68 protein-coding genes and 1 riboswitch (1 of these 69 running past the window's edge) are annotated in these 57,671 nt (G+C 31.8%); of the genes, 59 read left to right on the top strand and 9 right to left on the bottom strand.

All coding sequences use genetic code 11. The features are described from left to right. The 51 genes from rplV to CLCOS_RS10700 form a co-directional block, all read left to right on the top strand. Positions 1-208 carry the 3' portion of a 50S ribosomal protein L22 gene (rplV, locus tag CLCOS_RS10950; protein ID WP_013240687.1) on the top strand. The gene continues 128 nt to the left of window position 1, outside the view, so 208 of the gene's 336 nt are visible here — the last part of the coding sequence; its start codon lies off the left edge, out of view; its stop codon occupies positions 206-208. Positions 209-226: 18 nt separating this feature from the next. Then, positions 227-898 (top strand): 30S ribosomal protein S3, encoded by a 672-nt coding sequence (gene rpsC, locus CLCOS_RS10945; RefSeq protein WP_063599800.1) that lies wholly within the window; start codon positions 227-229, stop codon positions 896-898. A 17-nt stretch (positions 899-915) separates the two neighbouring features. Further along, entirely contained in the window at positions 916-1,359 is a 444-nt protein-coding gene (rplP, locus tag CLCOS_RS10940; RefSeq protein WP_013240685.1) for a 50S ribosomal protein L16, read from the top strand. Beyond that, positions 1,349-1,561: a 50S ribosomal protein L29 gene (rpmC, locus tag CLCOS_RS10935; protein ID WP_013240684.1), complete on the top strand. Its 213-nt coding sequence runs from the start codon at positions 1,349-1,351 to the stop codon at positions 1,559-1,561. Before rplP ends, rpmC begins: the two co-directional genes overlap by 11 nt. A gap of 20 nt (positions 1,562-1,581) precedes the next feature. After that, entirely contained in the window at positions 1,582-1,836 is a 255-nt protein-coding gene (rpsQ, locus tag CLCOS_RS10930) for a 30S ribosomal protein S17 (protein ID WP_013240683.1), read from the top strand. Between the two features lie 28 nt (positions 1,837-1,864). Further along, positions 1,865-2,233, top strand: coding sequence for a 50S ribosomal protein L14 (gene rplN / locus CLCOS_RS10925; RefSeq protein WP_013240682.1), 369 nt, complete (start codon positions 1,865-1,867; stop codon positions 2,231-2,233). 18 nt (positions 2,234-2,251) lie between these two features. Then, on the top strand, positions 2,252-2,569 hold the full coding sequence (rplX, locus tag CLCOS_RS10920; RefSeq protein ID WP_013240681.1) for a 50S ribosomal protein L24: 318 nt from the start codon (positions 2,252-2,254) through the stop codon (positions 2,567-2,569). A gap of 22 nt (positions 2,570-2,591) precedes the next feature. After that, entirely contained in the window at positions 2,592-3,137 is a 546-nt protein-coding gene (gene rplE, locus CLCOS_RS10915; protein ID WP_013240680.1) for a 50S ribosomal protein L5, read from the top strand. 12 nt (positions 3,138-3,149) lie between these two features. After that, entirely contained in the window at positions 3,150-3,335 is a 186-nt protein-coding gene (locus CLCOS_RS10910; RefSeq protein ID WP_013240679.1) for a type Z 30S ribosomal protein S14, read from the top strand. 32 nt (positions 3,336-3,367) lie between these two features. Beyond that, complete coding sequence (gene rpsH / locus CLCOS_RS10905) at positions 3,368-3,766, top strand: 30S ribosomal protein S8 (protein ID WP_013240678.1); 399 nt, start codon at positions 3,368-3,370, stop codon at positions 3,764-3,766. Positions 3,767-3,839: 73 nt separating this feature from the next. Further along, positions 3,840-4,382 (top strand): 50S ribosomal protein L6, encoded by a 543-nt coding sequence (gene rplF, locus CLCOS_RS10900; protein WP_013240677.1) that lies wholly within the window; start codon positions 3,840-3,842, stop codon positions 4,380-4,382. Between the two features lie 18 nt (positions 4,383-4,400). Beyond that, the gene (gene rplR / locus CLCOS_RS10895; RefSeq protein ID WP_013240676.1) at positions 4,401-4,760 is read left to right on the top strand and encodes a 50S ribosomal protein L18; all 360 of its coding nucleotides are present in this window, start codon (positions 4,401-4,403) and stop codon (positions 4,758-4,760) included. A gap of 15 nt (positions 4,761-4,775) precedes the next feature. Next, the gene (gene rpsE / locus CLCOS_RS10890; RefSeq protein WP_013240675.1) at positions 4,776-5,273 is read left to right on the top strand and encodes a 30S ribosomal protein S5; all 498 of its coding nucleotides are present in this window, start codon (positions 4,776-4,778) and stop codon (positions 5,271-5,273) included. Positions 5,274-5,285: 12 nt separating this feature from the next. Continuing rightward, positions 5,286-5,465, top strand: coding sequence for a 50S ribosomal protein L30 (gene rpmD / locus CLCOS_RS10885; RefSeq protein WP_023162486.1), 180 nt, complete (start codon positions 5,286-5,288; stop codon positions 5,463-5,465). 22 nt (positions 5,466-5,487) lie between these two features. Further along, positions 5,488-5,928 carry a 50S ribosomal protein L15 gene (gene rplO / locus CLCOS_RS10880; protein WP_013240673.1) on the top strand — a complete coding sequence of 147 codons (441 nt, stop codon included), beginning with the start codon at positions 5,488-5,490 and terminating at the stop codon, positions 5,926-5,928. A 1-nt stretch (position 5,929) separates the two neighbouring features. After that, the gene (gene secY, locus CLCOS_RS10875) at positions 5,930-7,210 is read left to right on the top strand and encodes a preprotein translocase subunit SecY (RefSeq protein ID WP_013240672.1); all 1,281 of its coding nucleotides are present in this window, start codon (positions 5,930-5,932) and stop codon (positions 7,208-7,210) included. Between the two features lie 25 nt (positions 7,211-7,235). Continuing rightward, positions 7,236-7,889: an adenylate kinase gene (locus tag CLCOS_RS10870; RefSeq protein WP_013240671.1), complete on the top strand. Its 654-nt coding sequence runs from the start codon at positions 7,236-7,238 to the stop codon at positions 7,887-7,889. A gap of 308 nt (positions 7,890-8,197) precedes the next feature. After that, the gene (gene infA / locus CLCOS_RS10865; RefSeq protein WP_013240670.1) at positions 8,198-8,416 is read left to right on the top strand and encodes a translation initiation factor IF-1; all 219 of its coding nucleotides are present in this window, start codon (positions 8,198-8,200) and stop codon (positions 8,414-8,416) included. 15 nt (positions 8,417-8,431) lie between these two features. Continuing rightward, positions 8,432-8,545, top strand: a complete 114-nt coding sequence (gene rpmJ, locus CLCOS_RS10860) for a 50S ribosomal protein L36 (RefSeq protein WP_007062395.1) — start codon at positions 8,432-8,434, stop codon at positions 8,543-8,545. Between the two features lie 182 nt (positions 8,546-8,727). Continuing rightward, on the top strand, positions 8,728-9,105 hold the full coding sequence (gene rpsM, locus CLCOS_RS10855; RefSeq protein WP_013240669.1) for a 30S ribosomal protein S13: 378 nt from the start codon (positions 8,728-8,730) through the stop codon (positions 9,103-9,105). A gap of 17 nt (positions 9,106-9,122) precedes the next feature. Next, entirely contained in the window at positions 9,123-9,521 is a 399-nt protein-coding gene (rpsK, locus tag CLCOS_RS10850; protein WP_013240668.1) for a 30S ribosomal protein S11, read from the top strand. 21 nt (positions 9,522-9,542) lie between these two features. Beyond that, positions 9,543-10,163 (top strand): 30S ribosomal protein S4, encoded by a 621-nt coding sequence (rpsD, locus tag CLCOS_RS10845; RefSeq protein ID WP_013240667.1) that lies wholly within the window; start codon positions 9,543-9,545, stop codon positions 10,161-10,163. 62 nt (positions 10,164-10,225) lie between these two features. Further along, positions 10,226-11,173 carry a DNA-directed RNA polymerase subunit alpha gene (locus tag CLCOS_RS10840; protein ID WP_013240666.1) on the top strand — a complete coding sequence of 316 codons (948 nt, stop codon included), beginning with the start codon at positions 10,226-10,228 and terminating at the stop codon, positions 11,171-11,173. A gap of 56 nt (positions 11,174-11,229) precedes the next feature. Then, positions 11,230-11,571, top strand: a complete 342-nt coding sequence (rplQ, locus tag CLCOS_RS10835; protein WP_013240665.1) for a 50S ribosomal protein L17 — start codon at positions 11,230-11,232, stop codon at positions 11,569-11,571. A gap of 94 nt (positions 11,572-11,665) precedes the next feature. Further along, positions 11,666-12,511 (top strand): energy-coupling factor transporter ATPase, encoded by an 846-nt coding sequence (locus CLCOS_RS10830; RefSeq protein WP_013240664.1) that lies wholly within the window; start codon positions 11,666-11,668, stop codon positions 12,509-12,511. Further along, positions 12,496-13,350, top strand: coding sequence for an energy-coupling factor transporter ATPase (locus tag CLCOS_RS10825; RefSeq protein ID WP_013240663.1), 855 nt, complete (start codon positions 12,496-12,498; stop codon positions 13,348-13,350). The genes CLCOS_RS10830 and CLCOS_RS10825 overlap by 16 nt, the downstream gene beginning before the upstream one ends. A gap of 12 nt (positions 13,351-13,362) precedes the next feature. Next, positions 13,363-14,172, top strand: a complete 810-nt coding sequence (locus tag CLCOS_RS10820) for an energy-coupling factor transporter transmembrane component T family protein (RefSeq protein ID WP_023162484.1) — start codon at positions 13,363-13,365, stop codon at positions 14,170-14,172. Next, positions 14,172-14,906: a tRNA pseudouridine(38-40) synthase TruA gene (gene truA, locus CLCOS_RS10815; RefSeq protein ID WP_063599801.1), complete on the top strand. Its 735-nt coding sequence runs from the start codon at positions 14,172-14,174 to the stop codon at positions 14,904-14,906. The genes CLCOS_RS10820 and truA overlap by 1 nt, the downstream gene beginning before the upstream one ends. Before the next feature lie 184 nt (positions 14,907-15,090). Next, on the top strand, positions 15,091-15,525 hold the full coding sequence (gene rplM / locus CLCOS_RS10810; RefSeq protein ID WP_013240660.1) for a 50S ribosomal protein L13: 435 nt from the start codon (positions 15,091-15,093) through the stop codon (positions 15,523-15,525). A gap of 25 nt (positions 15,526-15,550) precedes the next feature. After that, positions 15,551-15,943, top strand: coding sequence for a 30S ribosomal protein S9 (gene rpsI, locus CLCOS_RS10805; RefSeq protein WP_013240659.1), 393 nt, complete (start codon positions 15,551-15,553; stop codon positions 15,941-15,943). A 200-nt stretch (positions 15,944-16,143) separates the two neighbouring features. Continuing rightward, positions 16,144-16,779 carry an N-acetylmuramoyl-L-alanine amidase CwlD gene (gene cwlD, locus CLCOS_RS10800; protein ID WP_242866869.1) on the top strand — a complete coding sequence of 212 codons (636 nt, stop codon included), beginning with the start codon at positions 16,144-16,146 and terminating at the stop codon, positions 16,777-16,779. Between the two features lie 365 nt (positions 16,780-17,144). Further along, the gene (locus CLCOS_RS10795; RefSeq protein ID WP_063599802.1) at positions 17,145-17,939 is read left to right on the top strand and encodes a gamma-glutamyl-gamma-aminobutyrate hydrolase family protein; all 795 of its coding nucleotides are present in this window, start codon (positions 17,145-17,147) and stop codon (positions 17,937-17,939) included. A gap of 190 nt (positions 17,940-18,129) precedes the next feature. After that, complete coding sequence (locus CLCOS_RS10790) at positions 18,130-19,860, top strand: sigma-54 interaction domain-containing protein (RefSeq protein WP_242872333.1); 1,731 nt, start codon at positions 18,130-18,132, stop codon at positions 19,858-19,860. 26 nt (positions 19,861-19,886) lie between these two features. Continuing rightward, complete coding sequence (locus CLCOS_RS10785) at positions 19,887-21,299, top strand: amino acid permease (RefSeq protein ID WP_063599804.1); 1,413 nt, start codon at positions 19,887-19,889, stop codon at positions 21,297-21,299. Positions 21,300-21,696: 397 nt separating this feature from the next. Then, positions 21,697-22,674, top strand: coding sequence for a GntR family transcriptional regulator (locus CLCOS_RS10780; RefSeq protein WP_013240654.1), 978 nt, complete (start codon positions 21,697-21,699; stop codon positions 22,672-22,674). A 120-nt stretch (positions 22,675-22,794) separates the two neighbouring features. Continuing rightward, positions 22,795-23,199, top strand: coding sequence for a methylaspartate mutase subunit S (glmS, locus tag CLCOS_RS10775; RefSeq protein ID WP_013240653.1), 405 nt, complete (start codon positions 22,795-22,797; stop codon positions 23,197-23,199). A 49-nt stretch (positions 23,200-23,248) separates the two neighbouring features. After that, entirely contained in the window at positions 23,249-24,661 is a 1,413-nt protein-coding gene (gene glmL, locus CLCOS_RS10770; protein WP_013240652.1) for a methylaspartate mutase accessory protein GlmL, read from the top strand. Between the two features lie 21 nt (positions 24,662-24,682). Further along, the gene (locus CLCOS_RS10765) at positions 24,683-26,140 is read left to right on the top strand and encodes a methylaspartate mutase subunit E (RefSeq protein ID WP_013240651.1); all 1,458 of its coding nucleotides are present in this window, start codon (positions 24,683-24,685) and stop codon (positions 26,138-26,140) included. A 35-nt stretch (positions 26,141-26,175) separates the two neighbouring features. Further along, positions 26,176-27,417, top strand: coding sequence for a methylaspartate ammonia-lyase (locus CLCOS_RS10760; protein ID WP_013240650.1), 1,242 nt, complete (start codon positions 26,176-26,178; stop codon positions 27,415-27,417). A 200-nt stretch (positions 27,418-27,617) separates the two neighbouring features. Continuing rightward, complete coding sequence (locus CLCOS_RS10755) at positions 27,618-28,460, top strand: fumarate hydratase (protein ID WP_063599805.1); 843 nt, start codon at positions 27,618-27,620, stop codon at positions 28,458-28,460. A gap of 63 nt (positions 28,461-28,523) precedes the next feature. After that, positions 28,524-29,090, top strand: coding sequence for a Fe-S-containing hydro-lyase (locus CLCOS_RS10750; RefSeq protein ID WP_063599806.1), 567 nt, complete (start codon positions 28,524-28,526; stop codon positions 29,088-29,090). A gap of 90 nt (positions 29,091-29,180) precedes the next feature. Then, the gene (gene citD / locus CLCOS_RS10745; protein ID WP_013240647.1) at positions 29,181-29,444 is read left to right on the top strand and encodes a citrate lyase acyl carrier protein; all 264 of its coding nucleotides are present in this window, start codon (positions 29,181-29,183) and stop codon (positions 29,442-29,444) included. A gap of 13 nt (positions 29,445-29,457) precedes the next feature. Continuing rightward, entirely contained in the window at positions 29,458-30,330 is an 873-nt protein-coding gene (locus CLCOS_RS10740) for an HpcH/HpaI aldolase/citrate lyase family protein (protein WP_013240646.1), read from the top strand. Between the two features lie 64 nt (positions 30,331-30,394). After that, positions 30,395-31,936, top strand: a complete 1,542-nt coding sequence (citF, locus tag CLCOS_RS10735; RefSeq protein ID WP_013240645.1) for a citrate lyase subunit alpha — start codon at positions 30,395-30,397, stop codon at positions 31,934-31,936. Between the two features lie 12 nt (positions 31,937-31,948). After that, positions 31,949-33,010 (top strand): [citrate (pro-3S)-lyase] ligase, encoded by a 1,062-nt coding sequence (gene citC, locus CLCOS_RS10730; protein WP_242867459.1) that lies wholly within the window; start codon positions 31,949-31,951, stop codon positions 33,008-33,010. Positions 33,011-33,022: 12 nt separating this feature from the next. Next, positions 33,023-33,718: a tetratricopeptide repeat protein gene (locus CLCOS_RS10725; protein WP_013240643.1), complete on the top strand. Its 696-nt coding sequence runs from the start codon at positions 33,023-33,025 to the stop codon at positions 33,716-33,718. Positions 33,719-34,032: 314 nt separating this feature from the next. After that, positions 34,033-35,646: a phosphoenolpyruvate--protein phosphotransferase gene (ptsP, locus tag CLCOS_RS10720; RefSeq protein WP_063599807.1), complete on the top strand. Its 1,614-nt coding sequence runs from the start codon at positions 34,033-34,035 to the stop codon at positions 35,644-35,646. Positions 35,647-35,841: 195 nt separating this feature from the next. Next, positions 35,842-36,600 carry a DUF4652 domain-containing protein gene (locus tag CLCOS_RS10715; RefSeq protein ID WP_013240641.1) on the top strand — a complete coding sequence of 253 codons (759 nt, stop codon included), beginning with the start codon at positions 35,842-35,844 and terminating at the stop codon, positions 36,598-36,600. Further along, positions 36,593-37,825, top strand: a complete 1,233-nt coding sequence (locus CLCOS_RS10710) for a tetratricopeptide repeat protein (RefSeq protein ID WP_013240640.1) — start codon at positions 36,593-36,595, stop codon at positions 37,823-37,825. The genes CLCOS_RS10715 and CLCOS_RS10710 overlap by 8 nt, the downstream gene beginning before the upstream one ends. Before the next feature lie 110 nt (positions 37,826-37,935). After that, entirely contained in the window at positions 37,936-38,253 is a 318-nt protein-coding gene (gene trxA / locus CLCOS_RS10705; RefSeq protein WP_013240639.1) for a thioredoxin, read from the top strand. A gap of 99 nt (positions 38,254-38,352) precedes the next feature. Further along, the gene (locus CLCOS_RS10700) at positions 38,353-39,210 is read left to right on the top strand and encodes an NAD(P)/FAD-dependent oxidoreductase (RefSeq protein WP_013240638.1); all 858 of its coding nucleotides are present in this window, start codon (positions 38,353-38,355) and stop codon (positions 39,208-39,210) included. Positions 39,211-39,254: 44 nt separating this feature from the next. Here CLCOS_RS10700 and CLCOS_RS10695 read toward each other — a convergent pair whose 3' ends face one another. Continuing rightward, positions 39,255-39,779, bottom strand: a complete 525-nt coding sequence (locus tag CLCOS_RS10695) for a cell wall hydrolase (protein WP_013240637.1) — start codon at positions 39,777-39,779, stop codon at positions 39,255-39,257. Between the two features lie 2 nt (positions 39,780-39,781). Beyond that, positions 39,782-39,909: riboswitch (cyclic di-AMP (ydaO/yuaA leader) on the bottom strand. 133 nt (positions 39,910-40,042) lie between these two features. Here CLCOS_RS10695 and cdaA point away from each other — a divergent pair. From cdaA to glmS (CLCOS_RS10665), 6 genes are all read left to right on the top strand, one after another. Further along, complete coding sequence (cdaA, locus tag CLCOS_RS10690; RefSeq protein ID WP_023162482.1) at positions 40,043-40,894, top strand: diadenylate cyclase CdaA; 852 nt, start codon at positions 40,043-40,045, stop codon at positions 40,892-40,894. Then, positions 40,861-42,117, top strand: a complete 1,257-nt coding sequence (locus CLCOS_RS10685) for a CdaR family protein (protein ID WP_063599808.1) — start codon at positions 40,861-40,863, stop codon at positions 42,115-42,117. Before cdaA ends, CLCOS_RS10685 begins: the two co-directional genes overlap by 34 nt. Continuing rightward, a complete protein-coding gene (locus tag CLCOS_RS10680) occupies positions 42,107-43,705 on the top strand; it encodes an NAD(P)/FAD-dependent oxidoreductase (protein WP_063599809.1) in 1,599 nt (532 codons plus the stop codon). The genes CLCOS_RS10685 and CLCOS_RS10680 overlap by 11 nt, the downstream gene beginning before the upstream one ends. A 310-nt stretch (positions 43,706-44,015) precedes the next feature. Further along, complete coding sequence (gene glmM, locus CLCOS_RS10675; RefSeq protein WP_013240633.1) at positions 44,016-45,365, top strand: phosphoglucosamine mutase; 1,350 nt, start codon at positions 44,016-44,018, stop codon at positions 45,363-45,365. 128 nt (positions 45,366-45,493) lie between these two features. Continuing rightward, entirely contained in the window at positions 45,494-45,688 is a 195-nt protein-coding gene (locus CLCOS_RS10670; protein ID WP_013240632.1) for a DUF4177 domain-containing protein, read from the top strand. 555 nt (positions 45,689-46,243) lie between these two features. Beyond that, complete coding sequence (gene glmS, locus CLCOS_RS10665) at positions 46,244-48,070, top strand: glutamine--fructose-6-phosphate transaminase (isomerizing) (protein WP_063599810.1); 1,827 nt, start codon at positions 46,244-46,246, stop codon at positions 48,068-48,070. A gap of 327 nt (positions 48,071-48,397) precedes the next feature. On the opposite strand, the gene CLCOS_RS10660 is transcribed toward glmS (CLCOS_RS10665), so the two are convergent. The 8 genes from CLCOS_RS10660 to menA all read right to left on the bottom strand — a co-directional run bounded on the left by CLCOS_RS10660 (position 48,398) and on the right by menA (position 55,129). Further along, entirely contained in the window at positions 48,398-48,631 is a 234-nt protein-coding gene (locus CLCOS_RS10660) for an SHOCT domain-containing protein (protein WP_063599811.1), read from the bottom strand. A 322-nt stretch (positions 48,632-48,953) separates the two neighbouring features. Then, positions 48,954-49,262: a hypothetical protein gene (locus tag CLCOS_RS10655; protein WP_063599812.1), complete on the bottom strand. Its 309-nt coding sequence runs from the start codon at positions 49,260-49,262 to the stop codon at positions 48,954-48,956. A gap of 167 nt (positions 49,263-49,429) precedes the next feature. Continuing rightward, on the bottom strand, positions 49,430-50,824 hold the full coding sequence (locus CLCOS_RS10650; protein WP_063599813.1) for a 4Fe-4S binding protein: 1,395 nt from the start codon (positions 50,822-50,824) through the stop codon (positions 49,430-49,432). A gap of 18 nt (positions 50,825-50,842) precedes the next feature. Then, the gene (locus CLCOS_RS10645) at positions 50,843-51,379 is read right to left on the bottom strand and encodes a FixH family protein (RefSeq protein ID WP_063599814.1); all 537 of its coding nucleotides are present in this window, start codon (positions 51,377-51,379) and stop codon (positions 50,843-50,845) included. A gap of 185 nt (positions 51,380-51,564) precedes the next feature. Beyond that, complete coding sequence (locus CLCOS_RS10640) at positions 51,565-52,389, bottom strand: polyprenyl synthetase family protein (RefSeq protein ID WP_063599815.1); 825 nt, start codon at positions 52,387-52,389, stop codon at positions 51,565-51,567. 232 nt (positions 52,390-52,621) lie between these two features. Next, entirely contained in the window at positions 52,622-53,326 is a 705-nt protein-coding gene (gene ubiE, locus CLCOS_RS10635) for a bifunctional demethylmenaquinone methyltransferase/2-methoxy-6-polyprenyl-1,4-benzoquinol methylase UbiE (RefSeq protein WP_063599816.1), read from the bottom strand. 270 nt (positions 53,327-53,596) lie between these two features. Next, positions 53,597-54,217 carry a CPBP family intramembrane glutamic endopeptidase gene (locus CLCOS_RS10630; RefSeq protein WP_063599817.1) on the bottom strand — a complete coding sequence of 207 codons (621 nt, stop codon included), beginning with the start codon at positions 54,215-54,217 and terminating at the stop codon, positions 53,597-53,599. A 15-nt stretch (positions 54,218-54,232) separates the two neighbouring features. After that, positions 54,233-55,129, bottom strand: a complete 897-nt coding sequence (menA, locus tag CLCOS_RS10625; protein ID WP_063599818.1) for a 1,4-dihydroxy-2-naphthoate octaprenyltransferase — start codon at positions 55,127-55,129, stop codon at positions 54,233-54,235. A gap of 270 nt (positions 55,130-55,399) precedes the next feature. On the opposite strand from menA, the gene CLCOS_RS10620 reads away from it, so the two are divergent. Further along, positions 55,400-56,083, top strand: coding sequence for a response regulator transcription factor (locus CLCOS_RS10620; RefSeq protein ID WP_063599819.1), 684 nt, complete (start codon positions 55,400-55,402; stop codon positions 56,081-56,083). Further along, positions 56,083-57,450, top strand: a complete 1,368-nt coding sequence (locus CLCOS_RS10615) for a sensor histidine kinase (protein ID WP_063599820.1) — start codon at positions 56,083-56,085, stop codon at positions 57,448-57,450. Before CLCOS_RS10620 ends, CLCOS_RS10615 begins: the two co-directional genes overlap by 1 nt. Positions 57,451-57,671 lie beyond the last annotated feature (221 nt).

Below are 57,671 nucleotides of genomic sequence, written 5' to 3'. Positions count from 1 at the left end.
AGCTGTAGTAGTTAATAAAGTTCTTAAATCAGCAGTTGCTAATGCAGAGAATAATTTGGACTTAGATAAGGATAATCTATATGTTTCAGAAGCTTATGCTTGTGAAGGTCCAACATTAAAGAGATTTCAACCACATGCTCAAGGTAGAGCATTTAGAATAAATAAGAGAAGTAGTCATATAACTTTGGTAGTTAAGGAAAGAGAGTAATAAGAAGGAGGGAAACAGATGGGACAGAAAGTACATCCACATGGCCTAAGAGTTGGTGTTATTAAAGAATGGGATGCTAAATGGTATGCAGATAAGAAAAATTTTGCAGACAATATAGTTGAAGATAATAAAATTAGAAAATTTGTAAAAGCAAAAACTGCTATTGCTGGAGTTTCAAAGATTCAAATTGAAAGAGCAGCAAAAAGAGTTAAGCTAAATGTATTTACAGCAAAACCTGGAATGATAATAGGAAAAGGCGGCCAAGGAATTAATGCTTTAAAAGCTGAAATTCAAAAAATGGTTACTGAAAAAACTGTGCTTATAAACATTGTTGAAGTAAAGCAGGCAGAAGCTGATGCTCAGCTTATGGCAGAAAATGTAGCTTTGCAATTGGAAAAGAGAATTTCCTTTAGAAGAGCTATGAAACAAACAATACAGAGAGCTATGAAGTCTGGCGTTAAGGGTGTTAAGACTACATGTTCAGGAAGACTTGGTGGTGCAGAAATTGCAAGAGCTGAGTCATACCATGAAGGTACAATTCCACTCCAGACATTAAGAGCCGACATAGATTATGGATTTGCAGAAGCAAATACCACATATGGTAAAATAGGTGTAAAAGTATGGGTATATAGAGGAGAAGTGCTCCCTGCTAAAAAACCTGTTGAAAACAAGGAAGAAGTTAAAGCATAGGGAAGGAGGAATAGCATATGTTAATGCCTAAGAGAGTTAAGCATCGTAAGGTACAACGTGGTAGAATGAAAGGCAAAGCTACAAGAGGTAATTTTATAGCATATGGAGATTACGCTATACAGGCTACAGAATGTGCATGGATAACAGCAAATCAGATAGAAGCAGCCAGAATAGCTATAAATAGATATATCAAAAGGGGAGGAAAACTTTGGATAAAGATTTTCCCAGATAAACCAATTACAGAAAAACCTGCTGAAACACGTATGGGATCAGGTAAAGGATCACCAGAATATTGGGTAGCAGTTGTTAAACCAGGTAGGGTATTATTTGAACTATCAGGTGTTCCTGAACCAGTAGCAAGAGAAGCAATGAGGCTTGCATCACATAAATTGCCTATAAAGACTAAGTTCGTTACAAGAAAAGATTTTGAAGAAGTGGGTGGTGAAAGCAATGAAGGCTAGAGAATTGCAAGAGTTAAGACAAAGCAGCACTCAAGATTTACAGGCAAAAGTACAAGATCTTAAGTCAGAATTGTTTAATTTGAGATTTCAGTTGGCTACAGGTCAATTAGAAAATCCAATGAGAATAAAGGAAGTCAAAAAATCTATAGCCCAAATTAAAACCATCCTTAGGGAAGAAGAGCTAAGATCATTTGAACAATAGTTTGAAAGGAGGTTTATTCTGTGGAAAGAGGATACAGAAAGACAAGAACAGGAAGAGTTATCTCAGATAAAATGGATAAAACTATAGTAGTTGCAGTTGAAACTAAAGTACGTCATCCACTGTACGGAAAAACAGTTAACAGAACTACTAAATTTAAAGCTCATGATGAAAACAATGAAGCAAGGAATAATGATAGAGTATTAATAATGGAAACAAGACCTTTATCGAAGGATAAGAGATGGAGACTTGTGGAAATAGTAGAAAAGGCTAAATAGTATAATAGCTGAAAGGAGGGTATTTTCAATGATTCAGCAACAGACATTATTGAAAGTTGCAGATAATTCCGGAGCTAAGGAAATTATGTGTATAAGAGTTTTAGGTGGATCCAAGAGAAAATGGGGAAACATCGGTGATACAATAGTTGCTAGCGTTAAAAGTGCAACACCAGGCGGTGTTGTTAAAAAAGGAGAAGTCGTAAAGGCTGTTATCGTCAGATCTGTAAGAGGACTTAGAAGAGCAGACGGTTCATATATAAAGTTTGATGAAAATGCTGCTGTTATAATAAAAGATGATAAGCAACCAAAGGGAACTCGTATCTTCGGACCAGTTGCGAGAGAGCTAAGAGATAAAGATTATACAAAAATATTATCACTAGCGCCTGAAGTTCTATAAGATAAGGAGGTGGCTATAATGGCAAAGGTACACGTTAGAAAAAAGGATACAGTCATGGTTATATCCGGTAAAGATAAAGGAAAAACAGGAGAAGTTTTAAAGGTTATGCCTAAAACAGGTAAAGTCATTGTTAAAGATGTTAATGTAGTTTCAAAACATCAGAAACCAAATAAGCAAAATATGCAGGGCGGCATAATTAAAAAAGAAGCTCCTATATATAGCTCAAAAGTAATGTTATATTGTGACAAATGTAAAAGTGTAACTAGAATAAGTCACAAAATATTAGATGATGGAACAAAAGTAAGAGTATGTAAAAAGTGCGGAGAAACATTTTAATCTTTGAAAGGAGGGCAAAAATATGAGTTCAAGGTTACAAGAGAAATATGAAAAGGAAGTTATTCCTGCTTTAATGGATAAGTTTAAATATAAGAACATAATGCAGGCACCAAAACTTGATAAGATAGTTATAAATATGGGTGTAGGAGAAGCTAAGGATAATCCAAAGGTTTTAGAATCAGCAGTTAGTGACTTAACTTTAATTACAGGACAAAAACCAGTTTTAACTAGAGCAAAAAAATCTATAGCAAACTTTAAAATAAGAGAAAATATGGCTATAGGATGTAAAGTTACTTTAAGAAAACAATATATGTATGAATTTGCAGATAAATTAATTAATATAGCACTACCAAGAGTTAGAGATTTCTCAGGAGTTCCAGATAAGTCTTTCGATGGTAGAGGAAATTATTCCATAGGAATTAAAGAGCAATTAATATTCCCTGAAATAGAATATGATAAGATAGACAAAGTCAGAGGTATGGATGTTATCTTTGTCACTACTGCAAATACTGATGAAGAAGCAAGAGAGTTGCTTAAACTTCTTGGAATGCCATTTGCTCAAAAATAAGGAGGGAAAAACGTGGCACGTAAAGCTTTGATAGAAAAGTGGAAAAAAGAACCTAAATATCCAACAAGGGCTTACACAAGATGTAGAATATGTGGAAGACCTCATGCTGTATTAAAAAAATATGGTATATGTCGTATATGCTTTAGAGAACTTGCGTATAAGGGTGAAATACCTGGCTGCAGAAAAGCAAGTTGGTAAATGTTAGTTATTGATGAAAGGAGGCACAATAAATGGTAATGACTGATCCTATAGCAGATTTGCTTACTCGTATAAGAAACGCAAATATTGTTAGACATGAAATAGTAGAAGTACCTTCTTCAACTATTAAGAAGGCACTATTAAATATAATGCTTCAAGAAGGATATATAAAGAATGTAGAGGAATATACAGATGGTTCTGTAAATATGATAAGACTTTCAATGAAGTATGGTAAAGATAAAGAAAGGGTTATAACAGGACTCAAGAGAATATCTAAACCTGGATTAAGAGTTTATTGTAGAAAAGAAGAAATTCCTAAGGTTTTAAATGGACTTGGAGTTGCAGTAATATCAACATCTAAAGGAATTGTTACAGATAGAGACGCAAGAAAATTAGGAGTAGGTGGAGAAGTACTTTGCTACATATGGTAGTTTTAGAAATGAACTAAGATTAGTAGTAAATGATATTTATTATGAACCTATTAGGAATACAGGAGGTGTAATGATGTCAAGAATAGGAAAGCTTCCAATAGCTATTCCAAGTGGTGTCACCTTTACAGTAACACCAGACAACGTTGTTACTGTAAAAGGACCTAAAGGCCAACTTGTAAAGGCTATGAGAAAAGATATGAATATTGCTGTTGAGGATAACTCAATAGTAGTTAAAAGAAATAATGATGAAAAAGAATCTAGAGCTCTTCATGGATTGACTAGAGCATTAATAAATAATATGGTTATTGGTGTAACTGAAGGATATGCAAAGACATTAGAATTAGTAGGTGTTGGTTATAGAGCTCAGTTACAAGGAAAAAAGTTAGTTTTAAACTTAGGATTTTCACATCCAATTGAAGTAGAGGCAGTTGAAGGAATAACTTTTGAAACACCTGCACCTACAAAAGTTATAGTAAAAGGTATCGACAAAGAATTAGTAGGCGATGTCTCAGCAGATATAAGAAATTGGAGAAGACCTGAACCTTATAAGGGAAAAGGAATTAAGTATGAAAATGAAGTTATAAGACGTAAAGAAGGAAAAACAGGTAAGAAGTAGTAGAAAGGAGTGAACCTTATGTTTAAAAAAGATGATAAGAAAAAACTAAGATCAAAGCGTCATCTTAGAGTTCGTAGAAAAATTTCTGGAACAAATGAAAGACCAAGACTTGCAGTATATAGAAGTGCAAAAAATATATATGCTCAAATAATAGATGACGTAAAGGGAACAACTCTAGTTTCTGCTTCAAGTGTAGATAAAGATTTTCAAGGAGTTGGAAGTAATAAAGAAGCAGCAAAAGTTGTTGGTCAGACAATAGCTAAGAAAGCTATTGAAAAAGGAATCAAAGAAGTAGTTTTTGATAGAGGCGGATATATATATCATGGAAGAGTACAGAATCTTGCTGAAGGTGCAAGAGAAGCTGGCTTAGAATTCTAATAAGGAGGGAAATAAATGAGAATCGATCCTAGCGCTTTAAATCTTAAAGAGAAGGTTGTATTCATAAACAGAGTTGCTAAGGTTGTTAAAGGTGGTAGAAATTTTAGATTTAGTGCCCTAGTTGTAGTGGGAGATGAAAATGGCCACGTAGGCGTAGGAACTGGAAAATCTATAGAAATACCTGAAGCAATCAGAAAAGGAATAGAAGATGCTAAGAAGAATTTAATCGAAGTTCCAATTATAGGTACAACAGTACCTCATAGTATAGCTGGTCAATTTGGAACAGGAAGAGTACTTATAATGACAGCTCCTGAAGGTACTGGAATTATAGCCGGTGGACCTTCTAGAGCAGTTCTTGAACTTGCAGGATTAAAGGATGTTAGAGCAAAATCAGTTGGTTCTAATAATCCAAGAAATATGGTAAATGCTACTATTGACGGTTTATCAAGATTAAAGACAGCAGAACATATAGCTAGTCTTAGAGGAAAAACTGTCGAAGAGATTTTAGGTTAGGAGTGAATGACCTTGGCTAAACTTAAAATAACTCTAGAAAAGAGTTTAATAGGAAGAAAAAAAGATCATATAGCAACTGTAAATGCTCTTGGATTAAGAAAAATAGGAAAAGTTGTAGAGCATGAGGATAATCCTCAAATCAGAGGAATGATCCAAAAAGTTAGCTATCTTTTAAAGGTAGAAGAGGCATAATACAAAGGAGGTGTAAGTACGAATGAAACTTCATGAATTAAAACCAGCAGAAGGATCAAGAAAATCACCAAAAAGACTTGGAAGAGGTACTGGTTCTGGTTGGGGAAGAAATGCTGGAAAAGGTGAAAATGGACAGAAAGCTAGATCCGGTGGTGGAGTAAGAATAGGATTTGAAGGCGGACAGATGCCATTGTATAGAAGACTTCCTAAAAGAGGCTTCACTAATATATTTGCAAAACAATATTATGAATTAAATGTTGAAAGATTAAATGCATTTGAAGATGGAACAGAAATTACTCCAGAATTACTTTTAGAGAAAAAGGTAATTAAAAAGTCTAAAGATGGTTTAAAAATACTTGGGAATGGTGAATTGCAAAAGAAACTCACAGTAAAAGCAGCTAAATTTACTAAAACTGCAGTGGAAAAGATAGAGGCAGCTGGAGGAAAAGTAGAGGTGATATAAAGTGCTATCAACCTTGCGTAATGCTTGGAAAGTTCCTGAACTAAGGAAAAGATTGCTATTTACTTTATTTATGATAATAATTTTTAGAATGGGAAATTTTATTCCTGTTCCAGGAATTGACACTACAAAGTTAAGTAGTTTAACTAGCAATGGCTCGTTGTTTGGCTTTTATGATCTTCTAGCAGGAGGAGCATTTAGCAGATTTAGTATATTTGCTATGGGAGTTATTCCATTTATCAATTCCTCCATCATATTCCAACTTCTTACAGTCGCTTTGCCTCGTTTAGAGCAATTATCTAAAGAAGGAGAAGAAGGTAGAAAGAAGATACAGGAATACACTAGATATGCTTCAGTACCACTAGGTGTAATTCAAGGAATAACCATATATGTTATTATAAATAGAGCAGGTGCACTTGCAAATCCATCTGATAAATTCAATATATTTATGATAATATTTACTGTGACTGTAGCGTCAACTTTTCTCATGTGGTTTGGTGACCAGATTACTGAGCATGGTATTGGAAATGGAATATCTCTTATAATATTTATAAACATTATTTCGAGATTTCCTTCTGCAGTATCTGGAATTTTCAAAATGCAACAAGTTGAAACTGTTAACTTTGTGGAAGTAATAGGACTTGCAGCAGTTATATTCTTGCTATTTTTAGGAGTTGTAATTTCAAGTTTATCTGAAAGAAGAATCCCTATACAGTATGCAGGGAAAACAAATGCAGGAAGAATGTATAAAGGGCAATCCACTAATATTCCAATCAATGTAAATGGAGCAGCTGTTATTGGAATCATATTTGCCATATCAGTTATGCAGTTTCCAATGACTATAGGGCAATTTTGGCCGGACTCAGCTTTTAACAAGTTTATAACAGGAAGTGTGTATAGTCCATTTAAAGAAAGCAATTGGACATATTTAGTGCTTTATTTCTTGCTTACAATTTTCTTTACATGGTTTTATACCGAAGTTACTATGAAGCCAGAAGAAATGGCCGAGAATATGAATAAGTCTTCAGGATTTATACCTGGCATAAGACCAGGAGAACCAACGGCTGTATTTATTGAAAGAGTTTTAGCCAGAGTGTCAGTATTAGGAGGAGCTTTTGCAGGAATAATAGCAATATCCCCTATAGTAGCAGAAACGTATACTAGTTTTAAAGGCATATATTTTGGCGGAACAGGGCTGTTAATTATAGTAAATGTAGCTATTGAAACCATAAGGCAATTACAATCGCAACTAGTAATGCGTCATTATCATGGATTTTTGAATTGATAAAATATTTTTGGAGATGGTGCTGTTGAGAATAATTTTATTAGGTCCTCCAGGAGCTGGAAAAGGGACTCAAGCTAAATTTATTAGTGAAGAATATTCCATACCTCATATATCAACTGGAGATATTTTTAGAAAAAATATTTCAGAGAAGACTCCACTTGGAGTTGAGGCAAAAAAGTATTTAGATAACGGACAATTAGTACCAGATGAGGTTACTATAAATATAGTTAAAGATAGATTAGGCAAGGATGATTGCAAAGAAGGATTTTTATTAGATGGATTTCCTAGAACCGTAAATCAAGCTGAAGCTCTAGACTTATTTTTAAATAATAAAGGGCAAAAGATAGATACAGCTCTCCTTATAGATGTTCCTAAAGAATTAATTCTTGAAAGAATGACAGGTAGAAGAGTTTGTCCATCTTGCGGCGCAAGTTATCATGTAAAATTTAATCCTACTAAAGTTGAGGGCAAGTGTGATGTGTGTCATAATGATGTTATACAAAGAAAAGATGATACTGAGTCAACTGTTAAAGATAGATTAGATGTATATGATAAGCAAACTCAACCTCTGATTGGGTACTATAAAAAGCAGAAAGCACTTTCTATAGTAGACGGAACTGGAGAAATAAATGAGGTCTTTCAAAGAGTAAAAGAAAGTTTAAAATCTATTTGTAAATAATTTGACACAAATAGAGATAGATATGCTGGAACCTGTAAGTTGAAAACCAAGCAAAAGCTGATGATACAGTAAAATCTAGAATAACTACTGAATAATTGGATAGAATTTCAGAGGAGTACATATTAAGACAACAGTGTTTTAAAAAATACTCCGGAAATATTGACTTTAATTTAAAGTGTTAGTATTATGGATTAATATGGACTGTAAGTATATGAAGCATAATTTACTGCTACGTTGAAAGTGATTATAAGCTCGGTGCTAAACAGATTTTTGCAGTCAGCAATAACAAGGAGGTTTGATTATACCTTATGTCAAAAGATGATGTTATTGAAATTCAGGGTACTGTTTTAGAAGCTTTACCAAATGCTATGTTTCAGGTAGAATTAGAAAGCGGACATAAGATATTAGCACATATATCTGGTAAATTAAGAATGAATTTTATAAGAATATTACCAGGTGATAAAGTTACAGTAGAGCTTTCTCCTTACGATTTGACTCGTGGGAGAATAACTTGGAGAGCGAAGTAATAAGGAGGGTTAGCTATGAAAGTAAGGCCATCAGTTAAGCCTATGTGTGAAAAGTGTAAGATCATAAAGCGAAAAGGAAGAGTAATGGTTATCTGTGAAAATCCTAAGCACAAACAAAAACAAGGCTAAACTAATAAAAAGTAAGTATTAGTAAAACACGTTACTAATACTTAACGTATGATTTATGAGTTAATAACGTTTTAAGGTGCGGCTGCAGCAATGTAAAATTATTTACTTTGCTGGCTTTAAAGCTTAATATAAATAAAGTAAATTAATCCTTACCAATCAGATTTTAGGAGGTGTAAATTTTAATGGCAAGAATAGCAGGTATTGACCTACCAAAGGAAAAAAGAGTTGAAATAGGTCTAACTTATATATATGGCATAGGGTTATCAACTTCTCAAAAAATTCTAAAAGAAGCTGGAGTAAATCCAGACACTAGAGTTAAAGACCTAACAGAAGAAGAAGTTAACTCTTTGAGAAATTACGTAAAGAATGTAACAATTGAGGGTGACTTGAGAAGAGAGATTGCTCTTAATATAAAAAGATTGATAGAGATAGGTTCATATAGAGGAATAAGACATAGAAGAGGTCTGCCAGTCAGAGGACAGAAAACAAAGACAAATGCAAGAACAAGAAAAGGACCTAAGAAAATGGTAGCAGGCAAGAAGAAAGTAGTAGGAAAATAATATAAGGAGGTAAAAAGATGGCAGCTGGAAAAGTTAGAAAGACAACTAAGAGAAAAAAAGAAAGAAAAAATGTTGAGCATGGTTGTGCACATATAAGATCAACTTTTAATAATTCTATAGTTACAATTACCGATGCTGCGGGAAATACTTTATCCTGGGCTAGTGCAGGTGGTTTAGGGTTCAGAGGCTCTAGAAAGAGCACACCATTTGCTGCACAAATGGCAGCTGAAACATCAGCTAAAGCAGCTATGGAACATGGATTAAAAAGCATCGAAGTATATGTTAAGGGACCTGGTGCTGGTAGAGAAGCCGCAATAAGGTCATTACAGGCAGCAGGACTTGAAGTTACATTGATCAAAGATGTTACTCCAATTCCACATAATGGATGCAGACCACCAAAAAGAAGAAGAGTTTAGTAACGGGAGGTGTAAGTTTTAATGGCAAGATATACTGGATCAGTATGCAGACTTTGCAGAAGAGAAGGCTTAAAATTATTCCTTAAAGGGGATAGATGTTATACAGATAAGTGTGCATTTTCAAGAAGAGGATATGCACCAGGACAACATGGTCAAAGAAGAAAAAAAGTATCAAACTATGGTTTACAATTGAGAGAAAAGCAGAAGGCTAAGAGAATATATGGACTATTAGAAGGACAATTTAGAAAATACTATGAAACAGCTGATAGGAAAAAGGGAATAACAGGTGAAAATTTGTTAGTTTTACTTGAAACAAGACTTGACAATGTAATTTATAGATTAGGATATGGACAGTCAAGAGCAGAAGCTAGACAATTGGTAACTCATGGCCATTTTTTAGTTAATGGAAGAAAAGTGGATATACCTTCTTTTAAGGTATCAGTTAATGATAATATAACTGTAAGTGATAAAAGCAAGTCATCAGAGAAATTTAAAACTTTTGCAGAAAACCCAAAAACTTTACCAAGTTGGTTAGAAGGAAATGTAGAAAATTTCCAAGCAAAAGTTCTTAGACAGCCAACAAGAGAGGATATAGATGTTCCTGTTAACGAAACATTAATCGTAGAGTTATACAGCAAGTAGTTAATATAGAATCAGTTGCCCTCAGAATACATTATTAGATAAATAGAAGGAGGGTTATATTCATGTTAGAAATAGAAAAACCCAAAATAGAATGTGTTGAAACTAGTGAAGATGGTAACTATGGAAAGTTTGTAGTGGAGCCCCTTGAAAGAGGCTATGGTATTACTCTTGGTAATGCACTTAGAAGGATTCTTCTTTCTTCCCTTCCAGGAGTTGCTGCTAATCATATAAAAATAGATGGTGTACTTCATGAATTTTCAACTATTCGTGGAGTAAAAGAGGATGTTGCAGAGCTAATTCTAAATATAAAAGAATTAGCTTTAAAGATGAATGGAGAAGGTCCTAAAACTATATATATAGATGCACAAGGACCAGGAGAAGTTGTTGCAGGAGACATAAAAACAGATGGTGATGTTGAAATAATTAATAAAGACTTACATATAGCTACCTTAGATGATGATGGCAAACTCTATATGGAGATTGCAGTCAATGGAGGAAGAGGATATGTTTCTCAAAGAAAGAATAAGTCTGAAGACATGCCAATAGGTACTATTCCTGTAGATTCAATATATACTCCTATTAAAAGAGTTAATTTTGCTGTAGAGAATACAAGAGTTGGTCAAATAACTGATTATGATAAATTATCATTAGAAGTATGGACTAATGGAACTATATTACCAGATGAAGCTGTAAGTTTATCAGCTAAAATTCTCATAGAACATTTCAAACTATTTATGACTCTTACTGATCATGCTAATAATGTAGAAATAATGGTTGAAAAGGAAGAGGATAAAAAGGAAAAAGTTCTTGAGATGACAATAGAAGAATTAGACCTTTCAGTGAGAAGTTATAATTGTCTAAAGAGGGCTGGAATAAATACAGTTCAAGAGTTAACAGAAAGAACAATGGATGATATGATGAAGGTAAGAAATTTAGGTAAAAAATCCTTAGAAGAAGTTGAGCAAAAGCTTGATGCCTTAGGATTATCATTAAAGCAAAGTGAAGAATAAAATTTGTTAAAATAACGAACGGATAAACTTATTACCTACAGTAAGGAGGGATATAAATGGCACAGTATCGTAAATTAGGACGTCCATCTGACCAAAGAAGAGCAATGCTTAGAAGTCTTGTTACTAACTTTTTGAAGCATGGTAAAATACAGACAACTGTAACTAGAGCAAAGGAAACAAGAAGTTTAGCAGAAAAGATGATTACTCTTGCAAAGAGAGGGGATCTTCATGCTAGAAGACAGGTACTTTCTTTTGTAACTGAAGAAGAAGTTGTAAAAAATTTATTTACAGATATAGCTCCTAAATATGCTGAAAGAAATGGTGGATACACTAGAATGTATAAAATGGGTCCAAGAAGAGGCGATGGAGCCGAATTAGTTATACTAGAGTTAGTATAAAATTAAGGGGATTAAGTAAAGACTAGCTTAATCCCTGTTTTTCTATAAAATGCTGTTTCAATTTTGTTGCTCATCGAATTAGTGAGGTGTTTCTATGGAAAAAGATATGATATTATGTGATAATGTAAGCTATAAATATAAGGACAATGATAATGGAAATGAAAAATTAGCTGTAGATCATGTGAATTTTCAAGTAAAAAAGGGAGAATTCCTTGTAGTGCTTGGAAGAAATGGATCTGGAAAATCTACTATGGCTAAACATATAAATGCTCTTTTAGTTCCAACTGATGGAAAAGTATATGTAGAAGATATAGATACTTCAGATGAAAAAAATACCTGGAAGATAAGAAATAAGGCAGGAATGGTTTTTCAAAATCCAGATAACCAAATAGTTGCTACTATAGTAGAAGAAGATGTTGCTTTTGGACCAGAAAACCTAGGAGTTCCATCAGAAGAAATAAGAGCAAGAGTTGATGAGTGTTTAAAAAGAGTAAATATGTATGAATATAGGAGACATGCACCTCATTTACTTTCAGGTGGACAAAAGCAAAGGGTAGCTATAGCGGGAGTACTTGCTATGAGACCTGATTGTATAATATTTGATGAATCAACTGCAATGCTTGATCCGTCTGGTAGGCGTGAAGTAATGAGTACAATAAAAGATATAAACAGTAAGTACAATATGACAGTAATTCTAATTACACATTATATGGAAGAAGCAGTAGAAGCAGATAGAATAATTGTTATGGATGAAGGTAAAATTATAATGGAAGGATCTCCTAGAAATATATTTAGTCAGGTATCTAAGATGAAAAAAATAGGACTTGATGTACCTCAAATGACAGAATTAGCCTATGAACTTAAGAATAGTGGTGTAGATATTAAACCTGATATATTAACTATAGATGAGATGGTGAATGAATTATGCCGATTAAAATAGAAAATTTAACTCATATATATATGAAAGGTTCACCCTTTGAAAAAAAAGCACTAGATGATATAAATATTGAAATAGAAGATGGAGAATTTGTTGCTTTGATAGGGCACACTGGTTCTGGAAAATCAACACTTATTCAACATATAAATGGACTCTTAAAGCCAAGTTCAGGCAAGATAATAGTAGACGGAGTAGATATTACTGATAAAAAAATAAATTTGAATTTTATAAGAAAAAAAGTAGGGCTCGTATTTCAATATCCTGAATATCAGTTATTTGAGGAAACTATAGAAAAAGACATTGCTTTTGGTCCCAAAAATTTGGGATTGAGTGATGATGATATAAATAAAAGAGTAAAGAGAGCCATGAATATGGTGGGGTTAAAATATGAAGATTACAAAGATAAATCTCCTTTTGAATTAAGCGGAGGACAAAAGAGGAGAGTTGCTATAGCAGGAGTGGTTGCTATGGAACCTAAAGTACTCATATTAGATGAACCAACAGCAGGTCTTGATCCCAAGGGAAGAGATGACATCTTTTCAGAAATAAAAAATTTACATAGAGAATACAATATGACTATAATATTTGTATCTCACAGTATGGAAGATGTAGCTAAGCTGGCTGGTAGAATAATTGTAATGCATCAGGGAAAATGCATACTTGATGGCCCTCCTGAAAAAGTTTTTAATGAGGTTGACACTTTGGAAAGTGTAGGACTTGCAGTACCTCAAGTAACATATATGGTAAAAAAGCTTAGGGAAAAGGGTATAAATATATCAAAAGATGTATTTACAGTAAAGCAGGCAAAAGAAGAAATACTCAAAATATTAAATAAAAGTTAGGAGAGCTAGTAAATGATTAAAGATATTACAATAGGTCAATATGTACCTGGGAATTCTTTTGTTCATAAGTTGGATCCGAGAGTTAAGATATTGATATCTTTAATATATATTGTAGATTTATTTATAGTAAACAGCTTTAAAGGCTATATATTTATAGTATTATTCACTATAATTTCAATACTTATATCTAAGATACAGTTTTCATATATTTATAAAGGGCTTAAGCCAATATTCATATTAGTTATTATAACTGCAGTGTTAAATATATTTATGACAACAGGAGTTAATCCACCTTTATTTAAGTGGAAGTTTTTAGTTGTCTACAAAGAAGGATTAGTTATGGCTGCATTTATGGCAGTTAGACTTGTATTTTTAATTATAGGAACCTCATTACTAACATTAACTACATCTCCTATTGAACTCACAGATGCAATAGAAAAACTTTTAAATCCAATGAAAAAAATAGGGGTACCTGCTCATGAATTGGCTATGATGATGACTATAGCACTTAGATTTATACCAACATTAATGGATGAGACAGATAAAATAATGAAAGCTCAAATGGCAAGAGGAGCGGATTTTCAATCTGGGAACATAATTCAGAGAGCTAAGAATCTTATCCCAATCCTTGTGCCACTTTTTATAAGTTCTTTTAGGCGTGCAGATGAACTAGCAATGGCGATGGAAGCTAGATGTTACACAGGTGGAGAAGGTAGGACTAGAATGAAACAGCTTAAGTTAACTAATAAAGACTTTACGGCATCAGTGTGTGTTTTTGCATTGGTGTGTGTGTCCATATTCAGTAGAGTATGGTGGCATTAATGAAGAATGTAATGCTTACAATAGAATATGATGGTACAAATTATTCGGGATGGCAGAGACAGAATAATGCTATGACAATTCAGCAAAGATTAGAGGAAGCTATTAAAAAAATTACAGGGAATTTTTCTGAAGTTATAGGTGCAAGCAGAACTGATGCAGGAGTTCATGCGAGAGGATTTGTATGCAACTTTTTTACTAATAGTAAAATGCCAAGTCCTAATTTTAAAATGGCGTTAAATGGAGTATTACCTAAAGATATAGTTGTATTAGACGCCAGAGAAGTTGATAATAGTTTTCATTCTAGGTATCACAGCTTAGGTAAAAAATATGTTTATACAATAGTAACGGGAAATAATAGGCCTGTTATTGGAAGACAATATGTTTATTACTTTAGGAGAAAATTGGATATTGATAAAATGAAAAATGCATGTAAGTACTTTATAGGTACTCATGATTTTTCTGCTTTTAAGAAAAAAGGAAGTTCTGCTAAATCTTCTGTTAGAACAGTGAAAGAGTTAACTATTGCACAAGAAGACAATTTGATTAAATTTAGTATAGTTGGAGATGGATTCTTGTACAATATGGTAAGGATAATAGTAGGCACTTTGTTAGAAGTAGGGTTAGGAAGGTTTACACCAGAATATGTGAAAGACATCTTAGACTCTAAGGATAGGTCAAAAGCCGGGAAGCCTGTACCAGCCTTAGGCCTTTGTTTGGAAAAAATATTTTACTAGATTGACACACCAGGCACATTGTATTATAATATAAATTGTTTGTATTTTGGATATAAAGGACCCACCAGCCCCGGGTCTTTATATAGAGAATCGTTTATGAAAATTTAGAAGTTTCTTTTTATAGATTAGAAGAAACTAGAATAAGAGAGGAGTTGAAAACCGTTAGTTGTATAACGGGAAAGCCATGAAATCATATATAGCAAAACCTGAACAAATTGAAAGAAAATGGTACATTGTTGATGCTGCAGGAAAGCCCCTTGGAAGAGTAGCAAGTCAAATTGCTTCAATATTAAGAGGTAAAAATAAACCAATATATACACCACATGTTGATACAGGAGATTTTGTAATAGTAATAAATGCAGAAAAAGTAGTTTTAACTGGTAAAAAATTAGATCAAAAGATGTTGAGACATCATTCTTTATATCCAGGTGGATTAAAGGAAATTTCTTATAGAGATGCTTTAGCAAAGAAACCAGAATTTGTATTCCAGGAAGCTGTAAGAAGAATGCTTCCAGATGGTCCACTAGGAAGACAAATGTTCAAAAAGTTAAAAGTATACAGAGGTGCTGAGCACAATCATGAAGCTCAAAAGCCAGAAGTATTAGAATTAAAATATTAGGTTAGAGCTGGAGGGAGGATAAAAAATGGCTAAGGTTCAGTATTTTGGAACAGGAAGAAGAAAAAAGTCAATAGCAAGAGTTAGACTTGTACCTGGAGAAGGTAAAGTAACTATAAATAAGAGAGATATGGATGATTACTTTGGATTGGATACTTTAAAGGTTATAGTTAACCAACCATTGGAATTGACTTCAACTAAAGGAAAGTTTAATGTACTTGTAAATGTTCATGGAGGAGGATTTACAGGTCAGGCTGGAGCTATAAGACATGGAATATCAAGAGCTCTCTTAAAAGCAGATGAAAATTTAAGACCGGAACTTAAAAAAGCTGGTTTCTTAACAAGAGATCCAAGAATGAAAGAAAGAAAGAAATATGGTCTTAAAAAAGCAAGAAGAGCTCCACAATTTTCAAAGAGATAATGTCAGAGTTCAAAATAGCTTATACATACAAAATTTGTGTATGTATAAGTTATTTTTTTATTATTGAAAATAATTTAATAACTTTTTATGTTTTGGGTAAATATATATTAAGGCTCTAAATAATTATAAGGAGTGAGTGTATATTGAACATAAAAAAAGCAAGAGTTATATTGTTGATATTGGCAATATGTAGCATAAATATGGTATGTCCATTCCTAGTATTAGGTAATGAAAATGTTACTAAAGAAAGTAGTACTATACTTATAGATCCTGGTCATGGAGGGATAGATAGTGGAGCAATATCAAAAGATGGAATAATGGAAAAGGAAATAAATTTAAAAATAAGTAATAAACTTAAGGACAAGTTACTAAAAGAGAAGTTTAAAGTTGTTATGACTAGAGAAAAAGATGAGGGTCTGTATACAGATGATGGTAGAATAAGAAAAAAGAAAGTTGAAGATTTAAATAATAGGTGTGAATTGAAAAAAAGTACAAAGTGTAATATGTTTATAAGTATACACTTAAATATGTTCCCTCAGACTAAATACTATGGAGCCCAGGTGTGGTATTCTAAAAATGATAATAGTAAAAAGTTAGCTTATATTCTTCAAAAAAATTTAGTTAATGATCTTGACAAGAACAATAATAGAAAAGAAAAAGCAGCAAAAAATTCTTATAAGGTACTTAGATGTGAAGATACTAGGCCTTCTGTGTTGATAGAATGCGGATTCCTATCTAATGCCCAGGAAAAAAATAAATTGGTTACGGATGAGTATCAGAATAAAATAGCAGATTCTATAGCTAGATCAGTGAAAGAATATTATTCTTCTAATTAGATATCAACTAAAATAAAGTAGATTTTGTGATAAGAGCAAAGTCTACTTTATTTTTGCTAAATTATAAGTAATTTTCATTTTGACAAATATACTGTCAAAATGAGTTCTATTTCCAAAATAAAAGTGAACAGTGTACTGAAAAAATCATAAAAATACTATTGTCATAATGATTTCTCATTATGACAATAGTATTTTTATAGTATGCTTATATGCCTTATATAGCGTAGGATTTATTGTTGGTATAATTATTGCTTGTTTATGAGGTTAGTTAATAAAATGACTAAAGGAGAGGAATTACATTTAATGAATAAATTAAATTGTCATATTTAAAATATATTAATATTTTTTATAGGAGGAAATAAAGTATGAAAACAATTATAGGTATATGTGCAGATTATTGCTATGGGTTGGATGAAATTTATAATGGTCTTGGTAGTAAGTTGAACTGGCAAATTGCAGCAAATGATTTTGTTAAGGTAGTAGAAGAAGTCGGAGGAGTTCCTTTAATTATTCCTGTATTCACCAATAGGGGTAACATTGAAAATGCCATAGATATTGTAGATGGCATAATTTTTGCAGGAGGAGCTGATATTGAACCAAAGTATTATGGAGAAGAAATAGGACCTGAAATAGGAGAAGTTATTCCAGAAAGGGATGCACAGGAGTTATATTTGGCTAAAAAAATTATTAATAAAAGTAATGTTCCTATTTTGGGTGTTTGTAGGGGATATCAACTATTAAATGTCGCTTGTGGGGGAACACTTTATCAAGATTTATGCCAAGTTTCATCGAACTTAAAAAACAATTCTACTATAAATCATTCTGTAATAGGTTCGCCAAAGTATAATACTGTACACAAAGTTTTAGTTAATGAAAAGAGCAAATTGCATAAAATTTTAAATAGAAATACACTAGAAGTAAATTCCTACCATCATCAAGCAATAAAAGATGTTGCTAGTATTTTTAATGTTGCTGCAATGTCACCAGATGGAATAGTAGAGGCTATTGAAATGAAAGAAGATAGGTTTATATTAGGGACGCAATGGCATCCTGAAATGTTAGAAGAAAAACATTGTGAACAGCTCCTTATTTTTAAGGCATTTATAGAGGCATGTAGAAAAAATAAGATTTCTAGAAAAAGTAAGGTTACTATAGCCTAATTGTATATTTTATGTATAAAGTATATTTAAGTATAATTATGTAGTTTTAACTATATTTAAGTATAAACTATATTTATGATATATTGTTAATCATTATGATGGAAAGTTTTTAGTTATTACTATGATATGCTAATTAATATCAAACAACATACAGTTTTAGTCAGGATAGTGAAATAATATGTATAGTTCAATGTATGAGATAAGAGAATTTATACAAAATTTAATAGAGACAACGAGTTCAGTTATTGAATTTGATATCTATGTTGTAGACAGCCATTTAGTAAGAGTTGCAGCAAGCGGATTATTCAAAAAATCGATTGGCCAAGCTCTTCCTAAGGGATGTGCCAATGACTATGTTATTAAAAATGGTAAACCTCTAGTTATTGACAGCCCCAATGGAAGTGACATTTGTAAAACTTGCCCCATTAGTGCATATGGGAAGTGTTTTAATGAATATTCCATATATTATCCTATAAAAAATGATGTGAAGTGTATAGGAGCTATTACTATTTTATCTCTTACACCAAAGCTTAAAGAAAAACAAATTAAAATGAGAGATAAGCTGAGTATATTTGCTAAAAAATTAGGAGAAACCATTTTAATTAAAATAAAAGAAAAAGAGACAAAAGATAGACTATTGACAGTTTTAAATTCTATAAGTGAGGGTGTTGTATTAACTGATTCTTCAGGAAATATACTTATTTATAACAGTGTTATGAAAGGAATGTTAAAAAATGAGAAGAATATTCAGAATATTTTCTCGGAAAATTATTTTGAATATGTTATGAAAGATACAAAAGAATATGATAAGGAATTTGAGGTAGTTTTAAAATATCCAATTCCTAATAATAGAATGTTTTTAAGCGTAAAGTTTATTAATAACAGTAATGAAAAAATAGATATTCTCTTTGTATTTAAGAAAAAGAAAGAATTAGGAAATATAGCTTATAAACTTTTAGCAGATGCTTCACATTTGAATATAAACTTTGACAGCATAAAGGGAAATAGCAAACTTATCAATGAGGCTAAAAGCCTTGCTACAAAAGCTGCAGGATGTGAATCTAACATTTTAATTTTAGGTGAGAGTGGTACAGGAAAAGAAGTATTTGCTAGGGCAATTTGTAAGATGAGTAGAAGAAAAAATGAACCTTTTATAGCAATAAACTGTGCCGCTATACCTGAAAACCTTCTCGAAAGTGAACTTTTTGGATATGAAAAGGGCGCGTTTACAGGAGCTAATAAGGGAGGAAAACCAGGTAAATTTGAACTTGCCAATGGTGGAACCATTTTTCTTGATGAAGTTGGAGATTTGTCTTTGCATTTACAACCTAAATTACTTAGAGTTATTGAACGGGGTGAACTAGAAAGGGTTGGAGGTGTAAAATCAATAAGATTAGATGTAAGAATAATTGCAGCAACCAATAAAGATCTTGAAGAGATGATGAAAAATGGTGAATTTAGAGAGGATCTTTTCTACAGATTATGTGTAATACCGATAATGATACCACCTCTTAGAAAACGTCCTGAGGATATTATATTGTTAGCTGAATATTTCCTGGGGAAATATAACGAAAAATTTAAAAAAAATATTGTTAGTATATCAGAAGAGGTAAAAAAACATTTACTATTATATAATTGGCCGGGAAATGTAAGAGAATTAGAAAATGTTATCGAATACTCAGTTAATATGGCTAGTACTAATATATTGATGCCAGATTGTATTCCAGCAAAGCTTAACAATAATCTAAATAGTAATAAAGAAAATAATCAGTGCAGTAGTTTGAAATTAATGAGAAAAAATTCTATTAAAGAGTTATTACTTAAATATGGTAATACCTTTTTAGCAAAACAGAGGATTGCAAAAGAGTTAGGAATAAGTGTGTCTACATTATATAGAGATATAAAGAGATATGACTTATAAATATAAAAATAAAGGGAGGATTTTACATGAGTAATGAAAATTCTGGTTTACATGAAGATCTCAATCGTGGATTGGAAGAAAGGCATATTCAGTTAATAGCACTGGGTGGTGCCATTGGAGTTGGATTATTTCTAGGATCTGCAAGTACTATTAATATGGCAGGACCTTCAATTCTACTGGATTACGCCATAGGTGGAGTTATTTTATTTTTCATCATGCGTGCACTTGGTGAAATGTCAGTGGAACAGCCGCTGGCAGGTTCTTTTAGTGCTTATGCTAATGAGTATATAGGACCACTTGCGGGCTACTTAACAGGATGGACTTATTGGTTGAATTGGATTTCATGTTGTATGGCAGAAATTACGGCTATTGGTATTTACATAAATTTTTGGTTTCCATCAGTTCCAAGGTGGGTATCTGCTTTTGTAGCACTTGCTTTAATGATAACTATAAACTTAATTAATGTAAAAGCTTATGGAGAATTTGAATTTTGGTTTGCAATTATAAAAGTGGTTGCTATTATTGCCATGATAATTTTAGGTTTAATTGTGGTATTTACTGGAATAGGAAATGGAGGAAAGATAGTAGGATTTAAAAATTTATGGAGTAATGGAGGATTTTTCCCCAATGGAATAAAAGGTTTACTAAAAGCACTCCCATTAGTTACTTTTGCTTTCTTCGCAACTGAACTTATAGGAATTACGGCAGGAGAAGCAAAAAATCCTGAAAAAACCATACCATCAGCCATTAATAAGGTTTTTTGGAGAATTTGCATATTTTATATTGGATCATTAACAGTAATTATGTCACTTTATCCTTGGGATAAAATAGGAACAATGGGAAGCCCTTTTGTTTTAACATTTAATAAAATAGGAATTAAAGCTGCAGCTGGAATTATAAACTTTGTTGTACTTACTGCAGCACTGTCTTCATGTAATAGTGGTATTTATACGACAGGACGTATGGTATACAATTTATCTCTTCAAGGTGGGGCACCTAAAATATTTAGCAAGCTTAGTAGTACAAAAGTACCTAAGAATGCAATACTAGGTTCTGCAGCATGTATGCTTATAGGTGTTATACTTAATTATTTTCTTCCAGCACGAGTATTTACATATATTGCATCTGTTGCAACTTTTGCAGGACTTTTTGCCTGGTTTATGATTGTACTTGGACAAATGAAATTTAGAAAGACTCTTACACATGAACAAATAAGAAAATTAAAATTTCCAGCTAAAGGGTATCCTTATGTAAGTTATATTAGTTTAGCATATCTAGTATTTGTATTTATAATGATGGCATTTAACCCAGATACTGTAATAGCAGTTGTGTTAGGACCTATTTGGATAGCAGGTTTAATTATCTGTTATTATGTATTTGGCATTAATAAAAATGTAACTAAAAAAAAGAATAGTGTTGTTAAGGAAAATCATAATTAAATAAAAAATTTAGCATATCTATATTGGAAAAAATTTTGTTCCCCAATATTTACAATAAAATAACCCTTATATGGAGATAATTTTAAGAATTGCATAGGGATATGCAATTCTTAAAGAGGAATTGTTCAGATATCTTATTTTAGGATACATTTCTCAAAATTGGACTTTAAGGTTGGGCCAAGTAAAATTGGACTAATTAATGGTAGCCATCCTTGAATTTAGACTAATTGAAGAAGGAGTTTGTTTAGTCTCTAATCCTTTAAAAACACATTTTGAAAACAATTTCATAAGAATTTTCTGAAAATTGAAAGTTTACAAAAAGCTATTGATTTTAATCCTGCATTATGGTACCCTTTAGGTAAAGTAATGGATTAATCCATTAATCCAATAATTTGAGGTGATTGCCATAAACATTAAAATAAATAAAGATAGTGGAGTACCATTATATTTACAAGTAAAAAGCCAAATAATGGATTTAGTTAAAAGTAACCTCATTAAGGTAGGCGAAAAAATGCCTACAGAAAGAGAATTATCTGAAAAACTTAATGTAAGTAGAAATACTATAAGCACAGCTTATAATGAATTGGAACAGGATGGCGTTTTAAAATCTTACCAGGGACGAGGAACTTTTGTAGCAGAAGAAGCAAATCCTTGGAAAGTTCAAAATACAAAGGAAAAAATAACAAAGTTTATAGATCTTGCGTTTGAAGAAGCTATTGAATCGGGTATAGATCCAGATGTATTTTTAGAAATTGTCACTCAAAGAATAAGGGAAAAGAAAGAACTTATAAGTAAAATTAGTGCAGTATATGTGGAATGTAACATAGAGCAATCTAGAATGTTTAGTAAACAGCTTATGGAAAGCACAGACATGAATATAGTGCCTTTTACCCTTGATGACATAAGGAATATAAGCAGCGAGACTAGGGAGATTATAGAAAAAAGCCAAGTTATAATAGCAACTTTTAACCATGTGAATGAAGTAATTAAACTAACGGAAGGATTACACAAAGAAGTAATAGGTGTAGCCATAAATGTAGATTTGGCAACAATAGTTAAGATTGCTAGATATCCTAGTAATACTAAATTTGCTTTTGTATGTATTTCTAAGGAGTTTATGTTTAAAGCAAGAGGAGCACTTGAAAGAGCAGGGCTTGGGGATATTGATATTCAGTTTACTAATACTTTTAATGATCAGGAACTTGAAAGAGTTATAAATAATGTAGATATATTGATAGTTTCACCAGGAAGATATAAAGATGTTGAGTCACATAATGTGGACAAGAAGCATATAATGAGATTTTTATATAATCTGGATGATAATTCAATTAAAGATTTAAAATCGAAAATAGTTGAACTCAATCAAAATAATTAAACTAGAGTATGCAAATTGACATTTAATAAGATTGAAAATAAATAATATTATTTATTTTTTAATATATGCTAATAAAGATTTTAATTAATTGGTATTTATGCAATTTGGAGGTGTTTTATAATGAAAACCATAGTTTTAGGGGTAATTGGATCTGATTGTCATGCAGTTGGAAATAAAATATTAGATCATGCCATTACAGAAGCTGGATTTAACGTAATAAATATAGGAGTTCTTTCACCACAAGAAGATTTTATAAATGCTGCAATTGAAACTAAAGCAGATGCTATTTTAGTATCATCACTTTATGGACATGGAGAAATGGACTGCAGGGGACTTAGAGAAAAATGTGATGAATCAGGTCTTAAAGGTATACTAATTTATGCAGGCGGAAATTTAGTAGTTGGAAAACAAAAGTGGGAAGATGTATATAATAAGTTTAAGAGTATGGGATTTGATAGAATATATCCACCAGGAACATTACCTGAAGTTACAATTAATGATTTGAAAAAAGATTTAAATGTATAAAAGTAATCTAATTATTGAATCCTCTTTATGAGAACAGAGGTGGTTAATTATGAAAGGATATTTGCTTATAGATTTTGGAAGTACCTATACAAAGTTGACAGCTGTAGATATAGAAAATGAAGTGATTTTAGGCACAGCTAAAGCTATAACTACAGTGGAAGATGACATAATGATAGGTTTTAACAAAGCCTATGCAGAATTACAAAGTAAATTAAAAGATAAAAAAGTTGATTTTGTAAAAAAGCTAGCATGCTCGTCTGCTGCAGGTGGACTAAAAATGGTTGCTATAGGCCTTGTACCAGAGCTTACTGCTGAAGCTGCTAAAAGAGCAGCACTTGGTGCTGGAGCAAGAGTTATGCATGTTTATAGTTATGATTTGAGTTCAAAAGAAATGGAAGAGATAAAAAATTCAAAGCCAGACATGATACTTTTAGCCGGTGGAACAGATGGTGGAAATAAAGAGTGCATAATTGGCAATGCTAAATTGCTAGCTAAAAGTGGAATGGACATTCCTATAGTTGTAGCAGGAAATAAAGTAGCAGAAGATGAAATATCAAAAATATTAGAAGATGCAGGAATGTTTTATAAAGTAGCTGAAAATGTAATGCCTAAGCTAAATACTTTGAATGTTGAACCAGCTAGGGAAGAAATAAGAAAAATATTCATGGAAAAAATAGTTGAAGCTAAAGGTATGAAAAATGCTGAAAACTATATAAATGGCATCCTTATGCCTACACCAGCTGCGGTATTAAAAGCTGCTAAAACTTTGAGCCTTGGAAGTGATAAAGAAGAGGGTATAGGTGATTTAGTAGTAGTGGATATAGGTGGAGCTACTACGGATGTACATTCTTTGGCTGACGGAGAGCCTACAAAACCAGCAGTGACTTTAAGAGGATTACAGGAGCCTTTTGCAAAGAGAACTGTAGAAGGAGATCTGGGAATGAGATATTCCGCAGTGTCCTTGTGGGAAGCTGCCAGTACTAAACGGGTACTCAAATATTTAGATGATAAAAGCATAGATATAGAGGCTGGCTGTAAATATAGAAGTGAAAATATAAAAATGATTCCTGATAATGAAAGAGATATAAAATTTGATGAAGCAATGGCAAAGGTAGCTACGGAAATGGCTATGGAAAGACATGTTGGAGTTTTAACTAGTGTGTATACCCCTTGTGGAGTTGTATATTCTCAGATAGGAAAAGATCTTTTGAATACCAAATATCTCATAGGAACAGGTGGAGTATTGGTTCACAGTGAAAATCCTGAAGAAATATTAAAAGCAGGAATTTTTACTACAGAAGATCCTATGCATTTGAAGCCAAAGAATCCAGAGTATTTAATAGATAGAAGTTATATATTATCTGCTATGGGACTGCTTTCAGAAGAGTATCCGGACATAGCAGTTAGAATAATGAAAAAATATTTAGTTAACACTAAAAAAATATGTTGTATAACAAAATAGAAAATATAAGGGGGTAAAGATATGGAACTTAAAAATAAAAAATGGTCAGAAGAACAATTTTTTAAAGTTAGAGAAGAAGTTTTAAGTCAATGGCCAACAGGTAAGGAAGTTGATCTTAAGGAAGCAGTAGATTATTTAAAGAAATTGCCTGAGCATAAAAGCTTCCCTAAAAAGTTAATAAAGGCAAAAGAACAGGGAATTACTTTAGCTCAACCAAGAGCTGGAGTTGCACTTATAGATGATCATATTAAATTATTAAAACATTTACAAGATGAAGGAGGAGCTGATCTCCTTCCAACAACTATAGATAGTTATACGAGACAAAATAGATATGATGAATGTGAAGTAGGTATAAAAGAAAGTAAATCTCAGGGAAGGTCACTTTTAAATGGATTCCCAGGAGTAAATCACGGAGTTAAGGGATGCAGACAAGTAGTAGAAGCATTGGATCTACCAGTACAGGCTAGACATGGTACTCCAGATTCAAGACTTTTAGCAGAAATAATTCATGCAGGTGGATTTACTTCAAATGAAGGAGGATGTATATCCTATAATGTGCCTTATGCAAAGAATGTTTCAATAGCTAAGTCACTTGTAGATTGGCAGTATTGTGATAGATTAGTTGGGTTCTATGAAGAAAATGGAGTATCCATAAATAGAGAACCGTTTGGACCGCTTACAGGAACATTAGTACCACCAAGTACTTCAAATGCAGTAGCTATAATAGAGGGGTTACTTGCAGCAGAACAGGGTGTTAAGAATATAACTGTAGGATATGGTGAGTGTGGTAATGTAATTCAGGATGTAGCAGCTATGAAAGCATTAGAGCAGCAGATAGATGAATATTTGAAAAAGTACGGATACAATGATGTTTATATAACTACAGTATTTCATCAGTGGATGGGAGGATTCCCTGCAGATGAAGCAAAAGCTTTTGGAGTTATATCTACAGGAGCGGCTACAGCAGCCCTTGCAGGAGCAACAAAAGTTATAGTTAAGACACCTCATGAAGCTATAGGAATCCCTACCAAAGAAGCTAATGCAGCAGGAATAAAAGCTACAAAAATGGCTTTAAATATGTTAAGTGGACAGAGACTTCCTATGTCAAAAGATCTGGAAGATGAAATATCAGTAATTAAAGCAGAAGTAAAATGCATATTGGATAAAGTATTTGAACTTGGAAAGGGAGATTTAGCTGTAGGAACAGTAAAAGCATTTGAAACTGGAGTTATAGATGTACCATTTGCACCAAGTAAATATAATGCAGGCAAGATGATGCCAGCAAGAGATAATACAGGAGCAGTTAGATATTTGCACTTTGGAAATGTTCCTTTTAGTCAGGAATTAAAAGACTTTAATCAGAGAAAGTTACAGGAAAGAGGAAAATTTGAAAATAGAGAAGTAAGCTTTCAAATGACTATAGATGATATATTTGCAGTTGGACAGGGAGTACTTATAGGAAGACCAAAAGAAAAATAATTAAAAAACAGTTTAATTTTCAAGGAGGACTTAAAATGAAAATAGTTGACGTAATTTGCTCAGAAGGAAAAACAGGATTTTATTTTGATGATCAGAGAGCTATAAAAAAAGGAGCTAAACATAATGGATTTACTTATGTAGGTGAACCTGTAACAGATGGATTTGCTAAAGTTAGACAGGCAGGAGAAGCTATATCCGTAATGCTAGTACTAGAAGATGGACAGGTAGCTTATGGCGATTGTGCTGCTGTTCAATATTCAGGTGCAGGTGGAAGAGATCCATTATTTTTAGCTAAAGATTTTATACCAGTTATAGAAAAGGAAATAGCTCCAAAATTAATAGGAAGAGAATTAAACGAGTTTAAGTCATTAGCAGAAGAATTTGATAGTATGAAGGTAAATGGTAAGAGACTTCATACAGCTATAAGATATGGTATAACACAAGCTATATTAGATGCTGTAGCAAAATCAAAGAAAATAACAATGGCAGAAGTTATAAGAAATGAATATAATCCAAAAGGTGAAATAAAGAGAGTTCCAATATTTACACAATCCGGTGATGACAGATATGATAATGTAGACAAGATGATAATAAAAGGTGCAGATGTTATGCCACATGCCCTTATAAACAATGTAGAAGAAAAACTTGGAATGCATGGAGAAAAACTTTTAGAATATGTTAAGTGGCTTAGAAATAGAGTAATAGAACTTAGAACTTCTAAAGATTACAGCCCAATATTCCACATTGATGTATATGGAACTATAGGTATTGCCTTTAAATATGATACAAAAGCTATGGCTGACTATATAGCTTCACTTGCAGAAGCAGCAAATCCATTCCATTTGAGAATTGAAGGACCAATGGATGTAGAAGATAGACAAAAACAGATGGAAGCTCTAAGGGATTTGAGAGCAGAGATAGATAGTAGAAAAATAGATGCAGAATTAGTAGCAGATGAATGGTGTAATACAGTAGATGATGTTAAATTCTTTACAGATAATAAAGCAGGTCATATGGTTCAAATAAAAACTCCAGATTTAGGTGGAGTTAACAATATAGCTGATGCTATCATGTATTGTAAAGATCATGATATGGGAGCTTATTGTGGAGGAACTTGTAATGAAACAAACAGATCCGCAGAAGTTACAACTAACATAGGAATGGCTTGCGGTGCAAAACAAGTTCTTGCAAAACCAGGTATGGGTGTAGATGAAGGATATATGATAGTTAATAATGAAATGAATAGAGTAGTTGCATTAGTAAATAGAAGAAAATAGAAAATATATGAAAAGGCGGTTTTTTAAACTGCCTTTTCATATATACTTTATTGGACCTAAAATATGTTTTATTAACTTTTAGATATATTTTAGTAATTAAAAATTAGTATACGTAAAACGAGTTGATTTTTTGCTTTAAAACCTTATATAATGAGCTTGTTATACATTAAAAATACAATTAAGGAGAATGGTGTTAAATTATGAGAGAAGTAGATGTATCCACTATAACTAAAGCTGTTAGAAATCTCTGTATAGATGCCAATTATTATCTTTCGGAGGATGTTAAGAAAAAGATAAAAGAATGTGAAGAGGACGAAAAATGGCCTACTGCAAAAGACATTTTAGGTAAAATACTTGAAAATATAGATATATCTAAAAATGAAGATGTGCCTATGTGTCAAGATACAGGAATGGCTTGTGTATTTATAACAATTGGCCAGGATGTTCATATAGTAGGAGGAAGTTTAGAAGACGCAATAAATAAGGGAGTAGGCCAGGGGTATGTAGAAGGGTATTTAAGAAAATCTGTAGTCTCTGATCCTATAAATAGAGTTAATACTAAGGACAATACTCCTGCAGTAATATATTATGAAATAGTTCCAGGAGATAAACTTAACATAAAAGTGGCTCCTAAAGGATTTGGATCAGAAAATATGAGTCAGATAAAAATGCTTAAACCAGCAGATGGTCTTAAGGGTGTTAAAGATTTTGTAATAAAAGTAGTAAAGGACGCAGGACCAAATCCATGTCCTCCTATGGTTGTAGGAGTAGGTATAGGAGGAACTTTTGACAAGGCTGCAAATCTTGCAAAGAAAGCTCTTGTAAGACCATTATCTGAAAGAAATAGAAATAAGTTTTATTCAGATTTAGAAAATGAACTTTTAGACAAAATAAATCTCCTTGGTATAGGACCTCAAGGACTAGGGGGAAAGACTACAGCTCTTGCAGTAAATATAGAAACTTATCCTACCCATATAGCAGGATTACCTGTAGCCGTAAATATAAATTGTCACGTTACAAGACATAAGGAAATAGAATTGTAATATTAAATTTCAAGTTGAAATTCAGAGAGGAGTTGAAAAGCCGTTTTATTTAACGGCATGTATATGGAAAAAAAGATAACTACTCCGTTAACGGAAGAAAAGGTTAAAACTTTAAAAGCAGGGGATAGTGTTTTAATATCAGGGACAATATATACTGCTAGAGATGCTGCTCATAAGAGATTAGTTGAATTATTAGATGAAGGTAAATCACTTCCTATAAATGTAAAAGATGAAATAATATATTACGCAGGACCAAGTCCTGCAAAACCAGGCCATGTAATAGGTTCAGCAGGACCAACAAGTAGTTATAGAATGGATCCATTTGCACCAAGACTGCTTGATATAGGTTTAAAGGGAATGATAGGAAAAGGCCTTCGTTCAAAAGAAGTTATAGAATCCATGAAGAAAAATAAAGCTGTTTACTTTGCTGCAATAGGCGGGGCTGCAGCACTTGTAGCAAAATCCATAAAGAAAGCAGAAGTAGTAGCTTATGAAGATTTGGATTCTGAAGCTATAAGAAAATTAGAAGTAAAAGACTTACCTGTAATTGTAGTAATAGATTCAGAGGGCAATAATTTATATGAATCAGGACGAAAAGAGTACTTGGACTCTGTGGGCCAGTCTAAGTAGGATTCATTGATAGATTTTAGAAGCAAACAATTGATGTGGATTATGTTGCAATTATGCAGGATAATCCATATTTTAAGGAGGTAGCATTTTATGAAAATAAATAAACCAGCAAAGGCAGGTACTCTTGAGTCAAATGACATACTCATCATGGTAATGCCAAATGATAAGGATGGTATAGAACTTGAACTTGAGAGTGTAGTTATGAAACAATTTGGAAAACAAATAAAAAAGACCATATTAGATAAAGTAAATGAACTGGGAGTAAAAAGTGCAGTGATAAAAGCTCAGGACAAGGGAGCACTGGACTATACTATTAAAGCAAGAGTTGAAACAGCTTTGAGAAGAGCATTATAGAGAGGTGATTGTAATGAAAAAATTAAGAAGAACAATGCTTTTTATGCCAGGAAACAATCCAGGTATGCTTCAAAATGCACCTATACTTGGAGCAGATTCTGTCATACTTGATTTGGAAGATGCAGTAAGTCTTACAGAAAAAGATAGTGCAAGATTGCTTGTAAAAGAAGCCATTTGCAATGTAGATTATTCTAAGGTAGAACTTGTAGTTAGGGTAAATCCTTTAGATACAGAATATGGACCAAAGGATATAGATACTATAGCTAGAGTTAAACCTGATTCGCTAATGATTCCAAAGGCAACTGAAAAACAATTAGAAGAAATAGATAAAATATTAACTGGCATAGAGGAAGAAGAATCATTTGAAAAAGGTTCAATAAAATTAATACCTATAGTTGAAACTGCTTATGGACTTGAAAACGTATATAACATAATAAACTCATCAAAAAGAGTGGCAGCTGTACTCTTAGGAGCAGAGGATTTGACTTCTGATTTTGGAATAAAGAGAACAAAGGAAGGTCAGGAAATATTCTACGCAAGAAATAGAGTTTCTACAGCTTGTAGGGCAGCTAGGGTAGATGCTATAGATACACCATTTACAGATACAAATGATTATGAAGGATTGAAAAAAGATACAACAACAGCGAAAAAGTTAGGATTTACAGGAAAGGCAGCTATAAATCCAAGGCAAATTGACAGTATACATGAAGTATTTGCACCTGCAAAAGAAGAAATAGACCATGCTGTTAGAGTGCTAAAAGCAAGAGATGAAGCACAACAAAAAGGACTTGGAGTATTTTCATTAGATGGGAAAATGGTAGATGCCCCAGTAATAAGCAGAGCAGTAACTACTGTAGAACTAGCAAAATTACTTGGATTTATCTGATGCCAAAAATTCTGTTTATTTAATTAGATAAATTGAGAATAATAAGTAGAAATGAGGGATTACAGTGAAAAATTCAGTTGGAAGAGAAATTCCTGATTACATAGAAGGTTATGGCAAGGTAAAGCCTTTTGAAGGTGCCTTTGCAAACTATGGATTAAGAGAAAAGGCAGGAGTAAAAATAAAAAGTGTAAAACCTGGAGAAGATAAGGTATTAAATAGTATAGATGAAGTACTTGATAAGATAGAATTAAAGGATGGGATGACTGTGTCATTTCACCACCATTTGAGAAATGGAGATTTTGTACTTAACAATGTAATATATGCACTTGCCAAAAGAGGAATAAAGGATATAACTGTAGCAGCAAGTAGTATATTTCCAATACATGAACCGCTGGTAGAGCATATGAAAAATGGAGTAGTTACCCAGATTATAGCGGATTATATATCAGGGCCAGTAGCAGAAGCAATATCAAAAGGGTATTCAAAGAAACCTTCAATCATGATGACTCATGGTGGAAGACCAAGGGCAATTGAAAGTGGTGATCTTCATATAGATGTGGCATTTATTGGTGCCCCTACAGCAGATACCTATGGAAATATAAATGGAGTATATGGAAAATCTGCTTGTGGATCTCTCGGATATGCAATAGCAGATGCCCAGTATGCAGATACAGTTGTAGCAGTTACAGATAACTTAGTACCTTATCCTGCATGTCCAATAGAAATAAGTCAGGAATATGTAGATTATGTAGTAAAAATGGATTCCATAGGGAACCCTGAAGGAATAGTATCAGGAACTACCAGGATAACAAAAGATCCTGTAGGACTTAAAATAGCAAAGATGGCTTCAAAGGTAATAGAAGCATCAGGACTTGTAAAAGAAGGAATGTCTTTTCAGACAGGAGCAGGAGGAACTTCTCTTGCAGTAGCTATGGAATTGAAAGATATAATGAAGAAAAAAGAAGTTACAGGCAGTTTTGCAGCAGGAGGAATAACAGGATATATAGTTGATATGCTTCAAGAAGGACTGTTTAGAAACATTTTTGATGTACAGTGTTTTGACTTAAAAGCAGTGGAATCTTATAGAGACAATCCAAAACACCAGACAATGTCAGGTTCTATGTATGGAAACCCACATAACAGAGGCTCAGTAGTAAATAATCTAGATGTGATGATACTAGGAGCTACAGAAATAGATACAGATTTTAATGTAAATGTAACAACAGGATCAGATGGTATGATAATGGGTGGTTCAGGTGGACACAGCGATACTGCAGCAGGAGCAAAGCTTGCCATAGTTGTTACAAATCTTATAAAAGGTAGACTACCAATAATAAAGGACAAGGTAACTACAGTAACCACACCAGGAGAAAGTATAGATGTAGTTGTAACAGATAGAGGAATAGCAGTAAATCCAAAAAGAGAAGATTTAATAGAAAAATTAAAGAAAGCTAATTTGCCAGTTATGACTATAGAAGAATTAAAGGAAACAGCTGAGAAGATGACAGGAAAACCAGAGGCTATAAAAACTTCTGATGAAATAGTAGCAGTAGTTGAGTATAGAGATGGAACTGTAATTGATGTAGTTAGAAAAGTTATATCTTAATTTTACAAAAAGATGGGAAGGAAGGATGAAGTTATGTACGATTTATCCCTTGAAAGTATAGATTTGAGTTCGGAGCAGGAAAAAGATGAGGTAATTTGTTTTTTACAAAAGTTTGATTTAACACTGGACGAAGATGTAGACTACACTGTAGTACTTAGAGACAATAATAGAAGCATAAAGGCAACTTGTTCTAAGGCAGGCAACATATTCAAATGTTTTGCAGTGTCAGAAGACATGAGAGGGGAAAATTTAACTTCATCACTTATATCCCATTTAATTGACAAGAGTTTTAATGAAGGAATATTTCATAATTTTATATTTACAAAACCAGATAGAATCAATGTGTTTACTTCTTTGAACTTTAAACTTTTATATAGAGCAGAAAAAGCTGCCCTTTTAGAGTATGGTATATATAATATAGATAAATTTTTAGATAGTATAAGTGAAAAATATTCTATAGACAATAATATAGAAAGTACTGCTTTAGTGATGAATTGCAATCCTTTTACAAAAGGACACAGGTATTTGGTAGAAGAAGCTGCAAAAAACTGTAATCAAGTTTTATTGTTTTTGGTGGAGGAGGATAGATCTGACTTCCCATTTTCTGATAGATATACTATGGTGAAAACAGGAACACAAGATTTAAAAAATGTTAAAGTAATTCCAGCAGGAGAATACATTATATCTCAAGCTACATTCCCCAATTATTTCATAAAAAAAACAGATGAAAGATTACAGGCTTATGAAGAAATAGACAGCGGCATATTTGGGAAGTATATTTGTAAGAGGTTTAATATAAAAAAAAGATTTGTAGGAAAGGAACCTTATTGTGATGTTACCAGCACTTATAATGAAACCTTGAAAAAAATTATGCCTATCTATAATGTAGAGGTTGTAGAAATTGAAAGAGAAAAGTATAATGAAGAATATATAAGTGCTTCCAAGGTAAGGAAGCTTTTATGTGCAGGTAGAATGGATGTAATAGAGAAAATTGTTCCACAATCTACCTGGCAATTTTTAAATTCTGATAGAGGAAGAGACATTGTAAAGAATAAACTTCATAAGGCTTTTTAGGGGGAGAAATAGATGGCTTTTAAAAATAGAAAAAGAATGGGCTCCAGATTATTCGGGAAATTTTCTTTAAAGACTAAAGTGATAATATTTTGTGTTCTTTGTATATTTTCCATAGCACTTATAGGAAAAGACATCTATATGAATAAAAAAAATGAAAACGTTATACAAAAATCTAATAATAATGTAGAAAAAAATTCAGTTATAAAACCTGCAGATGGAAAAAAGGATGAAGAGAAAAAATATGATGAAGCACAAAAGCTTTTTAGCAATAAAAAGTACTCTGATGCTATTGCTAAAGCGGATGAAATTATAAATGAGGATAAGGAATTTTATAAAGCTTATAATATAAAGGGTATAGCATTATGTTACAGTAATAACTATGAAGAAGGTATGAAAAATATAGATAAAGCACTTGAAATTAACCCTAATTTTGGATATGCCAGGTTCAATAAAGCTCTGGCTTATGAACTTTATGCCAAATACGATGATGCACTTAATTGGTATGATAAAGATTTGGAGATAGAAAATTATATTTGGAGTTATTATGGAAAGGCTAGCATATATGGAAGACGTGGAGATGTTGAAAATACAGTTAAATTTTTAAAAATAGCCGTAAATATGTCACCAGATATTAAATCTATTGCTAGAGAAGAGAAAGATTTTGATCCTGTAAAAGATTCAAGTCAATTTCAGGATTTAATTAAATAGATACTATTTATGCATAACTTAGACAGTTATTTTCTAAATTGTAATATTTTATCCGATGACTACCTGCTCTAATACTCCCACTTCTCCAAGTGTGAGTAAAGAGCAGCTACGTCCCTGGATAACGAGTTCTAAGCATCAGGTGGAGTCCAAAACTCCATCTGATGCCAAGAACTCTGTTTATATTGAAATGATTAATTTATAGTACATATATTTAAAAATTTTTGAATATGAGATATAATTATGTAAAAAATAAATATTTATAGCAACATTTATATATAACTTTGTATAAATATACGATTTTAGGAGGAAAATAAATGAAAAAAGGTATATCGGCTTCTAAAGGTTATGCAATAGGAAAAGTAGTTGTAAAAATGAAAACTGAAATAAGTATAGAAAAAAGGCATATAGATGATGTGATACAGGAAAAAGAAAGGTTTCAAAAAGCCCTTGAATTATCAAAGAGTCAATTGGAGAAAATTAAGGCAAAAGCTGAAAAAGAAGTAGGTAAAGATAAGGCAGAAGTATTTGAAAGTCATATTATGCTTTTAGATGATGTAGAATTTGCAGGTGCAGTAACAGTAAAGATAGTAAATGATCATGTGAATGCAGAAAGTGCACTTTATGATATAGTAGATTTATATATGAAAACCTTTCAGGCTATGGAAGACGAGTATATGAGAGAACGTGGAGCAGATATAAAGGATGTAGGTAGTAGAATACTTGCAAACCTTACAGGAAATAACTCTTCCATAATTGACATGGAAAATAATACGGTAGTTGTAGCTCATGACTTAACTCCTTCAGATACAGCACAGCTGGATAAGAGTAAAGTAATAGCCTTTGTTACAGACATTGGAGGAAGAACTTCTCACAGTGCAATTATGGCTAGAACCCTTGAAATACCAGCAGTAGTTGGCCTAAACGATATAACAGATTCAGTTAAAGATGGAGACCTTATTATAGTAGATGGAGTAGAAGGTGAAGTTATAATAAACCCGGATAAAAATACTTTAAATACTTATAAGATAAAAAAAGAAAATTATAATAAAGAAAGAGAGAAACTTAAAGCTTTAATAGATGTAGAAACATTTACAAAGTATGGAAATAAAGTAGAGGTTTTTGGAAACATAGGTAAGCCAGAAGATGTAGATCAGGTTCTAAAAAATGGGGGAGAGGGTATAGGACTTTTTAGAACCGAATTTTTATATATGGATAGGGATAGTATGCCTGGAGAAGAGGAACAATTTAATGCTTATAAAACTGTAGTGGAGAAAATGGGTAAAAGACCTGTAATTATAAGAACATTAGATATAGGAGGAGATAAAAAGCTTTCCTATTTACCTGTACCGGAGGAAATGAATCCTTTCTTAGGGTATAGGGCTATAAGGCTTTGTTTGGATAGAACGGATATATTTAAAGTCCAGCTAAGAGCTCTTTTGAGAGCATCTGTTTTCGGAAATTTAAGAATAATGTTTCCAATGATAAGTTCTTTGGAAGAATTTTTAAAGGCCAAGGAAATATTGAAAGAGTGTATGGATGAACTTACTAAAGAGGGAAAGAGTTTTAATAAAGATTTACAAACAGGAATAATGGTAGAAATACCTGCAGCCGCAGTAAATTCAGATGAACTTGCAAAGTATGTGGACTTTTTCAGTATTGGAACTAATGATTTAATACAATATACTTTAGCAGCAGATAGGATGAATGAAAAAGTAGCTTATCTTTACAATCCAATGCATCCAGCAGTTTTGAAACTTATAAAGATGACCATAGAAGCTGCACATAAACAGGGAAAAATATGTGGAATGTGTGGAGAAATGGCTGGAGATGAAAATGCTGTTGAAACTTTAGTAGAATATGGATTAGATGAATTCTCTATGAGTGCTTCCTCTATATTAAAGGCAAAAGAACTTATAATGAAAAAGTAACATTAAAAACTACTGGTAGAATAGCATACCAGTAGTTTTTAGCATAGAATTATTATGGTATAATTTAATTAAATATTAAGTTAGTATGATAAAAAATAGGCTAATGTACTGATTGATTATTAATTTGAAAATGCCTAAGACTGCATAGCCCGAAAAATAACAATATAATTTTATACAAGGAGGAATATATTATACATGAAAAATAATAGATTGAGTTTTATAATGTGTTCATTATTAGTTATTTTTACTTTAGGACTTACAGCCTGTTTTGGCAGCAAAGGCAATTCTACTTCCACTCAAAGCAGCGGTAGTACTAATAGTAAAAAAATAGACTCAAGCAATGCAAATAATAATAAAGAAACTCAAAAGCCAAAGGAGAAAATGAAAACTTCTTCTACTGCTGTTAAAAGTTCAAGTGAAATAAAATTTATAAAGCAAGAAATGAATAATAATTCTACAGTTAGTTTTAACACTACCTGGAAAAGTAACAAAAATGGAACTTATAATGCCTGTATAGAAGGAAAAGGCAGTGAAGCATTAGAAGAGGGTACAGGGAAAATAATCATAAAAGGTTCTCAGAAAGTTTATAGCTTTCAAATTGAAAACAACACTAAATTATCTCCGAAATACTTGGAATGGGCTGATGATAAAAATTTATTGGTGGTTATAGGATATTCAAATGGATCCATTTCAAAAGGTGGAGATCTTTATATGCTAAATGTAGATACAGGGGATAATGAAATATTAATAAAGATGCCAAGTAAAAAACAACAGATAGTGTCTGCAGAGAAAAATGGAGATATTGTAAATTTAAAAGTCAATGTATATGATGATGATGTGTATAATAAATGTCATGTAGAAAATTGGACTATAAATTCTTTTAGCACAAATTTAAATAATAAGATGGAAGTTAAAAATTCTAATGGGAAAGTGGTATATACGATAAATGGATAAGTCTCAGAAAATATACAATAAAGCTCTAAAAAAATATAATGATGGGTATATAGATAAAGCAATAGAACTTTGTGAAGAAAGTATATCTTTAAATATAAAAAATAGGGCATCTATTAATCTTAAGGGACTTTTATTTTATCTTAAGGGTGATTTAGATAAAGCTCAAAAACTTTGGAAGATGAACCATCAAGTTAATGGAGATGGGGTTTCAGAAAAATATCTCGGTTCTTTAAAGGAAGATGATGTTCGATTCAGTTTGTATGTAAAGGCTTTAAGGTTAATTAGAGAATTAAAAATAAATGAAGCACTTAAGTTACTGGAACAATGTGCTGAAAGCGATTTTAATTATATTAAAGTAAATAATTACAGTGCCCTTTGTTATATAAAAAAGGGAGAGTATAAAAGTGCATTGGAAAAATTAAATAATGTATTAAGAGTTGATGTAAACAATGATGAAGCTAAAAAGACCATGAAGATGCTTGAAGATTTAAATGTAGTAAAGAAAAAGTTCCCACTTAAAAAGGTAGCTTGCATTTCAGCAGGTGTAATATGTTCGGTAGTTTTAATTGTATTAATTTTTAATGGTATTAAAAATAAAAGTTTGCTTAATAAAAATTTTGCAAAGATAAAAACTTCTACTATTAAAAATAGTGGACAAAAGGCTTCAGGTGTAAGTAATAAGGCTAAACCGAAAGTCGAAACCACTAAAGAAGTTTTCCCACAGGAAAAGTTTAAAGGTTATATACAAAATAAAGATTATGATTCTATATATATAGAGGTTAAAAAGTGGAAAGATAAACAATTAAGTACTGATGAAGGAGCACTTCTTTCAGAAGGTTCAAATCTCTTAAAGCAAGACGGATCTGCCTATTTTTATAAGTTAGGAACCAATTATTTAAATAGTAAAGATTATAATAATGCCAAAGCTTATCTGACAAAAGCTTATGAGTTTGGAAGTGAAAATTATCTTTATGCGGACATAATATATATGCTTGCCACAACCTTAGATTCCTCAGGAGATACAAAAAATGCTATAAATTATTATATCCAATATGATAAAGGCTTCTCTGATGGAGATTATGAAGAAACTGTACTGTACAGACTTGCCGTTATATATAAAGATACGGATAAGTCACAAGCAAAAAAATATGCTCAAAGCTTGGTAGATAAATATCCTAATTCAATTTACAATAATTCTATAATAAGTAATTTGATAAATGACTAAAATTTTTATTTTTCATTAAATTTATAGACTAAAAACGTTGACCTAGTAGATAATATATTATAAAATATAATTAAAGATAATACCCCTATGGGGTATAAGGAGGGCAAATAATGGTAGAGGAAATAAAAGATCAAGATTTTTCACAATCAATTGAAAATGCACCTACTCCTGTAGTTGTAGATTTCTGGGCTTCATGGTGTGGACCATGTAAAATGCTTTCTCCTATAATAGAAGAAGTTTCAGATGAGTTGGGGGAAAAGGCAAAATTCTTTAAGTTAAATGTAGATGAGAATCCTGTTACAGCAGCACAATTTAAAATTGCAAGTATTCCAACTGTAATGGTATTTAAAAACGGAAATATGGTAGATAAATTTGTTGGATTCAGACCAAAGGATGCAATAAAAGATGCTTTGAAAAAACATATATAGTTTAAATTATATTTATTTGTTAAAATGACAAATTGACAATTTAGTTGATTTGTCATTTTAACTATGAAATTAGAAAATAAAAATTGGAGGTGGTATAGCATGGACACTAGATATGATATTGCTATAGTAGGCAGTGGCCCTGCGGGACTGTCAGCAGCAATTAATGCAAAAATAAGAAATAAAAATATAATTGTTTTTGGAAGCAGCGAGCTCAGTGGCAAATTAATAAAAGCACCTAAAATAGATAATTACCTAGGGCTTCCTGGTATAACAGGAATACAGTTAAAAGATAGATTTCAGCAGCATGTGGCAAACATGGGGATAAATATAACTTATGAAAGAATAAATACTATATATGCTATGGGACAATATTTTGGTGTTGCTGTAAATGAAAAAATGTATGAAGCAAGTGCAGTTATATTGGCAACTGGCATTGAATATACAAAAGCATTAAAGGGGGAAGAAGAATTCCTAGGGAGAGGAGTCGGATATTGTGCTACCTGTGACGCGCCTCTTTATAGAGGAAAGGTTGTTACTATAATAGGGTATAATAAAGAAGCTGAAGCAGAAGCCAATTATGTAAATGAACTGTCTAAAAAAACATACTATATACCAATGTATAAAGAAAGCTTAAATTTAAGTGAAAATATAGAAGTAGTAAGAGATAAGGTCGTAGAGATATCTGGAGGAAATAAAGTAGAAAAGGTAATTTTGAAAAGTAAGGAAATAGTTACAGATGGAGTGTTTGTTTTAAAAGATAGCATAGCACCAGATAAATTGGTACCGGGACTTATTATGGAAAATGGACATATAAAAGTAGATATGGATATGAAGACTAATATTGAAGGTTGTTTTGCAGCAGGAGATTGTGTGGGGAGACCTTATCAGTATATGAAAGCCGCAGGACAGGGACAGGTAGCAGCACTAAATGCTGTCTTTTACATTGATAAAAATTAATTAAAAAATCCCCCTCATCTTAAAAAAAGATGAGGGGGATTTTTTTAATTAGCTACAAAAAATACATGATGCCCTATAGTTCTCATATTTCTTTTATCTATGTTTTTCATCCATTGAGATGTGGCTATTTGGGGATTATAAAAGAAAATAGATTTACCTGAAGGATCTATACCTTTTAGAGCCTGAGAAACTGCACTATAACTGCTTTCATTTGGAGATACATTTATAGTACCATTTTTGACACAGGAAAAAGCACCCCTTTGTTTTATAACACCTTCTACTGTCTTTGGAAACTCAGGGTATTTTAATCTGTTTAGTATTACGGAAGCTACTGCTACCTGCCCTTCAAATGGTTCTGAATTGCTTTCAGCATAAACAACTTTAGCCATTAAATCAACATCATTTTGAGTTATATATATCTTTTGATCAGAGTAATTAAACACTTGCACGACTTCTTCTTGACCATTAAATAAATTGGAACTGGTACTGTCTAAATTCTTTGCAGTTACTTTAGAAAAAGGAATAAGTAACAGTAAAGAAAACAGTATTAAACAAAAAATTTTTTTCAATCTAATCCTCTCCTTATTACCGACGGGGTTAGCTGACGGGTTCGGTAAAGGCATAACCTACGTAAATACGATTCACCCCAATGTTACTGGTTTCCCCGCGTTTTTAGTAAAACTTAGGCTAATGATATTGTACCCATATAAAAAAATAAAATACGATAAAAATGTATTTTATTAAAATTTTATAAAATAATTTATTACGTGATATAAACAATATCAAATAGTGTATAATTTAAATATATATTTATTGACAGGTGGTGAGATGGGTGGAATTATTGCAAATGACAGCTAATTCAATAAGAAATATAAGTATATCCTCCGTTATGGATATACTAGTAGTATCATATATACTCTATAAAGGATACATGCTTATAAAAGAAACTAGAGCTGAACAGCTTTTAAAGGGAATTATTCTTATAATATTTCTTATACCAATAAGCAGCTTTTTTAATTTAACTATGCTCAATTGGATACTTACCAAGACTTTGACCATAGGCGTCCTTTCTATTGTTATTATATTTCAACCGGAAATTCGTCGGGCACTGGAGCAGTTAGGAAGAACCGCTTTTAACGATAAGCATATTCTAGAAGACGAAGAGACTATGGAAAAGGTTATAACAGAAATTACAAATTCAGTAGGCAATTTATCTGAAAGCAAAACAGGGGCACTTATTGTAATAGAACAAGTTACTGGACTCGGAGATATAATAAATACCGGTACTAAGATAGATGCTTTGGTATCATCTGCTCTTCTAGAAAACATATTTGTAGTAAATACTCCACTGCATGATGGGGCAACTGTAATAAGAAATAATAGAATAGTTTCAGCAGGATGTTTTTTGCCGCTTACTAGTAATAACGATTTAAACAAAAAGTTAGGCACAAGACATAGGGCTGCAATTGGTATATCAGAGAATTCTGATGCACTTATCATAGTGGTTTCAGAAGAGACTGGTACTATTTCTCTTGCCATGAATGGAAAAATTACAAGGAATTATACAAAGGATAGGTTGAAAAAAGTTCTTATAAATATAATGAAAAATAGATTTCAGAAAAAGAGTACATGGAGAGAGAGGGTGATTGGGTGGAAAGAAAAAATAAAAGGAACCAAATCCTAGTAAAAATATGCTGTGTAATAGCGTCATTTATTCTATGGCTGTACATATTCAACGTAGAAGATCCTATGAGGGAAAGAAAGATTGTGGTACCTGTTACTATAGTGAATAAAGATGCACTTGCTCAATCGAAACTTGTACAAATAGATAATCAATCCGCTAGTATATCTCTTTTAATAAAGGGCAATGCTTCCAATGTATATTCAGTAAAACCATCAGATTTTAAATTACAATCAGATTTAAATGCTTATGTTATGAAAAAAGGGGAAAATAATATACCTGTAGAAGTAAAGAAAAGCCCTGATAACATAAGTATATTAAATAATGAAAATTTGTGGATAAAGGTACAACTTGATGAATTAAAACAGAAAAGTGTGCCTGTAAGAATAGGAGTAGTAGGTAAACCAAAAGAAGGATACTATGCATTAGATCCTGTCTTAAATACAGATAAAGTGGAAATAAGCGGAGCAGCAGATGCGGTAAATAGTGTAAAGTATGCTGCAGCCACATGTGATGTAAAATATGCTGGAAGTGATGTAAATACATCTGTTAAACTTCAGGCTCAGGACTCATTTGGAAATGTGGTAAAGGATGTTACAATAAGTCCCTCTCCTATTAAAGTTACTGTACCAATAGGAAAAGTAAAGACTGTACCTATAAACGTAAAAATTCAAGGAAATACAGGAAATGGATCAGTTCCTAATTCAATAGTAAGTAATCCAGATAAAGTAGATGTATCTGGGGATGAAAATGTAATAAAGGGTATAAGTAGTTTAGATACAGAGCCAGTTGATTTAAGTAAAATTGGTAGTTCAGGTAGTATAGAAGTTAAGTTAGTAGTACCTAAAGGGGTAAAATTAGTTAATAACGCAGGAACGGTAGAATTGAGGGTAAATATAAATAATGAGGCTGCGGCTTCTTCCGATAAAAGTGGCCAAAAGACAATGAATCTTAATATACAGGTTAGAAATTTAAATGCCGGGTATACGGCTAGCTTAGGCAGTAACAGTGTATCTGCAGTATTTAATGGACCTACTAATAATATAAATAGTCTAAATGGAAATAATATAAGTTGTTTTGTGGATGCAAGTTCTCTATCAGAAGGCACTCATACGGTAAATGTAGTTGTATCTATGCCTCAGGGAGTGTCTTTAGTATCACAAGACCCACAAAAAATTAGCATAGAAATTAAGAAAAAAACGTCGGAGGGACAAAATGGCAATTAGAATAAATAATTTAAGCATAAACATAGATGAAAGTATAGATGAATTAAAAAATAAAGCTGCAAAAAAGCTTAAAATAAGTGAGAAGGATATTAAGAAGTTTAAAATACTTCGAGAATCTCTGGATGCCAGAAGGAAAAACAATATAAGGTTTAACTACTCTGTTGAATTAACCTGTGATGGAGAAAGAAAAATTGTATCAAAAATTAGAGATGGGAATATAAAGATAGAAGAAGAGGTAGTAGAAGAAAAATTAGTTTTAGGTACAAAAAAAATGAAATACCGACCTATAGTTGTTGGCATGGGACCTGCAGGTATGTTTGCAGGTCTCTTGCTGGCGGAAAATGGTTATAGGCCAATCATAATAGAACGGGGACAAAAAGTTGAAGATAGAACAAAAACTGTAGATGAATTCTGGAAAAGTGGAAAGTTAAATTTAGAATCCAATATACAGTTTGGAGAAGGTGGAGCAGGGACATTTTCAGATGGAAAATTAACTACCAGGATAAAAGATGAGAGATGCCAATTTATATTGAAAGTTTTTGCAAAGTATGGAGCTCCAGAAGAGATTATTTATAATGGAAAGCCCCATTTGGGAACGGATAATTTGAAAATAATCGTAAAGAATATAAGAAATAGAATACTTGAACTGGGCGGAGATATACTATTTGATAGTAAGTTGGATAATTTAATAATAGAGCATAAAAAATTAAAGGCAGTATTAGTAAATGGAAATGAGATAGGCTGTGACAATTTAATATTAGCTATAGGACATAGTGCAAGAGATACCTATGAAATGATATTAAAAAAAGATGTTGTGGTAGAACCTAAGGCATTTGCTATAGGAGTTAGAGTAGAACATTCCCAGCATATGATAAATGTAAATCAATATGGGAAATTTGCAGACCATCCTAAATTAAAAGCTGCAGATTATAGGCTAGCTTATAATAGTAAAGAGGGAAGAGGAGTCTACAGTTTTTGCATGTGCCCCGGAGGGGAAGTAATTGCGGCAGCTTCAGAGGAAAATAGGCTTGTAACAAATGGAATGAGTTACTATAAAAGAGATTTTGAAAATGCAAATTCTGCAGTAGTTGTAACTGTAGGAGAAAAGGATTTTGAAGGAAATTCCCCTTTAAAAGGAATGGAATTTCAGAGGCATTATGAGAACCTGGCCTATAAGTTAGGAGGAGGCAATTATGCTGCTCCAGTACAGTTAATTAAAGATTTTTTAAATGATACAGTTTCAAATAAAGTTGGAGAAGTAAAACCTACTTACAAACCTGGATATGAATTTAGAGATCTTAGAAAGTGTTTGCCATCCGCTGTTTCATCTGCATTAAAAGAAGGATTTATTGATTTCGAAAAAAAGATAAAAGGGTTTTCTAAAGGGGATGGTGTAATGACAGCCATTGAAAGTAGAACCTCATCTCCAATAAGAATGATGAGAAACAGCAACTTTGAGAGTGTATCTTTAGAAGGGTTATATCCTTGTGGAGAAGGTGCAGGTTTTGCAGGAGGTATAATATCAGCGGCAGTAGATGGATTAAAAACTGCAGAGAGTATAATACAAAAATACAGTCCACTTTTATAAATATAATTAACTCAACTTTTGCATATATACTTGACTTAATATGAAAACTTTGCAAAATAATTTTTCAGAGGACAATTGACAGAGGACAGAGGACAATGAAGGTGAGTTTTCCTCCCTACGTCAGAAAACTAATTTATTTTTAAGCTTGTTTTGCTAAAGCAAAACATCGCTAAAAATTGCGTTGTGGAAAAATTTTTAATGTAATATAATAAAAGATGAATATTTTCAAAGTAAGAGAGGAGCACAGATTTTAGATTTAGTGTGATAACCTATAGAAAAATTAACTTTTAATAAGAGAGGTATTAATAATATGCAGAGAATGTTTGGAACTGATGGAGTAAGAGGAATTGCAAACAAGGAGTTAACTGCAGAACTAGCATATAAATTAGGACGGGCAGGAGCATATGTGCTTACAGAAACGGCACATAAACCAAAGATATTAGTTGGAATGGATACAAGAATATCTGGAGATATGCTAGAAAGTGCCCTGGTTTCGGGTATACTTTCTGTAGGAGCAGAAGCTGTTTGTGTAGGTGTAATACCAACTCCAGCAGTTGCTTATTTGACTAGAAAATATAAAATGGATGCAGGGGTAGTTATATCTGCTTCACACAATCCTGTAGAGTATAATGGAATAAAATTTTTTAATAGTGAGGGATATAAACTCTCAGATGAATTAGAAGATAGGATACAGAAAGTAATTGAAAGTAATTTTAAAGATGTATCTATGCCTATTGGAGCTGAAATTGGAAGAAAGGTAGTGGAAACAGGAGAAGCACTAAAAGACTATGTAGAATTTACAAAATCCACTATAGATATAGATTTAAAAGGATTAAAGGTAGTTTTAGATTGTGCAAATGGAGCATCCTACGTAACTTCTGTGAAGGCTTTTGAGGAATTGGGAGCTGAAGTGAAAGTTATAAATAATGAGCCTGATGGAATAAATATAAATAGAAAATGTGGTTCAACTCACCCTGAAGAACTTATGCAAACTGTAGTAAAAGAAGGTTATGATTTAGGACTTGCCTTTGATGGAGATGCAGATAGATGTCTTGCAGTGGATGAAAAGGGAAATCTCATAAATGGAGATTTTATAATGGCTATAATAGGAAAACATTTAAAAGATGAAGGAAAACTTTATAAAAATGTGGTAGTAGTTACTGTAATGAGTAATCTTGGACTTGATATAGCACTCAAAAAAGAGCAAATGAGTACTGTAAAGACTAAAGTTGGAGACAGGTATGTGCTTGAAGAAATGAAAAAACAAGGCTATAAATTAGGTGGGGAACAGTCAGGTCATATAATTATGCTGGATTACAATACTACAGGAGATGGACTTGTAACAGCACTGCAAATAGCTTCTATAGTAAAAAAGACTGGAAAGAAGTTATCTGAATGTGCTTCTATGATGAAAAATTTACCTCAAGTACTTGCAAATGCTAATGTTCCAAATGATAAAAAGAATATATATGCAGAAGATGAAGAAATAATATCTGAGATAAAGAAGATAGAAGAAAAATTAGATGGTTGTGGAAGAGTGCTTATAAGACCTTCGGGAACGGAACCATTAGTAAGAGTTATGTTAGAAGGTCAAAATCAAAGTGAAATAGATAAAATTGCGCATAAATTGGCTGAACTTATTGAATCAAAAGTGAATTAAAAATATAAAAGTGCACTGTAATTGAATTTAACAGTGCATTTCTTATTTGTAAAAATTAAATGTTTTAAATATATTAGAAATTGGACACTCTAATAATTGAGATATAAATTATTAGAGGAGTGAGTCCAATGTCGTGGCAATATAGAATATTTACAGTGGAGCGTTTTTTAAATTCAACTGATAATTTAAACTTAGAAGAAAAATTAAATAAGTATGGTAAGGAAGATTGGGAACTTACAGGAGTTTTACAAAGACATTATGCTACACTTGGAAATCAAGATAAATTAGAAGATGATTTAATAGTGTTTAAAAAACACAGTTAAAAAAAGCCGCCTTTAAAGTAAAATTTAAAGGCGGCTTATTATATATTTACAATTTTGAGGGTATATAGCACATTTCAATCTCAATTCCATAATATGAAAATAAGAACAAAAAGTTAATTTTAGCTATCTAGTTGACATAAAATAAGATTAAAGAATATAATAGATTGACAGGTTTTTAATACTGTTATATTTTAAAAAGAAGGTGGTTGAATTTAAGAAAAATGTGAATATAAAGCGCCAGAGCTCAAGGCTTAACTTAAACAACACTTTGAGCTGACGAGGATGGGGAGTATCGAATCTTCGGCGGGTGCCCCACGGTATCGCACTACCGTTAACAACTGATAAAACCAGGAAGTGATTTCTGATACAACATCAGTTTGGTGTTAAAACCTTTAATAGGAATCAAAATATATGATTCCAAAAATATATTTACCTGTAAAATTTTAATAACAATGCAGGTTTTATTTGCTTATGAAATTTTTTATCAATAAAGTTGCAGTGTTTTATAGGTAGATTATAATTTATTATATTAAAATGTGAAAGGAAGAATTGATTATGTGCGGAATTGTTGGATTTGTTGGAAAGAAACAAGCATCATCTATTTTGGTTGAAGGATTGAGTAAACTTGAGTACAGAGGTTATGACTCTGCAGGTGTTGCCATAATAGATAATGATCATATCAATGTAGTAAAATGTAAAGGAAGGCTTAAAAACCTTGAAAATAAATTGTCAGAACATCCTCTAAAAGGAATAGTAGGTATAGGTCACACAAGGTGGGCAACTCATGGAAAACCATCTGATTTAAATGCTCATCCCCATAACAGCCAGGATGGAACTATAAGCGTAGTTCACAATGGTATAATAGAAAATTATGTACAACTTAGAGAATGGCTCACTTCAAAGGGATACAAATTCGTATCTGAAACTGATACTGAAGTTATTCCACAGCTCATAGAATATTTTTACAAAGGTGATATAGTTGAAGCAGTTATGCGTGCAATATCTAAGATAAAGGGAAGTTATGCTGTAGGAGTTATCTGTTCAAAAGAACCTGGAAAATTAGTAGCAGTAAGAAAGGACAGCCCTCTTATAGTAGGACTTGGAAAAGATGAGTATTATATAGCATCAGATATACCTGCTGTATTAAATCATACTAGAGATATATACCTTTTAAATGACAATGAATTTGTTGTCATAACTAAAGATGGTGTAAAACTTTTATCAGAAGATAAAAAGGAAATAAAGAGGGATGTATACCACGTTACATGGAGTGCAAATGCAGCTGAAAAGGGTGGATTTGATCATTTCATGATGAAGGAAATACACGAACAGCCAAAGGCAATCAAAGATACAATGACATCAAGAATTATGCCTGGAAAGCCTATAACGTTAGATGATATAAAGATAACTAAAGAGCAAATTAAAAATATAAATAAAATATATATAGTAGCTTGTGGAACTGCTTACCATGCAGGAATAGTTGGAAAATATGTAATAGAAAAATTGGTTAGAATGCCTGTAGAAGTAGATATTGCTTCAGAGTTTAGATATAGAAATCCTATAATAGACGAAAAAACACTTATGATAATTATAAGCCAGTCTGGAGAAACAGCAGATACTTTAGCAGCTTTGAGAGAAGCAAAAGCACAAGGTGCTAGAGTAATAGCTGTAACAAATGTAGTAGGAAGTTCTGTATCCAGAGAAGCAGATGACGTGCTTTATACTTGGGCTGGACCTGAAATAGCAGTTGCATCCACAAAAGCTTATGTAACCCAGCTTATTGCAATGTATATAATTGCATTGTTCTTTGCACAGCACAAGGGAACTATAAGTGAAGAAAAGATGGAAGAAATAAAAAAGGATATGCTTACACTTCCTATTAAGGCAGAAAAAGTTCTTTCAAATAAGGACATTATACAGGAAGCCGCAGAAAAGATTTATAAAGAGCAGGATGTATTTTTCCTTGGAAGAGGATTGGATTATGCCGTTGCATTAGAAGGTTCTTTAAAGCTTAAAGAAATATCTTATATTCATTCTGAAGCTTATGCTGGTGGAGAATTAAAGCATGGACCTATAGCTCTTATTGAGGACGGAACTGTAGTAATTGTAGGAGCTACTCAAGGACGTTTGGTTGAGAAGATGATAAGTAATATTAAGGAAGTAACTACAAGGGGAGCTAACGTATTGGCTTTTGCTTTTGAAGGCAGTGACGAAGTTAGCAAAGCAGTTGATTCTATAATATATCTTCCAAAGGTAAATGATATATTTGCACCAGTGCTTTCCGTAATTCCTCTGCAGCTTTTAGCATATTATATTTCTATAAAGAAAGGCTGTGACGTGGATAAGCCTAGGAACTTGGCCAAATCAGTTACGGTAGAATAGATAATTAGGTAGAGAAAAAAATATTGAGACTATACATTCTCATTTTATAGAATGTATGGTTTCTTTTGTTTTTTAAAAGTGTGAAAAATGGCTAAAAGGTTCTGTGACCTTATAAAATTTAACTCTTATTAAGGTAATAAATATAATATATTATTTTGTAACATTGAATGACTTTAAATTAATATAATCTCTTTAATCCTCATTATTAAGTCATTTTAAATGTTACAAAGGCACAAGGAAATCCGATAAGCAATAAATGTGTTATATCAGACTTCCTATTTTATGATGTTCTAATTTACGAGCGATCATGATTTTGTTTGTATATAACTATTTATCAATATCATATTTTTCAGTTAATATTTGCCTTTTTCTTTTATATTCCTCTTCACTTATTTCACCAGATGCTAATTTTTCATTCAGTATTTCAATTGGTTTTCTATCATGTCGGTAATCTTTTCTACCATTAAATGATATAATGAAAAATACTAATATAGCGATTATAAGTAAAAAACATACAATCATCATAGGCATCATTCCCCATCCCCAATATCCATGCATCATATTAATCTCTCCTCCTAAAATTCTTATTCAATCTATATATTTATTCTTACAAATAAAATACTTTACTATACTTGCTTTACTAATTGTTCAATTTAGTACATATTTACTAAGAATTCCAAATTAAATACCTCTTTTCAATATTAAAAACATGTTGAATTTCTTAATTTTTATTATTTGTGTATAGTATATAGTAGAGTTATGTAGATAAAATGAAGATTTATTAACTTACCTTAAAATTTATTTACTAGGCTTTTCAGCTGTGAAAATAAGGCTGGTTAAGTCAAGAATTAAGAAGGTTTGAGATAAATTTGATAAGATATTATTAAGCTGTGATACCTTTAACTCCAAATGTAGGTTTCATAAAAGGTATCTTTACTTTCTGATAAATATTTATATCTTCAGCAATCTTTAAATCTTTTAAAATAAATACTTTAATATCAGTATATTTATAAATATCATATAACTCTTTGTCTATTATTTCAGTTTCAAATAAAGCTTTAATTTTAACAGTTTTCACATGATTATGAATGTTACCACAATCGCAATCTATTTCTGTATTTTTAATTAATACTACAAAACATAGACTTTTACTCTGAGCATAATTCAAAGCCTTGTTACCAATTTTTATCATAACATATCATCCCCAAACTAATTTTATAATGAATTAATACCTCTTATTTATGCTGTTATAAATAATAAAAACTACTGAGGTAATAACTTAATCATATTTTACAAAATTAATATGTAGATTTTATGAAGAAAATGCTATCAGAAAAATGTTTTCTGATAGCATTTAAGTTACATACGCATTGCCATTGGAAGCATGAATAGTATTATGTTTATAATACCTAATATCAGTATTAAAATGCCATATACTATTGAAGTCCCTAGGGACTTACTACTCTTACCACCATAATTACTTTTAGCAAGTCTATATGCAGTGTATATTGAACCTATAGTTCCAAGAACAATTAGGATATATTGAAGAGTTTGTATTGTTGGAGTATCCAATATTGCTGTTGAACCTTGCATTTCAATTCCAAATAACCCCACAAAAGTATAAAAAATTGATTTCCCTTCTGCTAGTAGGTGGAAAAGGTTATGGGCTATATGAGCCGCCATATCTAGTGGTATAATAGCATATCCGAACTTAGCAAAGTTTTGTTTCACAGAATCTCCGTTAAACTTTTTAGCAATTAGCCCTGTTGTTGCTAACATTACTATAGGAATTAACATTGCTATAGTAAAGGTTATAGTGAAGGTTACATAATAGCTATCTGTACCAGCAGTTTTTTCAAGCCAATTTAATATAGGCTCCCATATATTAAGCATAGTGATGTTCTGCACAAATACTATACCCATAATTACAATAGCAAGAAATGACTCTTCAAGTTTAGGTTTACGGATAAACCACAATTCTCTAGTAGGTACACGTCTTGATATTTTAATAGAGTTATTTGGACAACTCTTCACACAGTTTCCACAGAAATTACACTCTGCATTAGTATCCATGATTCTCGGAAATTCAAACATAGGACATCCTGCTGCTTTATTACTTCCTTTGTAACAAGCAGCAACATTACATTTAGCACATTTTTCAGGAGTAGCTCTAAGTTCCATCATACCTGCTCTAGTATAGTTAGCAGACAATCCTCCTAAAAAGCAAACATATCTACACCAAGTTCTACGTTCAAATATAGCACCGGAAGCAATTACACCTAGAGTAATCAATAAGAGAAGGTTACCAGAACCTCTTGGTGATTCAACAACACCAAAAATATGATCGCTCCACGTGATTAAGATGAATATTGCATCAATAATCCAAATTCCATATTTTTTTAGAAATTTAGGTACAGGACGATTATTACCAACAAATTTTTGAACTAAGTCATTAAGTGTCCCAAAAGGACAGATTGTACACCAAAATCTACCTAATAATAACATTATAATTGGCAGTAGAGGCCACCATAATACCCAAGTGGCAGCGGTGCCAAAGTTATCATGGGCACTTGTAGAACCGAATAAAAGTTGATAAACTATAAATGCAAATACTATTGCTACTGGCCATTGAAAAACACCAGGATACCATTTACTCTTCATAAAGCTTGCAAATTTTTTGTTGTCTAAAAGGTTTTTATCATCTGATGAGTATGCTTTTTCTTCATCAATTTTAGTTTTCTTTTTTTCTGACACAAAATATTACCTCACTTTCTATGATTTTACGGCCTTCTTATTTTTCTTTGATATCCCGGCAGTTATTATAATTAAGGCAGCTACTACTAAAAAGCCTCCAACGACAAACCAGTTAGGTCCAGAACTTGTTACATCAACATCAAAATCAGCCATCTTGTCTCCAGCATTTGTCATAAAGCTTGTTTTAATTTTCCATGTACCTTTATCACTAAGTTTTACAGTTCCAACATATTGGCCATCCTCATGACCCTTTTTGAATTGGATAGTTTCAGCCTTAGAGTCACCCATATTCATATCACCCATACTGCCTTTATCCATTTCTGTAGATACTTTTACATCAGCGTTATTTATTGGCTTGTCCTTATCATCAGATAGTTTTAATGTTAACTCATTATCACCAGTTTTAGCCTTATCTCCTGTTAGCATAAGAGTTGCTTTAACTCCATCAATGTTTTTTTCTATCATTTTTCCGTTACCATCAGCTAATACTGATGTTGATAAAGTTAGAACTAGAGCTGAAATAATTGATAGTTTTTTAATTAGTTTGTTTTTCATTTTGAATACCTTCCTTTACAATTAGTTTAATGTTTTTGCGTTTTAGGGCTGCTAACATTAACAAAATTATGTCACCGTTTTTATATTAGAATTTTTATTAAAAAGCTTGACTAACTTAGGTAAAATAAATCTATCAAGGCCAAATATATAGGCATTTGCTCCAGCAGCCATAAGTAGAATAGTCACTATAATGTATTCTCTACCTTAGGACTATAAAAATCTAAAACATAGTCTACTAACATTATTAAGCTTTGTTTGTATGCTGAGTCTTTTAAATTTTCAATAGAAGCTTTGGCATTATATGCAAATTCAAATCCCTCTTCAATAGTTACATTTTTCATTGCAACGGGATCCTCATCGATATAATCATCCAGTATTTGATATGCCATACCAAGGTTTTCACCGTATTTAGAAAGCATATTAGACTCTTCGTAAGGGGCATAAGCTATGCTGCCACCAAGCCTACAACAAGCGCTCATGAAAGATGCTGTTTTTCCTAAGATGATTTTAAAATAGGTTTCACGATCGGGAGAGGGATTGTTAGCATTTAATATTTCAGCTACAGACATTGATTCAGTAACTCTGCCCATTACCTGCGCAAATTCTCTTGGCAGAGTATCTGAGAAAATAGTAAAGGCTCTTGAGTACAAAGCATCACCAGCAAGCACTGCTATCTTATTTCCAAAGGTCTTATTTAAGGTTTTCTGACCACGTCTTAGTAAGTCACCATCTATGATATCATCATGAATTAGACTAGCGCTGTGAATAAGCTCTAAGCCTATTGATAACTGAATTAAGTTGTGTTTTGCAGATGAAGTAAGCTCGCTACTAATAGCACCTGCAGATAAAAATGTTAATGTAGGTCTTAGTCTTTTACCTGGAATTGAAAAAAAGTAGGTAAAAATATCTTGTGTAATAGTAGAATCTAATTTTGATGCAATATTTTTTAACTCTGACTCAAGTTGATTAAGTTCTTTTATTATTGGAATTGAAATTCCATTGAAGCTCATTTTTTGACCTCCTGTATATTTTAATTAAGTAAGTTAATGGATAATTAATTTTTTTATATCTTATTTACAATTGTTATTATAGAAATTTGCTGTGAAGAAAATATGAAGATATACTTTAAAATTAAAAAAACTATTAAATAAGTTAAAACCCGAATTTAGTCATGAATGTTATAACTAAATTCGGGTTTTTAATCTAACTACAAGTCAATTTAATATAATATTTCTATAGAATCTATTTTTTGACTCCATAATGAACTGAAGCAATTCCACCAGTTAAAGATGTATATCCAGTACTTATAAAACCAGCAGCATCAAATAAAAGCTTTAATTTCTTTTTAGAAGTAAAGTTTTTTACAGAATTCATAAGATAGGTATATGCTCCTTTGTCTTTTGTACCTATGTAACCAATAGTAGGTAGAACAAAAGTCAAATATGCTGAATGAAGCTCTTTAAGAATAGGAAGTTCTGGACTGGATAGCTCAAGGCAGACTAATTTTCCTCCAGGCTTCAAGACTCTATACATTTCTGATAGAGCTCTATTTTTATCCTTAATATTTCTAAGACCAAAGGCGATTGTTACACAGTGAAAACTGTTATCTTCAAAAGGTAATTCTAAAACGTTACCTTTTATTAATTTAAAATTATAAGCCTTTATGTTTTGGTTAAGTCTTTTATATCCAACATCAATCATTTCTTGATTGAAATCAAGTCCTATAACTTCAGTATTTTTCCCTACTTTCCTGCAGGCATAATTAATCATCTGTCCTGTACCACAGCATAAATCTAAAACTGTGCTATCGACTTTTAGATCACACACTCTTATAGCTTTTTTTCTCCAGAGTTTATCTATGTTAAAGGTTAGAATTGAATTCAATATATCATACTTTTTTGCGATAGATGAGAAAATGTTTTGTACTTCTAAGGAATTGCTCACCATGTCCAGTATACCTTCTTTCTTAATTAAATTTATTATATTCTACGATTATTTTTTAAGGAGAGACTGTTTAATATGTTTATGAGTTCCTTGTTTTTCTTTGTTATCTTCATGACAATTCATAATATATACCTCCAAATTACTTTTTCTAAATTTATAAAATAATTTTTATTTTATTTGAATTATACAGCCTACATATAAAGAAGTTGTGAAGAAATTAAAAAACTATAAAAATTAATTATTGGGATATTGTCCTATATATAGTTAAAAAAATTACATTAGTGGAAGTAAAACGAATATTGTTAAATCCCAAATAGCGTGGGAGATAATTACTGGTATCAAACTCTTCTCTTTTTTATAAAGCCATCCCCAGAATAATCCACATACCAAAGCTGCTATAATTAGCATAAAGTTGCCTGTAACAATATGGACAGCTGCATATAATAAAACTGAAAATAAATATCCTTTGTTTTCTCCAAATTCTTTACCTAAAGTATTTTGTATAAAGCCTCTCCAGTATAGTTCTTCACCTGGACCAATTATAAAAAATAGCAGCAATCCTATTAGTGCTAAGTTAGCATTTAATTTATTACTATAAACTGATGAAATTTGAGCATCCTTAAATGGAAATAAGTATCCTGATATAATATTTCCTGCATAAAATACTCCATATAATACTATAGCTGAGACTACTCCAATTAGAATATATCTTCCCTTTATTTTCCCAAAGTGGAATATATCTCTATCAACAAAGAATGCCATTAATATTAATAGTAATATCGATCCACTCATTTCTATCCAAAAGTTAAAGGGCTTTATAACAAACATTAGATACCATAAGATTGCTGCTGCAAACAATGTAAAAGTTAAATATTTATAGTTTTTATTGTTCAAGAGTAATACCTCCGTTTATCTTATATAAGAAAATAGTATTGAAATAATAATAATAACGCCAAATTGTCCCTGTAGTTTTGCTGTTTCCTGATCAAGGGTAGCGAGTTTAGAATTAGATCTATTAGAAATACGCAATTTATTGATATTTTTCAATGCTGTTGGCAATGTAATTAGACAAAGTAAACTCCAAATAGGGGTAACTCTGTAATAAGTCATAGCTAAAACAGAAATATAGGATAAATAAACTAAACCATAATAAATATAGCAGGCATTAGTTCTTCCAGTCATTATAGATAGAGTTTTTATTCCAGCTTTTTTATCATGATAAATATCCCTAATATCATTTGCGTGTAAAATAGCTGTAGTTAAAAGCCCGATTGGTATAGATAACAGAAGTACGTTTATATTAATTCTCTGAACTTGAACAAAGTATCCACCGAGCGTCATTAGGGGACCAAAGATCATAAATATTAAAGGGGCACCTAAACCTCTGTATTTTAGCATAAGTGGCTTTCCGGTATAAAAATAACCACTTAAAGCTCCTATAGTACCTAGAATTAGAATAAAAATCCCTTTTTGAAAAGCTAAAAATAGTCCTAGTATACATCCTAAGGCTAAAGCTAAGCGTCCTCCTTTAAGAAGTTCTTCAGAAGTCAATAAATTTTCAAAAATAATACCACTAGAAGATCCAGACTCCTTGGTATCAACTTTGTTAATAAAATCATCATAGTCATTAATCATATTTGATGAGGCTTGTAAAAGTACAGCAGCTAATAAGGAAATTAGGTAGTATATAAACTGAAATTTTGATTCCTTTGCAGCAAATATAGCACCTACTGTAACTGGAATTATAGAAGCAGTTAATGAAAAAGGCCTTGCAGCCATTAACCATATTTTAAATTTTTGTTTCATCACTTGTCCTCCTAAATATATTTGTAACTATTAATTTTATAGTACTTTTAAAAAGCAGTCGATTTAAATTTTTGCTTTATACATACTATAAATTAACGATGTGAAGATTTTATAAAGATTCCTAGGGGCAATTTTGGAGTGCAGCTAAATAAGAGATTACTATAGATTTTATATAATTCTACAATCTACATATAATCTTTATAAAATTAAGCTATTATGAGAGTTAATAATAGAATTAGTTTTTTACAATACAAAATTGAGGTGAGTAACATGAATAAAATTTTAATAGTAGAAGATGAGGAAAAGGTATCTAATATTCAAAAGGCATATTTAGAAAAGGAAGGTTATGAAGTATATACATCAACAACTGGACTAAAAGCTTTAGAACTCTTTGATTCAATTGAATTTAGCTTAATAATACTTGATCTAATGCTGCCGGATATTCAAGGAGAGGAAATATGTAAAATTATAAGAGATAAGTCTGATGTGCATATATTTATGGTTACTGCTAAATCTGCATTAGAAGACAGAATAGAGGGGCTTAATACAGGTGCAGATGAGTATTTAGTTAAACCTTTTAGTCCAAGAGAACTGGTTGCCAGAGTTAATTCTTTATTCAGAAGGTTAGGGGCAAATAACATTTCAGTTTTATCTTTAGATAATGGAAATATCCAAATTTATAAAGATAGTAGAATTGTAAAAGTTAGAGGACAAGAAATATCCCTTACCCCTAATGAATTTGATATTTTATATGTTCTTGCAATAAATAAAGGAAAAGTTCTTACTAGAGAACAATTAATAGATAGGGTTTTTGGTATGGATTTTGAGGGGTTTGACAGGACTGTAGATGTTCATATAAAAAACATAAGGAAAAAAATAGAAGAAGACAGTAAAAGTCCTAAGTATATTTTGACAGTTACTAGACTAGGATATAAGTTTGGTGGTGACAATTGATGTATAGTATTAGGCGAAAGCTAAGCATTATAATTTTAGCTTGTTCTATATTAGCTGTAGTATTAACTGCTATCTTTGTAAATATCACAATAAATAATAAATTTAGTGAATATATGGTGAACAACCAGAATAAAAGAAATGATAGAATAGTACAGTATTTCCAAGAGGTTTATAAAAGAGATAAAAAATGGACAGCAGCTTCAGGAAGTGAAATGAAGCATGAGGCATATATGAGCAATTACTGCATAACTCTTTTAGATTCAAATAAAAAGTTGGTTTGGATGATGGATCCAAATGATATTAAAGAAAAAGAACATTTTAAATCCTTAGATGGTAAAAGTGGAGTTTTTACTACAAATAGTTTCCCAATTAAATATAATGGTGATGTTGTTGGATATGTACAGATAGGTCAATATTCTTCAGTGTTACTATCTGCTGATGATGTAAATTTTAAATTATCCATTAACAAAGGAATTATTGCTAGTATTTTTTTAAGTCTTCTTATTGTAATAATTATCAGCCTGTATATTTCAAAGCAGTTTTCAGTACCAATTAGAGAAGTATCAAATGTATCAGTAAAGCTATCTAATGGAGATTATAATTCTAAAACTAATGTAGATACAGACATATTAGAGATTGAAAAGCTTAAAAGCAGTATAAATACGTTAGGAGAAAAACTTAATCATCAAGATTTATTAAGAAAAAGGCTAGTTTCTGATATATCACATGAAATAAGAACTCCACTTAATGTTCTTCAAAATAACTTAGAAGCCATGATTGACGGAATTTTTCCGGTAAATACAGAACAGTTAATAGGTTTAAATGATGAAGTTATCAGGTTTGGAAAGCTTTTAAATAACCTAAATACCCTAAAAGAATTTGAATCAGAGACAATTTCTGTTAATAAAGAGAAGATCTTATTAGATGAATTGTTATCTGCAGTATGTGATGGCTTTTCAATTGCATTAAAAGAGAAAAGTATAGAGTTAGTGTATAATATAAGACCGGATAAGGACTATAGTATAGTAGGTGATGCAGACAAATTAAAACAGGTATTTATTAATCTTTTATCTAACGCAGTAAAATTTTCAGATTATGGAGGAAAAGTTTGGGTTAATTTAACTAGAGATAAAGAAAGTATTGTTGTTAGTATAAGAGACAATGGAATTGGAATTAGCAAAGAAGATTTACCTTTTATATTTGAAAGGCTGTATAGGGGAGATAAAAGCAGAAATAAAATTGAAGGAAGCGGAATCGGATTAACCATAGTAAAGGATATTTTAACTCTACATTCAGCTTCTATTGAAGCTCAAAGTGAAGTAGGCAAAGGATCCATATTTACGATACGATTTAAAAATAATGTTTAGTATTAATTGATTGGGATATACTGAAGTTGTAATGCTAACTAAATTTATAAAGCAATCTGGTAATATGTCAAGATAGTTTTTTTAAAGATTTCGATATGTTTTTCTTAAAAAAGGGCGCACAAAATAGACGTTCGAATTTTTTGACAAAAAATCGAATGTTAGTTCGTCTTGATATGAAATTCGGTGTCTAATTTTTCACCGGTGTACAGTTGGTTTTTGAC

Source organism: Clostridium coskatii (assembly GCF_001675205.1).
In the GTDB taxonomy this organism is placed as follows: domain Bacteria; phylum Bacillota; class Clostridia; order Clostridiales; family Clostridiaceae; genus Clostridium_B; species Clostridium_B ljungdahlii.
This window is presented reverse-complemented; position numbering and strand designations above follow the sequence as displayed.

Excerpts from the sequence above, each read along its gene's own strand:
- CLCOS_RS10830 (WP_013240664.1), top strand. The coding sequence starts at position 11,666 with ATGGAAAAAGATATGATATTATGTGATAATGTAAGCTATAAATATAAG.
- CLCOS_RS10640 (WP_063599815.1), bottom strand. The coding sequence starts at position 52,389 with ATGAGCTTCAATGGAATTTCAATTCCAATAATAAAAGAACTTAATCAA.
- rplE (WP_013240680.1), top strand. The coding sequence starts at position 2,592 with ATGAGTTCAAGGTTACAAGAGAAATATGAAAAGGAAGTTATTCCTGCT.
- menA (WP_063599818.1), bottom strand. The coding sequence starts at position 55,129 with ATGAAACAAAAATTTAAAATATGGTTAATGGCTGCAAGGCCTTTTTCA.
- CLCOS_RS10750 (WP_063599806.1), top strand. The coding sequence starts at position 28,524 with ATGGAAAAAAAGATAACTACTCCGTTAACGGAAGAAAAGGTTAAAACT.
- infA (WP_013240670.1), top strand. The coding sequence starts at position 8,198 with ATGTCAAAAGATGATGTTATTGAAATTCAGGGTACTGTTTTAGAAGCT.
- CLCOS_RS10825 (WP_013240663.1), top strand. The coding sequence starts at position 12,496 with ATGCCGATTAAAATAGAAAATTTAACTCATATATATATGAAAGGTTCA.
- rplP (WP_013240685.1), top strand. The coding sequence starts at position 916 with ATGTTAATGCCTAAGAGAGTTAAGCATCGTAAGGTACAACGTGGTAGA.
- rpmC (WP_013240684.1), top strand. The coding sequence starts at position 1,349 with ATGAAGGCTAGAGAATTGCAAGAGTTAAGACAAAGCAGCACTCAAGAT.
- rplM (WP_013240660.1), top strand. The coding sequence starts at position 15,091 with ATGAAATCATATATAGCAAAACCTGAACAAATTGAAAGAAAATGGTAC.
- truA (WP_063599801.1), top strand. The coding sequence starts at position 14,172 with ATGAAGAATGTAATGCTTACAATAGAATATGATGGTACAAATTATTCG.
- rpsD (WP_013240667.1), top strand. The coding sequence starts at position 9,543 with ATGGCAAGATATACTGGATCAGTATGCAGACTTTGCAGAAGAGAAGGC.
- cwlD (WP_242866869.1), top strand. The coding sequence starts at position 16,144 with ATGGTATGTCCATTCCTAGTATTAGGTAATGAAAATGTTACTAAAGAA.
- rpsH (WP_013240678.1), top strand. The coding sequence starts at position 3,368 with ATGGTAATGACTGATCCTATAGCAGATTTGCTTACTCGTATAAGAAAC.
- glmS (WP_013240653.1), top strand. The coding sequence starts at position 22,795 with ATGAAAACCATAGTTTTAGGGGTAATTGGATCTGATTGTCATGCAGTT.
- rplX (WP_013240681.1), top strand. The coding sequence starts at position 2,252 with ATGGCAAAGGTACACGTTAGAAAAAAGGATACAGTCATGGTTATATCC.
- rpsC (WP_063599800.1), top strand. The coding sequence starts at position 227 with ATGGGACAGAAAGTACATCCACATGGCCTAAGAGTTGGTGTTATTAAA.
- citD (WP_013240647.1), top strand. The coding sequence starts at position 29,181 with ATGAAAATAAATAAACCAGCAAAGGCAGGTACTCTTGAGTCAAATGAC.
- rpsE (WP_013240675.1), top strand. The coding sequence starts at position 4,776 with ATGAGAATCGATCCTAGCGCTTTAAATCTTAAAGAGAAGGTTGTATTC.
- trxA (WP_013240639.1), top strand. The coding sequence starts at position 37,936 with ATGGTAGAGGAAATAAAAGATCAAGATTTTTCACAATCAATTGAAAAT.
- rplN (WP_013240682.1), top strand. The coding sequence starts at position 1,865 with ATGATTCAGCAACAGACATTATTGAAAGTTGCAGATAATTCCGGAGCT.
- ubiE (WP_063599816.1), bottom strand. The coding sequence starts at position 53,326 with ATGGTGAGCAATTCCTTAGAAGTACAAAACATTTTCTCATCTATCGCA.
- rplO (WP_013240673.1), top strand. The coding sequence starts at position 5,488 with ATGAAACTTCATGAATTAAAACCAGCAGAAGGATCAAGAAAATCACCA.
- CLCOS_RS10790 (WP_242872333.1), top strand. The coding sequence starts at position 18,130 with ATGTATGAGATAAGAGAATTTATACAAAATTTAATAGAGACAACGAGT.
- rpmJ (WP_007062395.1), top strand. The coding sequence starts at position 8,432 with ATGAAAGTAAGGCCATCAGTTAAGCCTATGTGTGAAAAGTGTAAGATC.
- CLCOS_RS10680 (WP_063599809.1), top strand. The coding sequence starts at position 42,107 with ATGGCAATTAGAATAAATAATTTAAGCATAAACATAGATGAAAGTATA.
- rpsK (WP_013240668.1), top strand. The coding sequence starts at position 9,123 with ATGGCAGCTGGAAAAGTTAGAAAGACAACTAAGAGAAAAAAAGAAAGA.
- CLCOS_RS10765 (WP_013240651.1), top strand. The coding sequence starts at position 24,683 with ATGGAACTTAAAAATAAAAAATGGTCAGAAGAACAATTTTTTAAAGTT.
- CLCOS_RS10670 (WP_013240632.1), top strand. The coding sequence starts at position 45,494 with ATGTCGTGGCAATATAGAATATTTACAGTGGAGCGTTTTTTAAATTCA.
- rpsI (WP_013240659.1), top strand. The coding sequence starts at position 15,551 with ATGGCTAAGGTTCAGTATTTTGGAACAGGAAGAAGAAAAAAGTCAATA.
- glmM (WP_013240633.1), top strand. The coding sequence starts at position 44,016 with ATGCAGAGAATGTTTGGAACTGATGGAGTAAGAGGAATTGCAAACAAG.
- CLCOS_RS10755 (WP_063599805.1), top strand. The coding sequence starts at position 27,618 with ATGAGAGAAGTAGATGTATCCACTATAACTAAAGCTGTTAGAAATCTC.
- CLCOS_RS10710 (WP_013240640.1), top strand. The coding sequence starts at position 36,593 with ATGGATAAGTCTCAGAAAATATACAATAAAGCTCTAAAAAAATATAAT.
- rplQ (WP_013240665.1), top strand. The coding sequence starts at position 11,230 with ATGGCACAGTATCGTAAATTAGGACGTCCATCTGACCAAAGAAGAGCA.
- CLCOS_RS10725 (WP_013240643.1), top strand. The coding sequence starts at position 33,023 with ATGGCTTTTAAAAATAGAAAAAGAATGGGCTCCAGATTATTCGGGAAA.
- CLCOS_RS10655 (WP_063599812.1), bottom strand. The coding sequence starts at position 49,262 with ATGATAAAAATTGGTAACAAGGCTTTGAATTATGCTCAGAGTAAAAGT.
- CLCOS_RS10785 (WP_063599804.1), top strand. The coding sequence starts at position 19,887 with ATGAGTAATGAAAATTCTGGTTTACATGAAGATCTCAATCGTGGATTG.
- CLCOS_RS10700 (WP_013240638.1), top strand. The coding sequence starts at position 38,353 with ATGGACACTAGATATGATATTGCTATAGTAGGCAGTGGCCCTGCGGGA.
- CLCOS_RS10715 (WP_013240641.1), top strand. The coding sequence starts at position 35,842 with ATGAAAAATAATAGATTGAGTTTTATAATGTGTTCATTATTAGTTATT.
- rplF (WP_013240677.1), top strand. The coding sequence starts at position 3,840 with ATGTCAAGAATAGGAAAGCTTCCAATAGCTATTCCAAGTGGTGTCACC.
- rpsM (WP_013240669.1), top strand. The coding sequence starts at position 8,728 with ATGGCAAGAATAGCAGGTATTGACCTACCAAAGGAAAAAAGAGTTGAA.
- CLCOS_RS10795 (WP_063599802.1), top strand. The coding sequence starts at position 17,145 with ATGAAAACAATTATAGGTATATGTGCAGATTATTGCTATGGGTTGGAT.
- glmL (WP_013240652.1), top strand. The coding sequence starts at position 23,249 with ATGAAAGGATATTTGCTTATAGATTTTGGAAGTACCTATACAAAGTTG.
- CLCOS_RS10660 (WP_063599811.1), bottom strand. The coding sequence starts at position 48,631 with ATGATGCATGGATATTGGGGATGGGGAATGATGCCTATGATGATTGTA.
- citC (WP_242867459.1), top strand. The coding sequence starts at position 31,949 with ATGGGAAGGAAGGATGAAGTTATGTACGATTTATCCCTTGAAAGTATA.
- CLCOS_RS10840 (WP_013240666.1), top strand. The coding sequence starts at position 10,226 with ATGTTAGAAATAGAAAAACCCAAAATAGAATGTGTTGAAACTAGTGAA.
- CLCOS_RS10645 (WP_063599814.1), bottom strand. The coding sequence starts at position 51,379 with ATGAAAAACAAACTAATTAAAAAACTATCAATTATTTCAGCTCTAGTT.
- rplR (WP_013240676.1), top strand. The coding sequence starts at position 4,401 with ATGTTTAAAAAAGATGATAAGAAAAAACTAAGATCAAAGCGTCATCTT.
- glmS (WP_063599810.1), top strand. The coding sequence starts at position 46,244 with ATGTGCGGAATTGTTGGATTTGTTGGAAAGAAACAAGCATCATCTATT.
- CLCOS_RS10615 (WP_063599820.1), top strand. The coding sequence starts at position 56,083 with ATGTATAGTATTAGGCGAAAGCTAAGCATTATAATTTTAGCTTGTTCT.
- ptsP (WP_063599807.1), top strand. The coding sequence starts at position 34,033 with ATGAAAAAAGGTATATCGGCTTCTAAAGGTTATGCAATAGGAAAAGTA.
- CLCOS_RS10820 (WP_023162484.1), top strand. The coding sequence starts at position 13,363 with ATGATTAAAGATATTACAATAGGTCAATATGTACCTGGGAATTCTTTT.
- CLCOS_RS10740 (WP_013240646.1), top strand. The coding sequence starts at position 29,458 with ATGAAAAAATTAAGAAGAACAATGCTTTTTATGCCAGGAAACAATCCA.
- CLCOS_RS10620 (WP_063599819.1), top strand. The coding sequence starts at position 55,400 with ATGAATAAAATTTTAATAGTAGAAGATGAGGAAAAGGTATCTAATATT.
- CLCOS_RS10760 (WP_013240650.1), top strand. The coding sequence starts at position 26,176 with ATGAAAATAGTTGACGTAATTTGCTCAGAAGGAAAAACAGGATTTTAT.